The sequence below is a fragment of the Micromonospora sp. NPDC005257 genome (assembly GCF_042872445.1).
Classification (GTDB): domain Bacteria; phylum Actinomycetota; class Actinomycetes; order Mycobacteriales; family Micromonosporaceae; genus Micromonospora.
Genome location: NZ_JBIAKL010000013.1, coordinates 74,958 through 129,487 on the forward strand (window position 1 = coordinate 74,958; position 54,530 = coordinate 129,487).

Here is a 54,530-nt window from a genome sequence, read left to right on the forward strand (position 1 = left end):
CGGCGCCGAGGGCCCGGCCGACGGCGGTGCGACCCCGGGTCAGCACGACGGTGGCGCGGACGGCGGCGCCGAGGGCCCGGCCGACGGCGGTGCGACGCCGGGTCAGCACGACGGTGGCGCGGACGGCGGCGCCGAGGGCCCGGCCGACGGCGGTGCGACCCCGGGTCAGCACGACGGTGGCGCGGACGGCGGCGCCGAGGGCCCGGCCGACGGTGGCGCGACCCCGGGTCAGCACGACGGCGGCGCCGACGGCAGCGCCTGACAGATGAGCACCACGCACGTCGATCCGCCGGGTGGCCACGGCCGCCCGGCGGTTCCGTCCTCCGCGACCGAGGCGCTGGCCCGGTGCGTGGCGGTGGATCCGGCGAAGTTCGCCGCCGACCACTGGGGGCGCAGCCCGCTGCTGTCCCGCGCCGCCGAACTGCCCAACCCGCACGGCTTCACCGACCTGCTCGGTCCCGCCGACGCCGACGAGCTGCTCAGCCGCCGCGGCCTGCGTACCCCGTTCCTGCGGGTCGCCAAGGACGGTCAGCTCGTGCCGGCGGCGCGGTTCACCGGCGGCGGTGGCGCGGGCGCCGAGATCGGCGACCAGGTCCTCGACGAGAAGGTGCTGACGCTGTACGCCGACGGCGCGACGCTGGTGCTGCAGGGCCTGCACCGCATCTGGCCGGCGATCGTCGACTTCACCCGCGACCTGGGCGCCGCGCTGGCCCAGCCGTTGCAGGTGAACGCCTACCTGACCCCGGCCGGCAGTCAGGGCTTCGCCACCCACTACGACACCCACGACGTCTTCGTGCTCCAGGTGGACGGACGCAAGCACTGGCGGATCCACCCGCCGGTGCTGGCCGACCCGCTGGAACGCCAGCCGTGGGGCGGCCGGGCCGACGAGGTCGCCGCGACCGCCGAGGGCCGCCCCGAACTGGACGTGGTGCTCGAACCGGGCGACGCGCTCTACCTGCCGCGCGGCTGGCTGCACAGCGCCCAGGCGCAGGAGTCCAGCTCGCTGCATCTGACCGTGGGTATCCGGGCGCTGACCCGGTACGCGGTGGTCGAGGAGCTGCTCGCGCTCGCCGCCGAGGACGTGCGGCTGCGCGCGAGCCTGCCCTTCGGTCTGGATCTGGCCGACCCGGACGTGATCGAGCCGGAGCTGACCGAGACCGTCGAGGCGCTGCGCGACTGGCTGCTGCGCGCCGACCCGGCGGCGGTGGCCGGCCGGCTGCGGGCCCGGGTCTGGCCGGCGTCCCGCCCGGCCCCGATCCGCCCGCTGGCCCAGGCCGAGGCGCTGGCCCGGCTGACGCCGGACAGCGAGGTCACGGTGCGCGGAGGCCTGCGCTGGCAGCTCGCCCCGGCCGCCGACGGCCGGATCACGCTGCGGGTGCCGGACCGGACGCTCACCCTGCCCGGCACCTGCGAGGCGGCGCTGCGCGCGCTGCTCAGCGGCGAGGTGACGAGGGTCGGCGACCTGCCCGGCCTGGACGACGACGCCGACCGCCTGACGCTCACCCGCCGCCTCCTCAAGGAGGCGGTCCTGGTCCCCGCCTGACAGGCGATCGTGAGGCCGACCGGCGCGCTGCGACGGCGTGTCGCGTCGCCGACCTCGTGACCAATCAGCGGGCGTACGTCGCGGTCAGCAGGAGCAGGGTCGTCACCAGACCCGAGGCGGCCACCAGGATCATCGGGCGCGGGGTCAGCACCGCGTGCCGCCGGTCGGCCAGCAGCCGGGCCGGCGCCAGCCCGATCACCGGACCGAGCAGCGTCACCACCAGGGCCAGCACCGGCAGGCCCACCGCCAGGTCGCCGCTGGAACCGGCGCCCAGCGCCCGCGCGCCCACCCCCAGCGCGTACGCCACCAGCGCGCCGCCGATCCCGCACGCGATCAGCAGCGGGTTCACCGAGCCGGGCAGCTCGCCCGGCGCCCCGGTGCGCTCCAGCAGTTCCCGGACCGCGCGCAGCAGCGGCACCGGATCCCCGGCGGCGCCCCGGACCGGGCCGGGCGGGTCACCCAGCCGCCGGGTGCTCCCGCCCAGCCGGGCCCGCAACTGCGTCCACAGGTGAGCGACCTCGCCGTCGACGCGCTCCACCAGCAGGGCCGCCTCGGCCGCCTCCTCCTCGGCCTGCCGGACCTGCTCGCCGGCCTCGGCGACCGCCCGGTCGGCGGCGGCCACCTGCTGGGCGTACCAGGTGTGCGCCTCGGCCCGCTGGGCGGACACCCGGGCGGTCAGCTCGGCGAGCCGGCGGATCTGCGCGCTGTACGTCTCACTGGCAACCGGTTCGTTCATCGGGAGGGACCATAAGGGATGATCACCTGTCCGGTGCGGTGCACCGCCCGGTCGAAGTAGAGACCGCGCCACGGCCGGGGATACCAGTCCGGGCCGCCGCTGCCCGGATAGAGCGAGGAGCCCAGCTCGCCGCCCTGCACGTCCAGCGCCACCCAGGCGCCGATCTGGTCCGTGCGCGCGCCCGCGCCGCCCAGGTCCACGCGCATCCGGGCCACGCCACGCCACCAGGCCAGCACGTGCGTACGCCGTTCCGGCCCGTCGTGCAGGATCCGGCGCAACTGCTCCAGCCCGGTACGCGTACCGGCCTTGCCGGCCAGCGCCGCGGCCGCCGCGTCCACCGCGTACAGCAGCAGGAAGTGCGGGGTATGCGTCGCGCCCGGCGCGCCCAGTCCGTCGCCCACCTCGGCCATCAGCTCCGGCACGGTCTCCTCGTCGTACCAGGAGGCGTCGCCGGCCAGGTCGTCGTACAGGGCGCGGGCGGCCGGGTCTGCGTCCGGGTCCAGGCAGGCGATCGAGAACCGGGCGGTGCCGGGCCGGTACTGCCGGGCCAGCGAGCGGGCGGCGGCGTCCAGCACCGCGCACGCGTCGTCCACCCGGGTGCCCAGCACGGCCAGGTTGCGGCCCGGCGCGCGGGGCAGCCGCAGCGCCGCCGAGCGGGACTGCACGTCGATGATCTCGCCGAGCAGCGCCACCGGGCTGCGCGGCACGCCCTGCTCCGGCGCGGTCAGCGCGCGGAAGTCGGGCGCGTCGTCCAGCCTCGGGATCGCGTCGCCGTCGAACAGCCGGGCCGGCGCCGCGTCCTGCGGGCGCATCCGCCACAGCCGGTGCTGAAGCTCGCTCCACGTCTCCCAGTCGCTGGCCGACGGGATCCGGGCCACCTCGTTCCCCTCGGCCAGGCCCGACTCGGCGTTGATGACCGCGTGGTGGCGGGGCAGCGACTGCGCGGCGTCGTTACGCTCGGCCAGGATGCGCAGCGCCTTCGGCAGCGCGATCCGCAGCGTGAACTGCGCGACCAGCGCGGGCCGTCCCCACAGCGCCTCGATGCCGCGCACGTCCTGCGACGCGAGCACCAGGTGGATGCCCTGCGACCGGCCCCGCCGGGCCAGGTCCTCCAGCAGGTCGGCGGCCTCCCGGGCGAGCACGTCCCGGCCGGCGAGCAGCGCCTGGAACTCGTCGACCACCGCCACGATGCGCGGCCAGTGCCCGTCCGGGTCCACCGCGCGCAGCTCGGCCAGCTTGGTGACCTCGTGCTTCTTCGCCGCGTCGGCGCGCCGGCGCAGCTCCTCGGCCAGGAAGCGCAGCAGCGCCAGGCCGAACTCCCGGTCGGTGTTGACGTTGATGCCGACCAGCCGCATGTGCGGCAGCCAGCTCGGGTCGCGCCGGCCCTGCGCGAACCGGGCGAAGGACACGCCCTCCTTGAAGTCCAGCAGATAGAACTCCAGCTCGGCGGGGGAGTAGCGGGCGGCGAGCGCGCCGATCCAGGCGAAGATCAGGTTGGTCTTGCCGGTGCCCGACGGGCCGCCGATCAACGCGTGCGGCGGGTAGTCGCCGAGCGTGAGCAGCACCTGCCGCCCATGCGGGCCCTCGCCGACCGGCGCGGTGAGCCCGTGCGCCGAGTCCTCCCGCCAGTACTCCTCCGGAGGCGGGAGCAGGTCGGTGAACGGCGTCGGCGGCGGGCCGGCGGCCACCCGGGACGCGACGGCGCGGCAGGTCTCGGTGACCAGGGCGGGCGGCGGCGGCGCGTCGAGCACCACCGGCAGCCCGGCGATGCGGGCGTCGTCCGGCTCCACGGTGATCCGGGTGACAGTCGGGTCGTCGGGCAGCTCGATGCCGCGGACCACCAGGTGCACGCCGCAGGCCGCCCCGGTGCGGACCACCCGGTCGAGCTGGCCGCGCTCGTGCCGGGACAGCTCGTCGCCGCCGAGCAGCACCGCCACCCGCCACGGCTCCGGGCGGCGTCCGGTGGCGGCGGCCAGCTCGCGCAGCGAGCCGTACTCACCGGCGAGCACCGTGGCGTTGATCCGGCGGATCTGCTCCACCAGGTCGTCCAGCAGCCGGCCCAGCCCGCCCGGCCCGACGAACGTGAGCAGCCCGGCGGTGCCCAGCGGCGCGAACCCGGCCAGCCCGCCACCCAGGTGCTCCGGGTCGTATCCGTACAGCCGTACCGCGCCCGGGTCGGCCCGCCCGACCGAGCGCAGCAGCAGCGCGGGCACCACGGCGGCCAGGCCGGCCCGGTCGCCGCCGGCCAGGTGCGCGTGCCCGACGTCCAGCAGCGGGACCAGCGCCGGCACCGGTTCGGCGCCGTCGAGGCGTACCGTGCCGATGCGCGACGCGCCCGGCGGCTCGGACCGGCCGGCGGGCGTGGCCTGCCAGCGGTCCCAGGGCGCGGACGCCGCGCCGGGCGCCTCCCGCTGCGCCGCGGCGGCGGCCCGCCGGGCCAGCTCGGCCAGGCGGGCGGTGTGCCGGGCGTCGATCTCGGCGAGGCGCCGGTCGCGCGCGGCGCCCACCCGGGCGGGCACCGCCGCCGCGGCCCGGCGGGTACGGGCCAGCCGCTCCCGCCCGGCGGCCAGCTCGGCCTCGGCGGCGGTGAGGCGGGTACGGGTGGCGCCCAGGGCCTCGGAGAGCATCCCCCGGGCCCGCGTCACCAGTTGAGCGCGGACGTCAGGCACGGGGCGGCTCCGGTTCGTCGGTGTCCTTCGGCAGGTCCCGGCCGAGCCGGTCGAGCAGCACGGCGGTGAGCACCCCGGCGGTGACGGCCGGGTCGGCGGCGTGCGGCTGCTCCGCGTCGTCGCCGCGGCGCGGCGGGGGCATCCGGCAGACCCGGGTCAGCAGCGTGTCCAGCACCGGCGGCGGCAGCCCGGGCAGCAGGTCACGGACCCGTGAGTCCAGCGCGCCGCGCAGCCGGGGCAGGTCGTCCGCGCGGGGCGGATGGCCGAGCAGCTCACCGGCCAGCTCGCGCAGCAGCGGCGGGGTGATCGCGGCCAGTCCCAGCCCCACGTCGGCGTGCGCCCGGCGCAGCTCGCGGCGCAGCCGGTCCCGGTCGCCCGAGCGGACGCCGGCGACCACCCGGCGCAGCAGCTCGTGGGCGTCCCCGACGCGCTCGTCCGGCTCGTCCGGCGGCCCCTCCCGGCCGCCGGTCAGCTCCGCCACCCGCACCGCCCACCAGCGCCGTACCGCCGGCTGTTCGCCCGGCTCGGCGGCCGGGCCGGGCGCGGGCGGGTCCTGGCCGCGTGGCGTGTCGTGCCGGGGCCGCCCCTCGCCTTGCGGCGTCGGGCGCGCGCCGTCGGGGGCCAGCCCGATCGCGGCCAGGTACGCGGTGAGCTGCTCCTGCGCCACGCGCAGCGCGTAGCCGGCGGTCTCGGCGTGCTCGGTGGCCGAGGACAGCTCCGGCACCCCCATCGGGTCGGACGACTCCTGGCGCACCCAGCGCAGCCGCTCCTGCGCCTGGCCGAGCTTCTCCAGCGCGGCGGCGAGCTGCGCGAGGGGCAGTTCCTCGGCGGCGGCGCGGACCTGCGCGCCGATGTCCTCGACGATGGACACGGCCGGGCCTCAGAGCGTCGCGACGTAGAGCTGTGCCTGCTCCACCGCGACCAGTGTCGCGGCCAGGCACTCCTCCAGTTCCTGACCGGCCTGTGTCAGCGAGGCCTGCGCCGCCTCGACCGTCTCGTGCCCGCTGCCCTCCAGCGCGCCGGCCAGCGTCTGCTGCGCCTCGGCCAGCTTCTCGCCGGCTGCCTGCACCGCTGTCTGGCCGTCACCGATCTGCTGGAGAGCGACATCGATGGCTGCCTTCAGCTCGGCAACGCTCGCCACGGGGACCTCCTGAGGGCGAAAGAGATCTCCATTACAACCCATCGGAACGGGTGGACGAACATCCACCCTCGCACCGTTGCGACCCGCGTGTCCGGTTCCCGCCTTGACGTGCGCGAAGACCCTGACCGCCGGTCCCGTCGGCGGGCGCCGTGGTCCCGGCGGCGGGACCGGCCGGCTAACGGCCCAGCCAACGCGGGCCGCGTACCTCCGCACCGAGCGCGGTCACCCGCTCGCGCAGTCCCCGGTCGGCGGTGACCACCACCCGCCGCCGGTCCGGCGCGGCGGCGACCAGCTCGACCACCGTGTCGTCGCCGGAGCCGGGCGCGGACACCACCTCCACGCCGGGCGCGGGCGGTGTGTGCCGGGCCGCCCCCTCCACCACCAGCACCACCCGCACCGGCGGCGGCAGCTCCGGCGGCACGCCCGCCTCGCCGACCGGCGCCAGCGCGTCGCGCAGCCGCGCCGCCGCGCCGGCCCGGTCCCGCCACCAGCCGTCCGGGCGCGAACCCACCACGTTCGCCCCGTCCACCACCAGCAGCGGTCTGTCATCCATGCCCCCAGCCTGCCATCCGGTCGCGTTTGTCGCGCCGACCGCCGGGTAGCCACCGCCGACCGTGCCGCGCGTGCCGGGCGCCGGTCGTGCCGACTGACTGCGGAGGACGATGATGATGGGACCGGGCGACTTCGGCAACGACCCCTGGGACGAGTTCCTGGCCCGATACTTCGGCCGGGGCGAGGGGGGACGCCGACCGGCGCACCGGGTCGACATCACCCGCCTGATGACCGCTGACGCCCGGGAGATGCTCGCCGACGCGGCCCGCCGCGCCGCCCAGAAGCACAGCAACGACCTGGACACCGACCACCTGCTCTGGGCGGCGTTGCAGCGGGAACCGCTGCGCGACCTGGTACGCCGGGCCGGCGCCGACCCGGACGCGCTGCTCGGCGCGCTGGGCGGTCACGGCGACGGCGCGCCGCGCGGCGAGGTGCCGCCGAACCTGTCGCTGACCCCGGCGGCGAAGCGGGCGCTGCTGGACGCCCACCAGCTCTCCCGCGCGATGGGCGCCAACTACATCGGTCCCGAGCACATCCTGATGGCGTTGCCGCTGAACCCCGAGTCGCCGGCCGGCCGGATGCTCGCCGCGGGCCGGATCCAGCCCGAGTCGTTGCAGGCCGCCAGCGCCGAGCGCGGAGCGGCGACCGCCCCGCGTCCCGATCACGGAACCCCCACGCTCGACCAGTACGGCCAGGACCTCACCGAGCTGGCCCGGATGGACCAGATCGACCCGGTGATCGGCCGGGCCGACGAGATCGAGCAGGCCGTGGAGATCCTGTCCCGGCGGACCAAGAACAACCCGGTGCTGATCGGCGAGGCCGGTGTCGGCAAGACGGCGATCGTGGAGGGCCTGGCCGAGCGGATCTGCGACGGCGACGTGCCGCAGACGCTGATCGGCAAGCGGGTGATCCAGCTCGACCTGGCCGGCCTGGTCGCCGGCACCCGCTACCGAGGTGACTTCGAGGAGCGGCTGAAGAAGGTGATCGACGAGATCCGCGCCCACCGCGACGAGCTGATCATCTTCCTGGACGAGATCCACACGCTGGTCGGCGCGGGCGGCGCCGGCAGCGAGGGCGGGATGGACGCGTCGAACATGCTCAAGCCGGCCCTGGCGCGCGGCGAGCTGCGGGTGATCGGCGCGACCACGCTCGACGAGTACCGGCGCAGCATCGAGAAGGACGCCGCGCTGGCCCGCCGGTTCCAGCCGGTGCTGGTGCCCGAGCCGGGGGTGGAGGACACCGTCGCGATCCTGCGCGGCCTGCGCGACAGGTACGAGGCGCACCACCAGGTCCGGTTCGCCGACGAGGCGCTGGTCGCCGCCGGTGAGCTGTCCGACCGGTACATCACCGACCGGTTCCTGCCGGACAAGGCGATCGACCTCATCGACCAGGCCGGCGCACGGGTGCGGCTGCGCACGCGTACGCCCGCCGAGGACGTGCGTGAGCTGGAGCAGCAGCTCGACGAGACCCGCCGGGACAAGGAGCAGGCGGTCTCCGACGAGCAGTACGAGCGCGCCTCCGCGCTGCGCGACCGGCTTGCCGAACTGGAGGAGCAGGTCCGCCGGGCCCGCGGCGACGAGGGACCCAACCACGTGCCCGAGGTGGGGCCGACGGAGATCGCCGAGGTGGTCTCCCGGGCCACCGGCATCCCGGTCACCCAGCTCACCGAGGAGGAACGCGACCGGCTGCTGCGCCTGGAGGGCCACCTGCACGAGAAGGTGATCGGCCAGGACGACGCGGTCAGCGCCGTCGCCGAGGCGGTACGCCGGTCCCGCACCGGGCTGGCCGACCCGGACCGGCCGATGGGCAGCTTCCTGTTCCTCGGCCCGACCGGTGTCGGCAAGACCGAACTGGCCCGCGCGCTGGCCGAGGCGCTGTTCGGCGAGGCGGACCGGATGGTCCGGGTCGACATGAGCGAGTTCCAGGAGCGGCACACCGTCAGCCGGCTGGTCGGCGCACCGCCCGGGTACGTCGGCTACGAGGAGGCCGGTCAGCTCACCGAGGCGGTACGGCGTCGCCCGTACGCGGTGGTGCTGCTGGACGAGATCGAGAAGGCGCACCCGGACGTGTTCAACATCCTGCTCCAGGTGCTCGACGAGGGACGGCTCACCGACAGCCAGGGCCGAACCGCGAACTTCAAGAACACCGTGCTGATCATGACCAGCAACCTCGGCTCGGAGCTGATCACCGGCACCCAGCGCACTGTCGGCTTCGCCACCGGCGCGCCCGGCGAGCGGGAGGGCGACGAGCTGCGGGAGCGGCTGATGCGCCGGCTCCAGGAGAACTTCCGCCCGGAGTTCCTCAACCGCATCGACGAGGTGATCGTCTTCCAGCGGCTGGAGGCCGAGCAGCTGCGCCAGATCACCGGGCTGCTGCTGGAGGAGACCCGCCGCCGCATGCACGCCCAGGACATCCAGGTCGACTTCAGCACGGCGGGCGTCGACTGGCTCGCCGAGCACGGCTACCAGCCCGAGTTCGGCGCCCGCCCGCTGCGCCGGGTGATCCAGCGCGAGGTCGACAACCGGCTGTCCCGGATGCTGCTGCAGAACGAGGTCTCCCCGGGGCAGAAGGTCACCGTGGACACCCGCGACGACCAGCTCGTCTTCGACGTCACCGCCGGTGAGCGGGGCTACACGCCGGCCACCACGTCCCATCCCCGATGACCGGGCGGGGCTCGTCCCGGCCGAGCCGGGACGGCCGCCACCGAAGGACCGGAGGGCGGACATGACCGAACCCGAGGAAGTCACCGACGACGACACCGGGGCCGGCGAACCGATCGAGGCGACCCCGACGGCGAACCCGTCCCGGGTGCGGGTGCCGCCGGAGGGCCAGAGGCAGCACACACCGAACGAGGGCGAGCCGGCACCCGGGCCGCCGCCGGCAGAGGAGGCGTGATGGTACGCGAGGCGCGACTCGACCCCGAGGTCGAGGTGATCTGGGACGACTTCCACGCCGAGGTGAACGTGTCCTCCGAGACGCTGCGGCAGTGGCTGCTCACCCGCGGGTCGGGGGAGGAGGCGTTCGGCCCGAACCCGGACCTCGACCTGCCCGAGCCCGGCCGGCAGATCCTCGCCGTGCTGCGCAAGCGCAAGGTGGACCTCACGCCGGAGGACATCGAGGTGATGCGGGAGGCGATCAGCCGGATCCGGGAGCTGACCGCACAGCGGCCACGCCGGGGCAACGCCGACGACGAGTGGCGCCACGCCCTGCTCGACCTCGGACACGACGTGCTCGCCGAACGCTGAGCCGGCACGACGGCGCCCGGGCGGATCACCCGCCCGGGCGCCGTCGGCTACTCCGACTCCAGGCTGGGCAGCCGCAGCCCGGCCGCGTCCGCCGCGGCCTGCCGGTCGGCTCGGGCACGTTCCTCGCGGCTGAGCAGGTCGGCGTACTCGGTCACGTCGGCCGGGCCCGGCACCTCCGGCAACCGGCGCAGGAACGCCTCCACCTCGGCGGCGGTGGTGGTGTGCGCGGCAGCCGCCTGGCGCAGCAGTTCCCGCTGGTCGGCGGCCGGATACAGATCAGTCATGTCGCCGGTGATACCCGGGTTCAGGCGATTCGCACCCCGCCCGCGCCGTTGGGCTGCACGCCGAACGCCGGGTGCGCCAGCAGCCAGCCCAGGTATTCCGGATGGTTCGCCAGCGCGTCGGTGTACGCCGCGACCGCCGCCGCCAGCACCGGCTCGGCCACCGCGGCGGCCGGCACGTCCGGGTGCCAGCCCAGCAGCAGCCGCCAGCGCAGCGGCGTGCCGGCCAGCCGGCGGGTGACCAGCCCGGCCACCGGACGGAACGTGGCCTGGCACAACGCCACTGCCTCGCCGGCGTCCACCAGGTCCAGCGCGGCCCGCACGTCCGCCTCGTACACCTTCTTCGGGGTGAAGCCGGAGCGGGCGCAGGCGGCGGCGAAGCAGTCGCCGAAGCAGCCGTCGCCCGGCGCGGCCACCCACCGCTCCCGCCGCAGTTCGACAAGGTCGACCTCGTCGCGGCCGGCCAGCGGGTGGGTCTGCGGCAGCAGGACGCAGATCGGCTCGACCGCCACCTCCCGCCAGCTCAGCCCGAACCCGGCCGACGGCGTCGAGTCGCCGCACACGCCGGTCAGCGCGAAGTCGAGCCGCCCACCGGCCACCATCTGCGCCAGCTCGTCCACCGACCAGGAGCCGTACGTGGTGATCTGCGCGTCCGGCCGATCGGCGGCGAGCCGGTGCACCAGCCGCCCGAGGATCGGGCTGTTCACCCCGCCGAAGCGGTAGCGGCGCAGTGGATCGCCCGCGCCGGCCATCCGGGCCGCCTCGTCCCGCAGGCCCTTCATCGCCGGCAGCAGCACCCGCGCCCGGTCCAGCACCAGCTCACCCAGGGCGGTGGGACGGGCGCCGCGGCGGTCCCGCTCGAACAGCGGCCCGCCCAGCGCCCGTTCGATCCGCTGAAGCTGGGCGGTCAGCGCCGGCTGGGCCAGGCCGAGCGCCGAGGCGGCCTTGGTGACGCTCCCCGTCTCCGCGATCGCGCAGACCACACGCAGGTGTCGCAGCTCCAGATCCATACCGTGACGGTAGGACCACGAACCGATGCGCGGAAGGGGCGATCGGCTCACGCCTGGCGACGGTGCTCCAGGTCACTCAGCCGGGTACGCCGCCCGGTGACCGCGTCGCGCACCTTGTCCAACACCCCGACCGCCGGTTCGACGATCTTGTTCCAGGGCGGGGTGGCGGGCGTGCCGGGGTGCGGGCGGGTCGGCGCCGCCTCCTCCGCGATCTCCCACCGGTTGCCCAGCCGGATCAGCTCGGCGTCGCTCGCCACCTCGCGCAGCGGCGTGACCAGGGCGGCGACGCGGCTGACGTGCCGGCGTACCCGCTCGGCCACGTCGGCGACCGCCGGATCGTCGGCGCCGGACAGCTGCTTGAGCGCGGTCAGCAGCCCGGCGTCGGCCTCGATCTCCCGCTCGACCAGTCCGGCGGCGTCCGGCATGGCGACACGGGCCGCCGGGAACAGGTACTGCTCCTCGGCGGACAGGTGCCGGGACACCGCGGCGGTCAGGACGTCGAGCACCTCACGCCGGGGGGCGGCGTCCAGCGCCGGATCGGTGACCCGGTCGGCCAGCTCCAGCAGCGCCCGGTGCTCGGTGTCCACGAGGTCGGCGACGCTTCGCCCGCCCGGCCGGTACGCGTCGTCGGCGGCGGGCGGCAGCGGCGGCAGGGGGACGGTCATGGTGCCCTCCTCGTGACGGCCGGAGTCGATGTCCGGGCGGTCCGGCGGTACCCGGCCGGGCGATTCGCGAAACCGCCGCCCCAGCACCGGCGGCCCGCGCCCACCCACCTGCTGGTATAAGGAAGCGATGACGAGCGACGCCGCCCCCGCCCGACCCGACGCCACCGACGAGGTCGTGGACCTCTGCCGCGACCTGCTGCGCATCGACACCACGAACACCGGCGACAACGACACCAGCGCGGGGGAGCGGCGCGCCGCCGAGTACGTCGCGGAGAAGCTCGCCGAGGTCGGCCTGGACGCCGAGATCCACGAGTCGGCGCCCGGCCGGGCCAACCTGGTCGCCCGGATCCCCGGCACCGAGCCCGGCCGCGACGCGCTGCTCGTCCACGGCCACCTCGACGTGGTGCCCGCCGACCCCGACGAGTGGTCGGTGCACCCGTTCTCCGGCGAGATCCGCGACGGCTACCTGTGGGGCCGCGGCGCGATCGACATGAAGGACTTCGACGCGATGGTGCTCGCGGTGGTCCGCGACTGGCAGCGCACCGGCGTCCGCCCCCGGCGCGACGTCGTACTCGCGTTCACCGCCGACGAGGAGGCCGGCAGCGACTACGGCGCGCACTTCCTCACCCGGCGCCACCGCGACCTGTTCGACGGCTGCACCGAGGCGATCGGCGAGGTCGGCGGCTTCTCCTACTCGGTCGACGAGCAGCGCCGCCTCTACCTGATCGAGACCGCCGAGAAGGGCATCGACTGGCTGCGCCTGCACGCCAAGGGCCGGCCCGGCCACGGCTCGATGGTGCACGACGACAACGCCGTCACCGCGCTCGCCGAGGCGGTCGCCCGGATCGGCCGGCACCGCTTCCCGGTGGTGATGACCGACACCGTACGGGCGTTCCTGGCCGAGGTGTCCGACGTGCTCGGCATCGAGATCGACCCGGACGACCCGGAGACCGCGATCGCCAAGCTCGGCCCGATCGCCAACATCATCGGCGCGACCGTCCGCAACACCGCCAACCCGACCCGGCTGGCCGCCGGCTACAAGGACAACGTCATCCCCGGCCGGGCCACCGCCACCATCGACTGCCGCAGCCTGCCCGGGCAGAGCGAGGAACTGGAGCGGCAGCTGCGCGAGCTGGTCGGGCCGGACATCGCCATCGAGTACGTCCAGCGCCAGCCGGCCCTGGAGACCACGTTCGACGGTGACCTGGTGGCGCGGATGTCGGAGGCGCTGCGCGCCGAGGACCCGGGCGCCCACCCGGTGCCGTACATGCTCTCCGGCGGCACCGACGCCAAGGCGTTCTCCCAGCTCAGCATCCGCTGCTTCGGGTTCGCGCCGCTGCGGCTGCCCGCCGACCTCAATTTCTCCGGCCTGTTCCACGGCATCGACGAGCGGGTTCCGCTGGACGGACTACAGTTCGGCGTGCGGGTTCTGGACCGCTTCCTCCGTACCTGCTGACCGCGCCCCCGCGGCGCCGCCGGCGCGGAACCCCCCCCATCGCGAAGGGACTGCCACACATGACCGACCAGCACGGTGAGCTGGACGCCGCCCTCGAGCGGGTGATCGACGCGGCTCGCGCGCACCTGGCCGCCGTCCGGGCCGCCCAGGGCCGGATCGACGACGACGCCGTCTGGCAGGCGTACGTCGCGTTGAACAACGCCTCGTTCGCCTACGACGAGCAGCTGCTCGACGCGTTCGGCGAGGTGACGCCCTGGGACGTGGAGTCGATCGACCCGGACGAGGCCGACGAGCGCTTCGGCGCCGTGGAGGGCGGCGAGCCCACCGATCCGCACCCGCGGGTGATCTCGGTGCGGCAGCGGCGCGACTACCGGGTGCCGAGCGTCGCCGCGCTGCTGCGCGCGGCCGAGGCGGCCCGCCGGGAGGGCACCCCGGAGGACGACGAGCCGGCGCCGGTGGAGGGGGTCGGCGAGGCGGTGCTGGAGCTGCTGCAGAGCGGCGACGGTTCGCTGTCCGCGCTCGACGTGCCGGAGCTGGAGCCGCTGGACGGGGTGGTGATGGTCAGCGAGGTCGGCACCCCTGTCGACCTCGAGTCGTTCGACGACGACGATCCGGTCGGCCCGTTCCAGCCGGCCGCCGACGACCGGCTGGTCGGCCGGCTCGACGAGCACCCGTTCATGGAGCTCGACGAGGAGCACGACCACGCCCACTAGGCCGTACGCGTCCCCGGGGCCGCGCCACGCGTGCCCCGGGGACGGGCCCGCTCAGTACGACAGGCCCGGCTGCGACTGGTTGACCAGGCGGCGCCGCAGCACCACCTGCCGCGTGCCGTCCCGGTAGAGCCGCACCCGGGCCAGCTCCCAGCCGGAGAACTCGGCCTGGATCGCCAGCTGCGCCGCGGCGGTCAGCCGATCGACGTTCGAGGGCAGCCGCAGCGGCGCGTATTCGTAGTCCATGCCCCTATGCTGCCCAGGTCGCGGACCCTCCGCCACCCCCTGCGGGTGACCCCGGTCGCCCGGCGGCTCAGCCGTCGCGCTCCGGGTAGCCCACCGGCACCGCCGACACGTCGTCCAGCGCCGTCACGATCTCCTCCGGCAGCGTCATCCGCTCCACCTGCAGCGCGCCGAGGAGCTGCCCGACGGTCCGGGCGCCCAGGATCGGCGCGGTCACGCCCGGCCGGTCCCGCACCCAGGCCAGCGCCACCTCCAGCGGCGACACGCCGAGCCCGCCGGCCGCGATGGCGACCGCCTCCACGATGCTGGAGCAGCGCGGCTCCAGGTACGACGCGACGAACCGCTCGAAGTGTGGCGACACCGCCCGCGAGTCGGCCGGGCGGCCGTTGCGGTACTTGCCGGTGAGCACGCCCCGGCCCAGCGGCGACCAGGGCAGCACGCCCAGCCCCATGCCGGCGCAGGCGGGCAGCACCTCCCGCTCCACACCGCGCTCCAGCAGCGAGTACTCCACCTGCGCGGCGACCACCGGGGCACGACCCGGCCAGGCGGCCTGCCAGGCGGCCGCCCGGGCGGTCTGCCAGCCGGAGAAGTTCGACACCCCCACGTAACGCGCCTTGCCGCTGGACACGGCGTGGTCCAGGGCCGAGAGCGTCTCCTCCAGCGGGGTGTCCGGGTCGTACCCGTGCACCTGCCACAGGTCGACGTGGTCGGTGCCGAGGCGGCGCAGCGAGGCGTCCAGCGTGCGCAGCAGGTGCCCGCGCGAGCCGTCCCGGCGGCGGCTGCCCGGCCGCAGGCCCGCCTTGGTGGCGATCAGCAGCTCGTCGCGGTCCACCAGGCTGCCCAGCAGCGAGCCGATCACCGACTCGGCGTCGCCGTCGGCGTACACGTCAGCGGTGTCGACGAGGTTGCCGCCCGCGTCGAGGTAGCTCTTCAGCTGGGCGGCCGCGTCGTCGGCATCGGTGTCCCGTCCCCAGGTCATGGTGCCGAGCGCGAGCCGCGATACCGCCAGCCCGCTTCGGCCGAGCGGTCGCTGTTGCATGCGTGAACCTTATTTCGAACCCGGCGTCACGGATATCCTCGCCGCAGTCAACTTCCCGCGCGACCTCCACCCGGTGTGACATGTTCGGGGCGAGCCGGACGTCGAGGGCGCACGCTCATTGCGTAACCTGATGCGACCTGTGGTGCGGACGGTGGGAGGATCAGTGCGACTCGGGCTCAACCTCGGATACCAGACGGCGTGGAGCACACCGTTCGACCACCTGGCGCTGGCCCAGGAGGCGGACCGGCTCGGCTACTCGGTGGTGTGGGCCGCGGAGGCGTACGGCTCGGACTCGCCGAGCATGCTGGCCTGGATCGCCGGGCAGACGGAACGCATCGACGTGGGCGCCGCGGTCATGCAGATCCCGGCCCGTACCCCGGCCATGACCGCGATGACCGCCGCGACCATCGACACGCTCTCCGGCGGCCGGTTCCGGCTCGGCCTGGGCGTGTCCGGCCCGCAGGTCTCCGAGGGCTGGCACGGCGTGCGGTTCGCCAAGCCGCTGGCCCGCACCCGGGAGTACGTCGACATCGTCAAGCTCGCGCTGGCCCGCAAGGAGGTCGCGTACGACGGCGAGCACTACACGCTGCCGCTGCCCGACGGACCCGGCAAGGCGCTGCGGCTGGGCTTCCACCCGCCGCGCGAGCACATCCCGATCTACCTGGCCGCCGTCGGCCCGAAGAACCTGGAACTGGCCGGCGAGATCGCCGACGGCTGGCTGGCCGTCTTCTACTCCCCGGAGTTCGCCGAGGAGCACCTCGCCTCGGTCCGGGCCGGCCGCGCGGCGGCGGGCAAGGAGCTGGCCGGCTTCGACGTGGTGCCGTCCGTGCCGGTCGTGGTCGGCGACGACATCGCCACCTGCGCCGAACTGGTGCGCTGGTACGCCGCGCTGTACGTCGGCGGCATGGGCAGCCGCAAGCAGAACTTCTACAATCAGCTCGCCACCCGGATGGGCTACGGCGACGCGGCCCGCGAGGTGCAGGACCTCTACCTGGCCAAGCGGCAGCGCGACGCGGCCGCCGCCGTACCGATGGAGTTCATCGACCGCACCTCGCTGCTCGGACCCAAGGAGCGCATCGCCGAGCGGATGCGGGAGTACGCCGCCGCGGGCGTGACCACGCTGTCGGTGTCGCTGTTCGTGGCCGACCAGGAGAGCGGGGTGCAGACCCTGCGTACCGTCGCCGAGGCGCTGGAGCTGTCCGGAGTCGGCGAGTGACCTGGATCGAGGCCGTCGTCCTGGGCCTGGTCCAGGGACTGACCGAGTTCCTTCCGGTGTCCTCCTCGGGGCACCTGCGGATCACCTCGGCGCTCTTCTTCGACCGGGACGCCGGGGCGTCGTTCACCGCTGTCACGCAGCTCGGCACCGAGGCCGCCGTCCTGATCTACTTCGCCAAGGACATCTGGCGAATCGTCCGCACCTGGTGCCTGGGCCTGTTCGACCGCTCGGTGCGCTCCAGCCTCGACTACCGGATGGGCTGGTACGTCATCGTCGGCACCATCCCGATCGGCATCTTCGGGCTGATCTTCAAGGACCAGATCCGCACCGCCGGCCGGAACCTCTGGCTGATCTCCTGCACCCTGATCATCGGCGCGATGCTGCTGGCCTTCGCGGAGTACTGGGGCCGGCAGACCCGTACGCTGGAGAACTTCCGGATGCGCGACGGCGTGGTGATGGGCTTCGCCCAGGCGGCGGCGCTGGTGCCCGGCGTCTCCCGCTCGGGCGGCACCCTGACCGCGGGCCTGCTGCTCAACCTCACCCGGGAGACCGCGGCCCGCTACTCGTTCCTGCTGGCCATCCCGGCCGTGGTGATCTCCGGCGTGTTCAGCCTCCCGGACGTCTTCGAGCCGTCCGCGCCCGGCACCGCCGCGCCGAGCGTGGCGCAGATGGTGGTCGCGACGCTCATCGCGTTCGCCGTCGGGTACGCGGCCATCGCCTGGCTGCTGCGTTACGTCGCACACCACACGCTGTACGTCTTCGTGCTCTACCGGGTGGCGCTGGGCAGCCTGGTGATCTGCCTCCTGGCCACCGGCACGATCAGCGCCACCTGACGTCGTCGTGCGAGAGGCCGGCCACCCCGATGTCCGGGGTGGCCGGCCCTCGGCTTCGTCGCCCACTCGGCCACGCAGGGCCGCGCGGCTCCGGGCGTGCGCGGCGGGACGATCATCGGGGGGCGTACCGCCTAGGGTGGTCAACGTGGCGACCCTTCTGCTTCTGCGACACGGCCGGACCACCGCGAACGCCGACGGCGGCCTCGCCGGGCGGCAACCGGTCGAGCTGGACGACACCGGCCGGACGCAGGCGACGGCGGTCGGCGGGCGCCTCGCCGGACTGCCGCTGGCGGCGGTGGTGACCAGCCCGCTCATCCGCTGCCGGCAGACCCTCGATCTGGCGCTGCCGGGCGCCGAGCCGGTGGTCGACGAGGGGCTGATCGAGTGCGGGTACGGCGACTGGGAGGGGCAGGCGCTGAAGAAGCTGGCCAAGGATCCGCTCTGGCCGGTGGTGCAGCAGCACCCGAGCGCCGCCGCGTTCCCGCAGGGGGAGTCGATGGCGGCGATGTCCGCCCGCGCGATCGCCACGGTACGCGCGTGGGATGCCCGGGTCACCGCCGAGCACGGGCCGGAGGCGATCTGGCTGGCGTGCAGCCACGGCGACGTGATCAAGGCGATCGTGGCGGACGCACTCGGCGTACACCTTGATCTTTTTCAGCGGATCGTGGCCGACCCGGCGTCGGTGACGGCGATTCGCTACACCCCGTTGCGGCCGTTCCTGGTCCGGCTCAACGACACCGGCGGTGACCTGTCGGCGCTGGTCCCGCCGCCGCGCAAGCGCCGCCGCCGCGCGGCGCGGGCGGCGGAGTCCGACGCGGCGGTGGGCGGAGGCGCGGGCGCGGCCGGGTGAGCCGGGCGGGCGAGGGGCGTTCGCTCTGGGCGGATTCGGCGTCGGTGGGCTGCACAGTGCTTCCACACGCCGGATAGGGTCGTGGGTATGACGCACCAGGTGCACGCCTTCGAGCCGCCGGAGCGGTTCGTCGCCGGTACGGTCGGCCCGCCGGGGGAGCGCACGTTCTTCCTCCAGGCGCGCGGCGGCGGCCGGCTGGTCAGCGTGTCGCTGGAGAAGGTCCAGGTGTCGTTGCTCGCCGAGAAGCTCGAGGAGTTGCTCACCGAGGCGCAGCGCCGCTTCGGCGTGAAGCTGCCGGAGCCGGTCATCACGGTGACCGGTGACAACGAGCCGCTCGACACGCCCGTGGACGAGGAGTTCCGGGTCGGCACGCTGGGCCTGGCCTTCGACGTGGACACCGCCACCGTGGTGATCGAGGCGATCGCCGTCGGTGAGGCGGAGGTCGAGGTCGAGCTGGGCGACGCGGACGACGACGCCGACGAGGATCCGGACGAGCCGGATGACGACCTCGATCGCCTGCGGGTGCGGCTGACCCCGGAGGCGACCCGTGAGTTCATCGAACGGGCCAAGCGCGTCGTGAACGCCGGCCGGCCCCCCTGCCCGCTGTGCGGCCAGCCGCTCGATCCGGCCGGTCACCTCTGCCCCCGGCACAACGGCTATCACCGGTGACCTCGTCGGAACTGCAGCCCCGACAGGACGGCGCCGAGGCGCTGCGGCTGCTCGCCGACGGTGAGCTGACCCTGGAGGGGCGGCTCGTCGACGCCTCCAACGCGACGCTGCGCGGCGTCGTCGCCCTCGGCGAGGTGACCGCGCACTGCGTCTACAAGCCGGTACGCGGTGAGCGCCCGCTCTGGGACTTCCCGGACGGCACGCTCGCCGGCCGGGAGGTGTCCGCCTACCTGGTGTCCCGGGCCACCGGCTGGGATCTGGTGCCGCCCACGGTGCTGCGCGACGGCCCGTTCGGGCCCGGCTCGTGCCAGCTCTGGATCGACGAGCCGGACGACGCCGAACCACTCGTCGGGTTCGTGCCGGCGCGGGAGATCCCGCCGCGCTGGTTCCCGGTGGCCGCGGCCCGCGACGACGACGGGGCGGCGTACGCGCTGGCGCACTCCGACGACCCCCGCCTGGCCCGGCTCGTCGTGCTGGACGCGGTCATCAACAACGCCGACCGCAAGGGCGGGCACGTCCTCGTCGGCCCGGACGACCGGATCTACGGCGTCGACCACGGCGTGAGCTTCCACGTCGAGGAGAAGCTGCGTACGGTGCTGTGGGGCTGGGCCGGCCGCGAGCTGCCGCCGGACGCGGTGGAGATGCTCGACGGCCTGACCGGGCAGCTCCGCGGGCCACTGGGCGAGGAGCTGGCCGAGCACCTGACCCTCGGTGAGCTGGCCACGCTGGTGGAACGGGTCGAGCGGCTGCGCGAGTCCGGCCGGTTCCCGCTGCCGCCGCAGGAGTGGCCGGCGATGCCCTGGCCACCGATGTGAGTCGTTGTCGCGTTGATCACCCGTAGCCCGGCACCCGAGCGCCTGACGGCTCGTTAGGCTGACGGTCATGGAGTCTTGGGCGGGACACGAGGTGCCACGGCTGCCCGGTGAGGGCGTGTCGCTGAGGTTGTACGACTCGGCGCGGCAGGGCGCCCATCCCAGCCGGCCCGACGGCGCCGCCTCGATGTACGTCTGCGGCATCACCCCGTACGACGCCACGCACCTCGGGCACGCCGCCACCATGATCGCCTTCGATCTGGTGCAGCGGATGTGGCGCGACGCCGGCCTCGACGTGCGGTACGTGCAGAACGTCACCGACATCGACGACCCGCTGCTGGAGCGCGCCGAACGCGACGGCGAGGACTGGAAGGTCCTGGCCATGCGGGAGACCGCGCTGTTCCGCGAGGACATGGAGGCGCTGCGGATGATCCCGCCGGCGCACTACGTCGGCGCGGTCGAGTCGATCCCGGACATCGCCGAGAAGGTGCTGGTGCTGCTCAAGGACGGCGCGGCGTACCGGCTCGACGACGGCACCGGCGACGTCTACTTCGACGTCTCCGCCGCGCCCCGGTTCGGCTACGAGTCCAACCTGTCCCGCGAGCAGATGATCCAGCTGTTCGCCGAGCGCGGCGGCGACCCGGAGCGCGCCGGCAAGCGTGACCCGCTCGACCCGCTGCTGTGGCGCGGCGCCCGCGAGGGCGAGCCGTCCTGGCCCGGCGGCGACCTGGGCGAGGGCCGTCCCGGCTGGCACATCGAGTGCACGGTCATCGCGCTGAACCTGCTCGGCGACCGGATCGACGTGCAGGGCGGCGGCAACGACCTGATCTTCCCGCACCACGAGTGCTCCGCCGCGCACGCCGAGCGGCTGACCGGTGTGGCGCCGTTCGCCGACCACTACGTCCACGCCGGCATGATCGGCCTGGACGGCGAGAAGATGTCGAAGTCCCAGGGCAACCTGGTCTTCGTGTCCCGGCTGCGGGCCGACAGGGTGGACCCGATGGCGGTCCGGCTGGCGCTGATCAGCGGGCACTACCGCAGCGACCGCTCCTGGACCGACGAGCTGCTCACCGAGGCGCAGGAGCGGCTGGGCCGCTGGCGGCGGGCCGCCGCCGCGCCGGCCGGGCCGTCGGGGGCGGCGTTGCTGGCCGAGGTACGCGAGCGCCTGGCCGACGACCTGGACACGCCGGGCGCCCTGGCGGCGGCAGACCGCTGGGCCGAGGGAGCCCTGAACGGCGTCACGGACGACGCCGCCGCCCCGGCCCTGTTCCGCGACACGGTGGACGCTCTCCTCGGCATCGCCCTCTAGTCCCGGCCCGCCCCTCCGCTGAGTCCTGCCCCTCTCGCGCAGGCCCGCCCTTCTCGGGCGGGCCTCGGCTTTCTCCCGCGGCCTCGGCCCTCTCGCGCCGTCGATCTTGCACTTGCGGCCCACGTTCCGTCCGTTTTGCTTAGGTTCGCGGGATCCGTGAGTGCAAGATCGCGCCAACCCGGGGGAGCGGGTGGAACCTGACGGGTGTGTCGAGGGCGGTTTGACACCCGTCGTGTTCCACTCAGGCATGCCCGGCCCGCAGCCTTCGCGGTGATCTTGCAGTTGTGGCCCTCGGTATGTCCTGAACGACCCACATGCCCGGGCGGAAAGTGCAAGATCGCCGGGTGCCGGGGGCAGTCAGCCCAGGACCAGGCCGGGGTCGGGGTCCTGGTCGGGGGTGGGGGCCGGGATCTTGTACTCCTCGGTGAGCGTGGTCATCGGGCCGGGCCAGGTGGCCTGGGCGGCCTCGATCGGCTTGTGCCGCTCGTCGTAGGCGACGTGCAGCAGGTGCAGCACCGGGGTGTCCGGGCGGATCTGGAGGATCTCGGCCTCCTCCCGGCTGGGCTGGCGCGCGCTGATCGTGTCGGTGGCCGTGACGTACCGCCGGCCGGTGACCTCCTCCGCCTCCTGGTAGAGCGGCCGGCCGAACGCCTCGGCCCGCTCCAGTGACGTGCCGGCGGTGTCGGCGGGCAGGAACCAAGACGCGCCGACCTCGACCGGGGAGTCGTCGGTGCGTACCAGGTGCCGCCGGCAGAGCAGTTCGGTGCCGTCGGCGACGCCGAACACGTCGGCCACCTCGGCCGGGGCGGGGGAGCGGCCGACGGAGACGAGTTGCTGGCGGTACCGGGCGGCCAGGTCGGTGTGGTAACCGCGGAAGCCGCCGTACCTGCCCCGGGACAGGCGGTTGAGGCGCCGCCGGGTGCCCCGGACGTACGTACCGGAGCCGGGTTTGGTGATCAGGATGCCCTCGACCCGCAGCTGGTCGACGGCGCGTTGCACGGTCTGCTTCGCCACGCCGAACATCTCGGCGATGGCCGGGATGGACGGCAGCCGCTCGCCCGGCCCCCAGTCGCCGCGGCGCACCTGGGCCTTGAGCTGCGCGGCGATCTGTCGGTGCGGGAACTCGGCCGCGCCGGGGTTGATCTGCATCCGGGCCTCCTCAGGACAGCTAGGTTCCTAGGATGGCCTAACGGGTGTGACGGCGCCACCCCGGACACGAAGAAGCCGGGCCCCGACAGGGGAGCCCGGCTTCGACGAAAGGAGCTACCAGGAGCCCGCGGTCGGCCCGGCGGAACCGCCGCGGCGGCGCAGGTACTTCTCGAACTCCTGGGCGATCTCGTCCCCGGTCAGCGGGGTGATGCCGGCGTCGCCCACCCGTTCCTCCAGCTCACGCACGTACTCACCGAGCTCGGCGTCCTGCTCGGCGGCGCTGCGCACCCGCTGTTCCCACTCGGCGGCCTCCTCGGCCAGGTCGGCCATCGGCACCGGCAGGTCGAGGACCTCCTCGACGCGGTGCAGCAGCGCGAGCGTGGCCTTCGGGCAGGGCGGGTTGTTGGCGTAGTGCGGCACGTGCACCCAGAACGACACGGCGTCCACCTCGGCCCGGGTGCAGTTGTCGTGCAGCACGCCGACGATGCCGGTCGGCCCGTCGTAGCGGGTGGGGGTGAGCTGGTAGCGCTTGGCCGCGTCGGCGTCCGACGCGCTGCCGCTGATCGGCAGCGGCCGGGTGTACGGCACGTCGGCCAGCAACGCGCCGAGCAGCACCACCCGCTCGACCTCCAGGCTGTGGCAGATCTCCAGCACCTGCTCGCAGAACGTCCGCCAGCGCATGCTCGGCTCGATGCCCCGGATCAGCACCACGTCCCGCTCGGTGCCCTCCGGGCTGGCCACCATGAAGCGCGTGGTGGGCCACTCGACGCGCCGGGTCTCCCCGTCGGCCATGGTGATCGTCGGGCGGCTCACCTGGAAGTCGTAGAAGTCCTCCGGGTCCAGCTCGGTCACCTGCCGGGCCTGCCAGACCTGCTCCAGGTGTTCCACGGCGGCGGTGGAGGCGTCGGCGGCGTCGTTCCAGCCCTCGAAGGCCGCGATGGCGACCGGCGAGCGCAGTACCGGCAGCCCGTCGAACTCGGTCACGCCGTCACCTCACCCTGCTCGTCGGGCGCTGCGCCGCCCCGTCGCACTGTCGCACCCCTGTTGTCCTTCACGTCCGTCAGCCTACGTGCCGCCGCCGGGGCCGGCCCGTCGGCCGCGCCGGTCGCCCGGCCGGACCACCCGGGCGAACCGGAGGAAAGGGATACGCGGGCCCGGTCGGCAGTATGTGGGAAGGGCCGGTTCGGATAACTCTGCCGCAGTCGGGCGCACTACCCTGGAGCATGTGTCTATCTCGTTGCGTGACCTGCTGGCCGATCGGATCCTGATCGCGGACGGCGCGATGGGGACGATGCTCCACGCCGCCGATCTCACCATCGACGACTTCGACGGCCTCGAAGGTTGCAACGAGATCCTCAACGCGACCCGGCCGGACGTGGTCCGCGGCGTGCACGACGCGTACCTGGCCGCGGGCGCGGACTGCGTGGAGACCAACACGTTCGGCGCGAACCTGCCCAACCTCGCCGAGTACGGCATCTCCGACCGGATCCGGGAGCTGTCCGAGGCGGGCGCGCGGATCGCGCGGGAGGCAGCCGACGCGTACGCGACGCCGGAGCGCCCCCGGTTCGTGCTCGGCTCGATGGGCCCGGGCACCAAGCTGCCCACGCTCGGCCACGCGAGCTACGCCTCGCTGCGCGACGCGTACCAGGAGAACGCCGCCGGCATGATCGCCGGCGGCGCGGACGCGCTGATCATCGAGACCTGTCAGGACCTGCTCCAGGTCAAGGCCGCGGTGGTGGGCGCGAAGCGGGCCCGCGACGCCGCCGGCCGGGACGTGCCGATCATCTGCCAGGTGGCCATGGAGACCACCGGCGCCATGCTGCTGGGCAGCGAGATCGGTGCGGCGCTGACCGCGATCGAGCCGCTCGGGGTCGACCTGATCGGGCTCAACTGCTCCACCGGCCCGGCCGAGATGGGCGAGCACCTGCGCTACCTGTCCCGGCACTCGCGCCTCCCGGTGTCGGTGATGCCGAACGCGGGCCTGCCGGTGCTGACCGCCGACGGCGCCTACTTCCCGCTCGGACCGGACGAGATGGCCGACGCGTTGGAGCAGTTCGTCGACGACTACGGCGTCGGGCTGATCGGCGGCTGCTGCGGCACCACCCCGGAACACATCCGGGTGCTGGTGGAGCGGCTGGGCGGGCGGGCGCCGGTCGCGCGGGAGCCGAAGCCGGAGGCCGGGGTCTCCTCGATCTACCACCATGTGCCGTTCGCCCAGGAGGCCAGCGTCCTGATGGTGGGGGAGCGGACCAACGCCAACGGCTCCAAGGCGTTCCGCGAGTCGATGCTCGCCGGGGACTGGCAGGCCTGCGTGGACGTCGCCCGCAGCCAGGCCCGGGACGGCTCGCACCTGCTCGACCTCTGCGTCGACTACGTCGGCCGTGACGGTACGCGGGACATGCGCGAGCTGGCCGGCCGGTTCGCCACCGCCTCGACGCTGCCGATCGTGCTGGACTCCACCGAGCCGGCGGTGATCGAGGCCGGGCTGGAGATGCTCGGCGGCCGGTGCGTGGTCAACTCGGTCAACTTCGAGGACGGCGACGGCCCCGACTCCCGCTACGCGCGCATCATGCCGGTGGTCAAGGAGCACGGCGCCGCCGTCGTGGCGCTGCTCATCGACGAGGAGGGCCAGGCCCGCACCCGCGAGTGGAAGGTACGGGTGGCCTGCCGGCTGATCGACGACCTGACCGGCCGGTGGGGGATGCGCCGGGAGGACATCCTCATCGACGCGCTGACGTTCCCGATCGCCACCGGGCAGGAGGAGACCCGCCGCGACGGCATCGAGACGATCGAGGCGATCCGGGAGATCGCCGCGCGCTACCCGGGCGTCAACTTCACCGCCGGCATCTCGAACGTCTCGTTCGGCCTCAACCCGGCGGCCCGGCAGGTGCTCAACTCGGTGTTCCTGCACGAGTGCGCCCAGGCCGGGCTGACCTCGGCGATCGTGCACGCCAGCAAGATCCTGCCGATGGCGCGGATCCCGGACGAGCAGCGCGAGGTGGCGCTCGACCTGGTCTACGACCGCCGCCGCGAGGGCTACGACCCGGTGCAGCGGTTCCTCCAGGCCTTCGAGGGCGTGGACGCGGCGTCGGCGCGCGCCACCCGGGCCGAGGAACTGGCCGCGCTGCCGCTGGACGAGCGGCTCAAGCGGCGGATCATCGACGGGGAGCGCAACGGCCTGGAGGCCGACCTGGACACCGCGATGGCGCAGGGGCGTGCGCCGCTGTCCATCATCAACGACCTGCTGCTGGACGGCATGAAGGTGGTCGGCGAGCTGTTCGGCTCCGGCCAGATGCAGTTGCCGTTCGTGCTCCAGTCCGCCGAGGTGATGAAGACCGCGGTGGCCTACCTGGAGCCGCACATGGAGAAGACGGACTCCGAGGACGCCGCGGGCAAGGGCAAGATCGTTCTGGCGACCGTCAAGGGCGACGTGCACGACATCGGCAAGAACCTGGTCGACATCATCCTGTCCAACAACGGCTACGACGTGGTGAACATCGGCATCAAGCAGCCGATCAACGCGATCCTCGACGCCGCCGAGGAGCACCGGGCCGACGCGATCGGCATGTCCGGCCTGCTCGTGAAGAGCACAGTGATCATGAAGGAGAACCTGGCCGAGATGGCCTCCCGCGGGGTGGCCGAGCGCTGGCCGGTGCTGCTCGGCGGGGCTGCGCTGACCCGCGCGTACGTGGAGGACGACCTGCGGTCGATCTACCCGGGTCAGGTGCACTACGCCCGCGACGCGTTCGAGGGGTTGTCCCTGATGGACCGGGTGATGGCGGCCAAGCGCGGCGGCGCGCCGGTGGTCGACCCGGAGCGGGAGGCGGCGCTGGCGGCCCGCCGGGAGCGCCGCGAGCGCCAGCGGGCCCAGGTCCGCGAGGCGCTGCCCGAACTGGACGACGCGTCGGTCCGCTCCGACGTGGCGGCCGACGTTGCCGTCCCGAAGCCGCCGTTCTTCGGCACCCGGGTCGTCAAGGGAGTGCCGCTGGCCGACTACGCGGCGCTGCTCGACGAGCGGGCCACGTTCCTGGGCCAGTGGGGGCTACGCGGCGCCCGCGGCGGCAAGGGCCCGTCGTACGAGGAACTGGTGGAGACCGAAGGGCGGCCCCGGCTGCGGTACTGGCTGGACCGCCTGATCTCCGACCAGGTGCTGGAGGCGGCCGTGGTGTACGGCTACTTCCCCGCGTACTCCGAGGGCAACGACCTGGTGGTGCTGGACGAGAACGGGCACAGCGAGCGGGTCCGGTTCTCCTTCCCCCGGCAGCGCCAGGAGCGGCGGCTGTGCCTGGCCGACTTCTTCCGGCCCAAGGGCGGCCAGCTCGATGTGGTGGCGTTGCAGCTGGTCACCGTGGGGCAGCCGATCAGCGAGTACACGGCGAAGATGTTCGCCGGCAACGAGTACCGCGACTACCTGGAGGTGCACGGCCTGTCCGTGCAGCTCACCGAGGCCCTCGCCGAGTACTGGCACCGGCGGATCCGGGCCGAGCTGGTGCTGCCCGGCGGTGGCACGGTGGCTGACGACGACCCGGCCGACCTGGCCGGCCTGCTGCGCACCGACTACCGGGGCTGCCGGTACGCGTTCGGCTACCCGGCCTGCCCGGACCTGGAGGACCGGGCGAAGATCGTGGAGCTGCTGGGCGCGGAGCGGATCGGGGTGCAGTTGTCGGAGGAGTTCCAGCTGGTGCCGGAGCAGGCCACCGACGCGATCGTGGTGCACCACCCGGAGGCGAGCTACTTCAACGCCAAGTGACGGGGTCGACCTGCTCGGCGTGCTCACGTAGCCGGGTAGCGACCGCGTCGGGTAGCGGGACCTCGCGCAGTTCGCCGCCCTTGGGCGGTGCGAACACCAACGTTCCTCGCACGATCTTGATCTGACGGACGAGTGGAGCAGCCGGCGCGTGGTGTCGACGTCGTCCGGGCTGACGGCGAAGATCTCGCCCTGCCGGAGTCCACAGCCGGCACCCGGGTCGAAGGCGACCCGGTAGCGTTCCCGCATCACCGAACGGAGCAGGCGAGCCGTTCCGTCGACCAGGGGGCGACCTTGGCCGGGACGTGCCGGGGAGCCCGGATCGTCTTGAGCGCGCAGGGGTTGCTGATGACCTTCCGGTCGTCGACTGCCGCAATCAGGATCATTGACACGTCGTTGAAGAGGTTGCGGCGGTAGCTGGCCGCCATGCCCGAGTCTTGGAGCTGCTTGGCTCAGGCCCTGATCGTGCTCGGTTGGACGGCCGAGAGAGGCCGGTCGCCGAAGACCGGGTAGACGTGCAGGCGGAACTGTCGCTCCAGCCGTTCACGGGTCGACTCATCGCAGGAGAGGTGACGATGATCCGGCAGGCTCCGCACTGGCGGTCGGCCGGTTCGTGCCGGTAGCAGGGAATGACGGCGGTGGTGTCGCCGCACGGATGGTGACCGGGGTCCGGCAGGGATCGCCGGGGATGACATCGATGACGGGCCTTGGCTGCTCAGTTGGCCCGGTTACAAGTGGTGACACCTGAGCGCCTGGGGCGCACTCACATGCCGAGTGGAGCGCTCCCTGACAAGGGCTTTGTGTCACGGCTACGTTAGGGCCCATGACGACGACCTTGGGCCGGTTTGCCGGCGTCACAATAGATTGTCAAGGCCCACAGGATCTGGCTGACTTCTGGTCCGCCGTGCTCGGCGGCCGGGTCGTGGAGTCCCTACCCGGCTGGCGGCGAGTCGTCGTCACCGACGGCGGGCCGGTGTTGACGTTCCAACCGGTACCGGAGCCCAAGGTCGGCAAGGCGCGTCTGCACTTGGACATCGCTGTCGCCGATGCCGGTGAAGCGGTGGACCGGATCAGGGCGCTGGGCGGCCGGTGGACCGGCGAACGGCACGACTACCCGGAAGGCGTGGTTTTGGTAATGGCCGACCCGGAGAGCAACGAGTTCTGCGTCGTGCAGTATTACCAAAAGTGACGTCTCGGCGGCCGCGACCGGCGAAAGAACGCGCACATCCGCCGACCGCGCGCGCTAGCAACGTCCACGGGCTTGCACCGGCTCCTGTCTGTCGTAGAGGTCCCATAAGCTCCAGCAGACCTACCGCCCGCTGTACGAGGAGCTCCCAGCATGCGTCGTCCAGTTCGATTCGAGCGAAGCAGCGAGGTGGCCGGCATGCCGGTCACCAAGATGGGCGGACAACCGGTGTGGCTGCAAGCTCCGCAGTGGCCGGTGTCGCGTTCGCTCGGCGAGCCGATGACGTTCATCGGCCAGTTCCGCCTCGATGCCGATGGCGAGCTCCGTATGGCCTACGTGTTCATGACTGCAGTTGACGAGTACGTCGATGGCACCTGGGAGCCTGAGGGTGGTGAGAACGCCGTGATCGTTCAGCCTGGGGGATCGGTGCCGGCCTTCTTCGCTGTGACTGACATCAGCGAGGGTCCGTCCTGGCCCGTGGAGGATCACCTACCTGTGAATCATCAGGTCCCCGGCGACGAGGAAGCGTGGGAGTTCCTGGGCGGCGAGCCGGTGTGGCTGCAGGGTGACGAGACGCCTGGGCCGGGCTGGCAGCTGATCGGACAGCTGACCGACCGTTTCCATAACTTCGGCGACGCCGGAATCGGCTACATCTTCGTTTCGCCAGACGGCGCCGAAGGCAGATTTCTCTGGCAGTGCTGCTAACTCATCTGCCGCAATGAGCGCCCTGTCGCGGACCGTGAGGGCCTTCGTGACTCTCCTTGAGGATCATGTCGGGCATCAGGTGGGACGCGAGCGTCAAGCGTCAAGCGTGTCCCGTGACCAGGACACGGCCAGCTGCCGGCTGTCTAGTCCCACCACGTGCTTGACGTCTTCATCCCGGCACGTGCACGACTGCCGGCCTCGATGGCTCCACCGATGAGCGAAGTGGGGCGAACGGATCGGCGTGCCGGTGGCGCCGCAGGCGGTGGCTGCCCCATGCGAGAGGTCGAAGCCGTCTTGCGTCGGTCAGGTCAGGCGGTCGCCGGGACGCCGACCGCCTATTCCTAGCAATTATGGTCAATGCACGGTTCGACGCCACGTTGCTCCCACACTTCCATTGAACTGCCCCGAAACCATCACGGCACCCGCCTAACGGGCGTTTCGGCGGAATTTCGGAGACTGTCGGTGTCGATTTTGTGAGGCTTCGGCTACCCGACGTGTCCCCTCGCCGAGCGCTAGAAATTCTTTGATTTCCATGCTTAAATCTGCGCTCAGCATTTGAGCTGGATCAGAGGAGTCTCATGCGAGTCACCATCCGCGCGTGTGCGGCAGGGCTGGTAGTAGCCCTCACGGCCGCGGTCGGCGTCGCCGCCGCGCCGTCCGCCGGCGCGGCCGTCGTCGACCCGGCCGACGAGTCGCAGGACTTTCCGTTCCCCGGCGCGGACACCATCGCTCTGCATGACGGCTCCAACAAATACATCACGTACGGGGCCAGTAGCGGTGGACGCAAGGTGCCGTACGCCGTTTCGGGCTCCGGGGATGTGGTGGGCACCTCGCCGATCGTGGCCGGCGACGCCATGCCGGACGGCGGTGGGGCGTGGGTCGAGGCCGGCTCCGGGATCTGGACCCCGGGGGCGTTCTACCACGTCAAGGACGGGGTCGGCCGCTACTACCTCTTCTACACGGCGAGCCGTAAGAACGACGGCGGGCGCAAGTGCATCGGCGTGGCTCGTTCCCAGAACCCGTACGGCGGGTTCACCGCCGAGGACACGCCGATCGCCTGCCCGGACAAGGGCGACCGGTGGGCACTCGACGCGGACGTCGTCGCCGGTCCCGCGGGTGCGATCTGGATGACCTGGCGGGACGGGCAGCGGGCGGAAGGGGCGGAGTCGGCGCTCTCCGTCATGAGGTTGAAGTTCAACCCCAACGGCACCGTCGACCGCGACAGCGATCCGGTCGTCATCTTCCGCAGCGACAATCTGTCCTGGGTCACGTACCGGGACACCGGCGGGGTCGCCGTCATCGAGAATCCGAGTGCGTTTCCCCACAACGGTTCCTGGTATCTCTTCTACTCCGGCAACGCCTGGCGGGAGAACTACTACTCGACCGGCATCGCCTTCTGCGGCGACCGAATCGACGACGGCCTGTGCTCGCCGATGCCCGGACCGAACCGGGCCTGGTTCTCCTACTCGGGTCCGGCCGCGCACCTGCCCGACACCATGCGCAAGTACTCGTTGCCGGGAAACAGGCGTGGGCCGGGTGCGATGGACGTCTACCGGGCCCGGGACGGCAAGCCGTGGGTGACGTGGAACTACCTCGCCGACGACAGCTCTGGGCGTAAGAGCCGGACCGGGCGTCTGGTCATCACCGGCTCCGGCTCCGACGCCGACTTCAGGGTGGAGCTCTGACAATTGTCGCCGGACACCGACCGCCACCAATGGCGGCACCGGACCGGTGTGTCCTCACACGAAAGGAAAATGAGTGAGAAAAGCCCTTCGGGCCGGCCGCCGTGCCGTGGCCCTGCTCGCCGCGCTCACGTTGGTGACCATCCTGACGCCGGCGTCTCCGGCTGCGGCGGCATCGACCTTCCAGGCCGGCCACCTGAACATCTACGCCGGCCTCGGCCACGAGAAGTTCCTCCACGACCTGAAGCTGATCACCTCGAAGGCGGACATGGTCGCGCTCAACGAGGTGGGCTCCCGCAGGGCCTTCCTGGTGGACTGGGCCGCCGACAACGGCTGGACGTTCTACGCCCCGACCACTTCGGTGCACGCGGCCGGTGACGCGCTGCTGGCGAAGAAGAGCATGTTCGAAGTGGTCGACAAGGGGTCGAAGTTCGTGTGCGACACCAACCCCGACGAGCCGCCGCCGCCGCGCTACAACAACTGGGTCAAGTACCGGCACAAGGTGACCGGGCGGTACGTGTTCCACATCAACTTCCACGCCAACGCCGGTATCGACAACAACGGCTGGCCGGAAGACCTTCCGCGCACCCGGTGCGCGGAGAAGCAGTTCGCTGAGATCAAGGAGCTGGCCCGCCAGAAGAAGGATGACGGCCAGGTCGTCGTCAGCGGTGACCTGAACGTCGACTTCAGCGCCGACAAGGCCCGCGGGTACGCGAAGTTCCCGTGGAAGGTCTTCGAGGCCAACGAGCTGCCGAACCTGCGCTCCAGCTACAACCTCCACGGGGTGAAGGGGACCGGTACGCACGGCAACCGGCACATCGACTACATCTACTTCTGGAAGCGGCTCGAAAGCTTGCAGGTGATGTGGATGACCGACTACCGCATCGTCGGGGACACCGAGTCCGACCACAATGGAGTCGTTGCGGACTTCACCCTCGCCTCCTGACCGACGGAGACGTCGGGGAGGGGAGCCGGGGACACCCCGGCTCCCCTCCCGTGGCATCTGGAGCCCGGACGGCTGCCGGGAGAGCCAGTCCGTCGAACTCCCCTGGGCGGGTGCCGGGCTCGCTGTCCGCTCGCTGGTCACCACGAGAAGTACGGCGCCTGGGCCGAGTTCCGACAGCACCGTGTAGTGCCGGTCGAGCACGATCGCGTAGCGCTTGGACCCCGGCAGGCTGTGGAACCTCACCCACCGATCCGGATGTCGGCCGCGCAGCAGGTGGGCGATCGGCGGGCACCCGGACCAACGCTGCTCCCACAGATCGGTCAGGGCCGCCGGGTCCAGCGTCACCGCGCTGTCCGGCTGCCGTCGCGGCTTCACGTGTCGTAGAGCCCGTCCCACGGCTCCCGGAATCCGAGGCGATCCGGATACAGCTCGACCCAGTCGACGTGGCTGCCGTCGCCCGCCCGGTCGCCGGACTCGTCGATCAGGCCGAAGAGGACGCCGTCGTGACGGGTCTGGAACAGTCGAACGGCGATGTCGCCGTACGACCTGCCGGGCAGGCTTGCCAGCAGCCCGTCGAGCGCCTCGTGCAGCGCGCCTCGGTCCCGGATCCGCGTGATCGTCGAGTGCCGGTACGTTCCGTCGTGGTCGAAGAGGTGCACGTACGCGTGGTGGTCCCACGCCGAGGCGAGGAACAGCCCGTCGTCGTAGCGGCCGATCGTGTCCGTCCGGTAGCCGGGCTCGCGCGCGATGGGAATCAGCCGGGGCACAGGCACCTGATCACCGTAGCGGACGAGCGCGGGGCGCCCGCCGGGATGGCGGGCGCCCCGAAGGATCGACGCGTCGATCAGCCGATCAGCGTGACCGAGAAGTCGTACGTCGTCCCGGTCACCGAGTACGTGGCGGTCTGCCCGTTCTCGCAGTACGACACGAAGCTGCTCGGGGTCCGCTGCGTTCCGGCCACCGCGTCCACGACGGGCCGGACATCCGAGCCGACCGGCAGCGCGGTGGTGGTGAGATCGATCGTCCGCGACTGGTTGATCGGGTACGTGTCGGTGTTCGCCGTCTCCAGGCCGTTGCTCGCCTGGACGCTGAAGGACATCAGGAAGGCGGCGTTGTTCACCACGGCGATGCGCTGAACGCAGGGTTCGGCCTGCGCGCTGGCCGTGGTAGCCGTGGCCAGTGCCGATCCACCCGCGGCGAGCGTCCCGACGAGTGCGGCTCCGACGAGCCTGGCGCGGAAGGTCATGGTGTCACCTCTCGGTCGTACATGGCGCCGGGCGCCGACTGGCGGCACCCGGCGTGTGGTCCGTATCGAAGTTCCCGAACTTCCCTGATCGAATCCTGTAGATCGCAATAAGCTGTGTCGGCCGTGGCACCCGGTCGGTCGCCGGCAGGCGCTGCGGCGGAGGTGACAGGCGGTACTACGGTTCGCCCATGCAGTTCTCGATCGACCGCGACTCCGTCTTCCTCACGATGCCGCTGCGGGAGATGGCGCAGCAGGCCGGCAGGGCGGAGGTGACGCTGAACTTCCAGTATCTCAGCGAGGGAGCCCGCTGGCGTTCCGAGGATTTCATCGCCCGATACGCCTGAGGGCGTGCGTACGTCAGCCCGTGCGCGGGGCGTACATGATGACGGCGACGCCGACCAGGCAGATGGCCGCGCCGACGAGGTCGTAGCGGTCGGGCCGGAACTTGTCGACCAGCATGCCCCAGGCGAGCGACCCGGCGACGAACACGCCGCCGTAGGCGGCGAGGATGCGGCCGAAGTTCGGGTCCGGCTGGAACGTGGCCACGAACCCGTAGGCGCCGAGCGCGATCACCCCGGCGGCGATCCAGAGCAGCCCGCGGTTCTCCCGCCAGCCCTGCCACACCAGCCAGGCGCCGCCGATCTCGGCGAGCGCGGCCAGCAGGAACAGCAGCATGGAACGCGCGACCGTCATGCGTCAGACCGTAGCCGGGCCGTGGTCCGGATCGACGAGGGGCAGCGGACAGCGAGGGCTCGCGGCGCAGGTGATCAGGTCGTCGCAGCCGGCCGAGACGGCGGCCCGGAGCGTGTCGCGGACGACGGTGAGGTCCGCCAGCCGCCGCTCCACCTCGGCGAGCTTGTCCCGGGCCCGGGTCCGCAGGCCGGTGTCGCGCCGTCCGGCAGCCAGCAGGTCGGCGACCTCGGCGAGGGTGAAGCCGAGTCGTTGCGCGGCCTTCACCACCCGCAGCAGGGTGACCGTCTCGGCCGGGTAGAGGCGATGCCCGCCCGGCGACCGCCGGGGCGCGGGGAGCAGCCCTCGCCGTTCGTAGTAGCGCAGCGTCTGCACGTTCACCCCGGCCGCGTGGGCGAGCCGGCCGCTGCGCAGCCCCGGCTCGCCCATCACCGGCCCCGCGCGGCCGTGGCCCGCCGGGCCAGGGCATCGAGTACGCCGGCACGGCCCGCCGGCACCCGGATGTCGAGCGTCAGTGCGTCTCCGTCCGCGCGGGCGACGTCGAACGTGAGGAAGGAGCAGCAGGACGACTCGCGGGCGACCAGGTCGCGAGCGACCGGTTCGGCGCGGCCGTCGAGCCGCAGCCGCAGATGCCGGGCGGAGAGCCGGTCGGCGCCGCGCAGCGCGTCGTGGAACAGCCCGTCGAACTCGGCCAGCCGCAGCGGCCGTTCGGCGGTGGGCAGGGTGCAGGCGTCGGGTATCCAGGAGTCATCGGTCATGCCTCGACGGTAAGCCCGTACCCGGTACCGGATGCAAGTGCCGGTCACCGGGCGGCGACACCCGCCACACCGTCACCCCAGCCGGCCGCCGGTCCACCCTTCCCGGCCGCGACCTGCGGCGACGTCCGGAATACGGCTGTGCTCGCCGGTCCGGCGGGCTACCGTCACCGGAGTACGGGCCGACGCCGGGCCAGGCGCCGCGTCCACGCCCGCGCCGTCCCGTTGACGTGGCGGAAACGCCCGAGGGCGAGCATGGGTACGACGAAAGGGGCGGACATGACCGACGAGGTGACGTCGCAGGTCCCGCCGGAACCGGCTCCCGTGCTGAGCACACCCGCCGGCGCCGGGCGGGTCGGGCCGCCGAGCAGCCTGGACCTGTGGGCGCGTGCCCAGGTGCTGCACCGCTGCTTCGGCGACGACGACGGCGAGCCGCACATCATGCGCGGCCTGGACTGACCGCCGCGCGGTCAGCGCACCGCCACACCGGCCCGCGCCAGCACCTCCCACCAGGACGCGAGGTCGGGAACCGGCTCGGCGCGGACCTCGTACTCGTCCAGCCGTCGCAGTTGTCCGGCGCTCGGTGCCGGCGAGACGGTGGTGCCCACGGCGACCAGGGCGTACCGGCTGCCGCCGACGCTCAGCAGCATCGTGCCGAAGATCGTTCCCCGGGCCACCGGTCCGGGTGAACGTTTCCCGGTGGCGGTGCGTGAGAGTCGGTGAGCATCACCGGCGCCCGCCGGGGGTACTGCGGGGGGACACGGGTGCGACAGCCGGGAGGTCATGGTGGGGGACAGGGCGCGACGGCAGGGGCGCGGGCCGATCGCCGGGCTGGTGGTGGCCGCGCTGGTGGCGGCCGGCTGCATGGCCGGCGGCTTCGACGAGGGCGAGCCGCGGCAGCCCGCGCCCCCGCGCGGCGCGCAGCCCGAGTCGCAGACCACCCGGGCGGACGGCACCACGAGCGTGGCCGAGTTCAAGCAGGACATCCAGGACGCCGTCCGGCTGGCCGAACGCTACTGGGCGGAGCAGTTCCGCGCCTCCGGCGAGCGGTTCACCCCGATCCGGCGGGTGGTGCCCTACACCCGGGAGGGCGAGGTGGCCTGTGCCGGGCAGGGGCTGCCGCGCAACAACGCGGTCTACTGCTCGGCGGGCGACTTCATCGCCTACGACGTGAACTGGTCGGTGGCGGCGTTCCGGCAGATCGGCGACGCGTTCCTGTTCTACCTGCTCGGCCACGAGTACGCCCACGGCATGCAGGTGCGGCTGGGCATCCGCTACAACTTCACCATCCAGCAGGAGCTGCAGGCCGACTGCATGGCCGGGGCGTACCTCGGGGACAGCGTGCGCTCCGGGGCGCTGGAGGTGGAGGACGGCGACCTGGAGGAGTTCAAGGAAGGGCTGCTGGCGGTCGGCGACGACCCCGACCAGCCCTGGTTCGCCGAGGGCTCGCACGGCACCGCCGAGCAGCGCAGCGAGTCGTTCTTCCGGGGGTACGAGAAGTCGCTGGGCGCCTGCGGCCTCGGCTGAGGGCCGGGTCACCCCGATCGGGGACGGTGACAGGCGCGGCTGGCAGGATCGGCGGGGTACGCGCACCGAAGGAGGCCCCCGCTGAGCAGCTCACACCCCGCCGCCGTGCTCTTCGACATGGACGGCACCCTGGTCGACAGCGAGAAACTGTGGGACGTCGCGTTGCAGGAGCTGGCCGCCGTGTACGGCGGTGTCCTGTCCGACTCGGCCCGCCGGGCGATCGTCGGCACCGGGATGGCCGACGCGATGCGGATCGTGCACGACGACCTGGGCCAGCCGGAGCGGGACGTGCAGGCCAGCGCCGACTGGATCAGCGCCCGCATCCTGGACCTGTTCCGCACCGGGCTGCGGTGGCGTCCCGGCGCGCTGGCGCTGCTGCGGGCGGTACGCGAGGCCGGCATCCCCACCGCGCTGGTCACCTCCAGCGGCCGGTCCCTGGTCGAGGTGGCCCTGGACACCCTGGGCCGGGACAGCTTCGACGCGGTGGTCTGCGGCGACGAGGTCGGCGCGGCCAAGCCGCACCCGGAGCCGTACCTGACCGCCGCGCGTCTGCTGGGTGTGCCGGTCGAGCGGTGCGTGGCGATCGAGGACTCACCGACCGGGGTGGCGAGCGCGCTCGCCGCCGGGGCGGCGGTGCTGGCCGTGCCGGCCGAGGTGCCGTTGGCGCCGGCCGACGGCGTACACCAGGTGGAGAGCCTGCTCGGCGCGGACCTGGAGCTGCTCGCGGCGCTGCTCAACCGTTAGGAAGGGCCCCTTCCTGTGCGCGAGGCGTCAGGAAGGGGCCCTGCCTTTCACGTCAGTCGTGGGCGATGGCGCCCAGGACGTTGATCCGTGCGGCCCGGATCGCCGGGAGCACCGCGGCGATCACACCGATGATCGCGGCCAGGATCAGGAACGTCACCATCTGACCCCAGGGCAGGATCAGGTCGGTGATGCCCTCGTCCTTGAGCGCCTCGACCACCGCCGCGCCGAGACCGGCGCCGACCACCACGCCGAGCAGCGCGCCGAAGATGGAGATCACCACCGCCTCGACCGTGATCATGCGCATGGTCTGGGCGCGGCGCAGGCCGATCGCCCGTAGCAGGCCCAGCTCCCGGGTCCGTTCCAGCACGGACAGCGCGAGCGTGTTGATGATGCCCAGCACCGCGATCACGATGGCCAGCGCGAGCAGGATCTGGATCATCTGGAGCAGGGAGTCCAGCTGGCCGGTCTGCTGCTCGATGAACGCCGCCCGGTCGGCCACCGACACCTCGGGGCTGTCCGCCAGCAGCCGCTCGACCTGCGGCTGCACCGCGTCCACCGACGTGCCGGGGGCGAGCTGCAGGAAGCCCTGGATGGGCTGCGGGATGCTGAAGTCCGCAGTGGCCTGCGGCGGCAGCGTCACCGGGTTGGTCAGCTGCGAGCTCTCGTAGATGCCGCTGACCGTGTAGGTGCGGGCCTCGCCGCGGGACAACTGCACCGGCACCGTCGAGCCGACGGTCAGGTTACGGGCCTCCGCGGTGTCGGAGCTGACCAGCATCTGGTCCGGCGCCAGCTTGCTGATGTCACCGGCGGTGGCCTTCGCCCCGAAGATCTGCTGCAGCGCCGCCACGTTGCTCGACGCGGAGACCCAGGTCCGCTCGCCGCCGACCATCGCCATGTCGCCGTACTCGCCGGAGACCAGTCGCACGCCGGGAATGGCGGCGGCCTTCTCCAGCACCGCCGGGTCGAAGCTCGCCGGACGTGGCCCGGACGAGGACCCGGAGATCACCAGCTCCGCCTTGATGGTGTCCTCGGCGAGGGCGCCGATGCTGCCCTTGGCCGAGTCCAGGATCACCGTCACGCCGGTGACCAGGGCGATGCCCACCATCAGCGCGGCGGCGGTGATGGCGGTGCGGCGCGGGTTGCGGCCCGAGTTGAGCCGGCCCAGCTTGCCCGGCACCGACCAGGAGAACATGGCGCCGAGCAGCGAGACCACCGGCCGGCTGATGATCGGCGTCAGCAGCGCCACCCCGATGAACGCGAACAGCACGCCGCCGAGGATGGTCGCCAGGGTGTTGCCGCGGGCGTGCCCGCCGAGACCCAGGAACAGCAGCACCGCGCCGATGCCGGTGACCACCGCGCCGCCGACGGTGACCTTGGTGAGCGGCCGGTCCGGCGTGGCGACGTCCTGCATCGCGGCGATCGGCGGGATGCGCGAGGCGCGCAACGCCGGCAGCAGCGCGGCGATCACCGTGATCAGCATGCCGACCGCGAACGCGCCGATCACCGCCGAGGGCGGCACGCCCAGCCCGGCCAGGGTCAGGCCACCGGCGAGCTGACCGAACAGGTACGCCAGCAGCGCGCCGACGCCGATGCCGGCGGCGAGCCCCAGCACCGAGGCGATCAGGCCGACCGCCAGCGCCTCCAGCACCACCGAGCCGATGACCTGCTTGCCGCTGGCCCCGATGGCCCGCATCAGGGCCAGCTCACGGGTGCGCTGGGCCACGATGATCGAGAACGTGTTGAGGATCAGGAACGTGCCGACCAGCAGCGCCACCGCGGCGAACCCGAGGAGGATCTTGTTGAAGAACGACAGCCCTTCCTTGAGGCCGGCCGAGGCGTCGGCGGCGAGCTGCTCACCGGTCTTGACCTGGTAGTCGGCGCCCAGCGTGCGGGCCAACTCGTCGCGCAGCGCCGCCGGCGTGGTGCCGTCGGCGGCCTGGACGCTGACGTTGCTGAACACGTCCGGCTTGCCCAGCATCAGCTGCTGCGCCACCGGAGTGGTGAAGTAGACCTCGTTGGCGCCGCCGATCGAGTCCCGCCCGCCGCTGTAGCCGAACACGCCGACGAGCGTGAACTCCTTCTTCGGCGCCAGCGTCAGGACGCCGACCCGGTCGCCGACCTTCACCTTGCCCGCCTCGGCCAGCGCGGCGTTGATCACGATCTCGTCGTCGGCCTGCGGGCCGCGGCCCTCGCGCATCTCCACCAGGTCGCCCTCGCCGAGCCAGTTCTGGCCGAGCTGCGGCGGCCCGAACGAGGTGACCACCTTGCCGTTGCTGCCGATCATGCGGGCGCCCTCGGCGGCCACGACGCCCTCGGCGTCGGCGACGCCCGGCACCGCCTTGACCCGGTCGAGCACCGACGCCGGCATCGGGGTGCTCACCGGCATGCCCTCGGTCGTGGAGACGTCGATCTTCGGCTTCGCCTCGACGCTGACGTCGACTTCGGAGTACGCGTCGGCGAAGACCGCGTCGAAGGACCGCCCGAGCGTGTCGGTGAGCACGAACGCGCCGGAGACGAACATGACGCCGAGCACCACCGCCAGCCCGGACAGCAGCAGGCGCAGCTTGCGCGCCAGCAGGCTCTTGAGCGTTGCCCGCAGCATCAGTTGCCCACCTCGACCGGGGCGTCCAGCTTCTTCATCGTGTCCAGCACCGTCTCGGCGGTCGGCTCGATCAGCTCCGAGACGATCTGCCCGTCGGCGAGGAAGACCACCCGGTCGGCGTAGGCGGCGGCGGTCGGGTCGTGCGTGACCATGACGATGGTCTGGCCGTGCTCGCGGACCGAGTTGCGCAGGAACTTGAGCACCTCGGCGCCGGAGCGGGAGTCCAGGTTGCCGGTCGGCTCGTCCGCGAAGATCACCTCGGGGCGGGAGACGAGCGCCCGGGCGCACGCGACGCGCTGCTGCTGGCCGCCGGAGAGCTGCGCCGGGCGGTGCCCGAGCCGATCCCGCAGGCCGACCGTGTCGATCACGGTGTCGTACCAGGCCGGGTCGGGCTTGCGGCCGGCGATCGACAGCGGCAGCAGGATGTTCTCCTGCGCGGTGAGCGTGGGCAGCAGGTTGAACTGCTGGAAGATGAAGCCCACCTTGTCCCGGCGCAGCTTCGTCAGGCCCGCGTCGTTGAGACCGGTCACAGTGGTCTCGCCGATGGACACGGTGCCCCTGGTCACCGTGTCCAGACCGGCGAGGCAGTGCATCAGGGTGGACTTTCCGGAGCCGGACGGCCCCATGATCGCGGTGAACCGGCCGCGTTCGAACTCGGCGGTCACTTCCTGCAGCGCGACGACCTGCGCCTCGCCGCTGCCGTACACCTTCCACACGTCGTTCGCCCTGGCTGCGGCCTGCCGTCGGTCTACCGTCGCGGTCACGTTCATACCTCTTCCGTCGTTCTGCGCAAAGCCGCACCGCCCCCGCTGGCCGGTGCGGCGGAGTCCATCCTCGTGGCCGGGCGGTGGAAAATCCTCCGACCTGCGGTGGAATCCGTGCTGGTCTTCGCTGGGGGTCGCCCCCCATTCGCCGGTCAGGGTGACCCCTGACCAGGCCGGCGGCGCCGGCATCCGGCCCTGACCTCGTGTCAGGGTCAACACCGCAGCGTCACCGCTGGTCACGGTAGGTGACCCGCGCCACCTCGGCGCCCGGACGGACCAGGCCCGTCTCGTACGCGAGCACGACGGCCTGCACCCGGTCGCGCAACCGTAGCTTTGTGAGCACGTGCCCGACATGGGTTTTCACAGTCGTCTCGCTGACCGACAGCGCCCGCGCGATCTCCGCGTTGGACAGTCCGCGCGCCATCTGGGTGAGCACCTCGCGCTCCCGGTCGGTCAGCGGATCCAGGGCCCGCGCCGGCGCGGCGGCCGGGTCCGGCAGCAGCTCGGCGAAGCGGTCCAGCAGCCGGCGCAGGACGCGCGGGGCCACCACCGCCCCACCGGCGGCCACCGTGCGGATCGCGGCGACGAGATCCTCGGCCGGCACGTCCTTGGTCAGGAAGCCGGTCGCCCCGGCCCGCAGCGCCCCGACGACGTGGTCGTCCTGCTCGAACGTGGTGAGCACGAGCACCCGTACCGGCAGCCGGGCCCCCACGATCGCCCGGGTGGCGGCCATCCCGTCCAGGCGGGGCATCCGGATGTCCATCAGCACCACGTCGGGCAGCAGCCGCCGGGACAGCTCCACCGCCTCCGCGCCGTCGCCCGCCTCGCCCACCACGTCGAGGTCGTCCTCCGCGCCGAGCACCATCCGGAATCCCGTACGCAGCAGCGGCTGGTCGTCGGCGAGCAGCACCCGCACCGGCCGGAACACGGCGCCATCGGTCATGCGTCCCCCTCGTCGTCCCCGGGGCGGTCAGGCCGTCCGTCCGGGGATCGGCGCACGCCCACGAGCCGCCCGGTAGCGGCACCGGGCGGCCGCACCACGGTAGAGGGCGGCCACCGCCCGCACCCCGACCAGGCCGCCCGGTTCCCGCAGGATGGCGGGCGGGCCCGGGGGTTACTCGTCGGCGCCGGGCGCCACCGGGCGGGATCGGGCGTCCACGAGCGGGTCGGGCGCGGCGGCGGCCACCGGGAACGGCGGCGGCGTGCCGCCGTAGCTCGGGCACAGCGCCTGGTGGTTGCACCAGTCGCACAGGCGACTCGGCCGGGGACGGAAGTCCTGCCGGGCGGTGGCCTGCTCGATCGCGCGCCACAGCGCCACCACCGTGCGCTCGAAGCGCACCAGCTCGTCGGCGTCCGGCGCGTAGTCGCAGACCTCGGCGTCCTTGAGGTAGAGCAGGCGCAGCACCCGCGGCACCACGCCCCGGGTGCGCCACAGCACCAGGGCGTAGAACTTGAGCTGGAACAGCGCCCGCGCCTCGAACGCCTCGCGTGGCGCCCCGCCGGTCTTGTAGTCGACCACCCGCAGCGCGCCGTCCGGCGCGACGTCGAGCCGGTCGAGGTAGCCCCGGATGAGCAGCTCGTCGTCGACCACCGCGGAGATCAGCGCCTCGCGCTCGGCCGGTTCCAGCCGGCGCGGGTCCTCCACCGCGAAGTAGCCGTCCAGCAACGCCGTCGCCGACCGGAGGAACTCCTGCGGCCCGACGGTGTCGCCGTCGGTGAACAGCGTCGCCAGCTCCGGCTCCTCGGTGACCAGCCGGTCCCACTGCGGGGAGACCAGGTCACCGGCCGACTCCGGGGTGCGCGCGGCGGCCGGCAGGTCGAACAGCCGCTCCAGCACGGCGTGCACGAGCGTGCCCCGGGCCTGCTCGACGGTCGGCCGCTCGGGCAGCCGGTCGATGCTGCGGAACCGGTAGAGCAGTGGGCAGGTCTTGAAGTCGGCCGCCCGCGACGGCGACAACGAGGCCCGCACGGTGACCGGGGCCGGTGCCGCCGTCTGGTCGCCGTGACTGTCGATCATCGGTTCCGCCGTCATGCCCGGAAGGTTAGGGCACCCGTGTGACAGGGGCGTGGTCGCCGTACCGGAACATGATCGCCGATCCGCGCCCGCGGTGCTCACCGCGGCGGCCCGCTCCTCGGGCTCACGTAGCATCGGGCCGGTGCAGCAGCGGAGCCGAGGACCCCGCCGGCCAGGGCTCAGCCTCGGCCGGATCCTCGGGGTGCCGTTGCGCGTCGACGCCTCGATGCTGCTGCTCACCGTCGTGGTCACGGTGCTGTACGCCGCGCTGGCCCGCCGCCAGCTCGACCTCGGCCCGCTCGGCGGCTATCTGGTCGGTCTCGGCTTCGTGATCTCGCTGCTCGGCTCCGTGCTGCTGCACGAGCTGGGCCACGCGCTGACCGCACGCCGGTACGGCATCGGTGTGCGGGGGATCACGCTGGAACTGCTCGGCGGCTACACCGAGATGGACCGCGACGCCCCCAGCCCTCGGGTCGAGCTGCTGATCTCCCTGGCCGGGCCGGCCGTCTCCGCGGTGCTCGGCGCGGTCGCGGTCGCCGCCACCCTCGCCCTGCCCGCCGGCACGCTCGGCCACCAGCTCGCCTTCCAGCTCGCGGTCAGCAACGTGGTGGTGGCGATCTTCAACAGCCTGCCCGGGCTGCCGTTGGACGGCGGGCGGGCGCTGCGCGCCGCGGTGTGGGCGCTCACCCGCGACCGGCACCGCGGCACCGAGGTGGCCGGCTGGGTGGGCCGGGCCGTCGCGCTGGGCACACTCGTGCTGGTGGTGGTGCTCACCATGCGCCGGGCGCTCGCCCCGCTGGCCCTGCCGTTGCTGCTGCTCGTCGCGCTGACGCTGTGGCGCGGCGCCGGCCAGTCGATCCGGCTGGCCCGCATCGGCCGCCGGCTGCACCTGGTCGACCTGGCCCGGCTCGCCCGCCCGGTGCTGCCGGTGCCCGCCGGCACGCCGCTGGCCGAGGCCGAGCGCCGCCGCGACGAGGCGGGCACCCCCGACGCGGCGCTCGGCGTGGTCGACTCGGCCGGCCGTACCGTCGCCCTCGTCGACCCGGTCCGCGTCGCCGCCGTACCCCGGGAACGGCGGCCGTGGGTCGCGGTGGACGAGGTGGCCCGCGACCTGTCCGCCGTGCCGGTCCTGCCGCTCGGCGCCGACGGCGAGCGGGTGCTGGAGACCGTGCGCACCCACCCGGGCGCGCAGTACGTCGTGACGGCAGGCGAAGATGTGGTCGGCGTGCTGCACATCGCGGATCTCGCCCAGCTCCTGGAACCCGAACGGAAGACGAACACGTGACCGCAGAGATCTCCACCGTCCCGGCGCTGCCCCCGGTCCACCGCGGGCCGTTCCGGCCGGGCGACCGGGTCCAGCTCACCGACCCGAAGGGCCGGATGCACACCGTGACGCTGGAGCCCGGCAAGGAGTTCCACACCCACCGCGGGATCCTCAAGCACGACGCCCTGATCGGCCTGCCCGACGGCAGTGTGGTCACCACCACCGGCGGCGGCACCGCGTTCCTGGCGCTGCGGCCGCTGCTGTCGGACTACGTGCTGTCCATGCCGCGCGGCGCCCAGGTGATCTACCCGAAGGACTCGGCGCAGATCGTCGCCATGGGCGACATCTTCCCCGGCGCCAAGGTGCTGGAGGCCGGCGCCGGGTCCGGCGCGCTGTCCTGCTCGCTGCTGCGGGCCGTCGGCACCGAGGGCGAGCTGCACTCGTTCGAGCTGCGCGACGACTTCGCCCAGATCGCCCGGCGCAACGTCGAGGCGTTCTTCAACGGCTCGCACCCGGCCTGGCGGCTGCACGTCGGCGACGTCGCCGACTGCGCCGAGACCGGCTTCGACCGGATCATCCTGGACATGCTCACACCGTGGGAGATGCTCGACATGGTCGAGCGGGCGCTCGTGCCCGGCGGTGTGCTGATCGGCTACGTGGCCACCACGCCGCAGCTGTCCGAGCTGGTCGAGGCGCTGCGCGAGCGTGGCGGCTGGACCGAGCCGCGCGCCTGGGAGTCACTCGTCCGGGACTGGCACGCCGAGGGCCTGGCGGTCCGCCCGGACCACCGGATGATCGCTCACACCGCGTTCCTGGTCTCCGCCCGCAAGCTCGCCCCCGGGGTCACCGCGCCGCCGCGCCGGCGCAAGCCCAGCAAGGGCGCCGAGGCGTACGCGCAGCGCCGCGACGCCCTGCGCGCCGCCGCCGCGGCCCGCGCGGCCGAGGAGCCGGAGCAGTCCTGACCCCCGCCGCGCGGCCGCGCGCGTACGGGCGGATCATGTGTGCCGGTGGGAACGACACCGAAGCGGGTGGAGACGGTGGCATGAGCGAGCGGATCGGGGCGCGCGTCGGGCGGCGCGCCCGTGCCGGTGACCGGGGCCGGTGGCAGCACGACGGCGCGGCCGGGCGGGAGGCGGCGTGAGCGACCCCGGCTACGGCAACGGTGACCTGCCCGCCGTCTTCCCGGACTGGTCCCCCTACAAGGACCTGGAATCGGCTGCCCGGGCGTACCTGCGCGACCCGGACATCGCGCTGGAGGCGCTCGACGGCGTGCTGCGCGGCGCGTCCGTGCTCGGCTTCACGCTGGAGCGCTTCGTCAACGAGGTGAACGGGGTGTGGCAGGAGGTCGTCGTCTGCGACGGCAGCCGGCTGGTGCTCTGGCACGGCGAGGACGTCCCGCCGGGGGAGGGGCCGCCCGGCGCGATGACCTCCTCGCTGCGGGTGGTGCCGCTGTCGACGGTCACCGAGGTCGGCTGCCGGCGGCGGCTCATGCGCGCCGACAACGGCGCCGTACGGGTCGACAGCATCGACGTGTACCTGCTGCTCAGCTCGCTCGACGAGGCGCCGCCCAGCGACGAGGTGGTGGGCGCGCCCCGGCACGACGCGCTGCGTTTCGGCAAGACCCTCGACGACGGCGGCGCGGGGCAGATCGCCCGGCTGGAGGAGTTCGCCCGCCTGGTGGCCTCGGTCGTCGGGCGGCCGTTGCTCTAGGGCGGCCGTTGCTCTAGGGCGGACACACGACGGGCCGGGGACCACGTCCCCGGCCCGTCGTGTTCGTCTCCGCCTCAGTCCTCGGCCTCCGGGCCGGCCACCTCGACGCCGTCGCTGCCCCGCACCACGTGGATGCAGTCGCCCGGGCACTCCTTCGCCGAGTCGATCACCTCGAGGCGCAGGTGCTCCGGCACGTCCGCCCGGGCGCCCGGGGCCTGCCGCAGCTCGCCGTCCGGCCCCTTGACGTACGCCAGGCCGTCGACGTCGAACTCGAAGACCTCCGGCGCGTACTGCACGCAGAGCCCGTCGCCGGTGCAGAGGTCCTGATCAACCCAGACCTGCAACTGGTCGGTCGCGACGTCGGTCACGAAGCACCCCCCATGTTCTCCCGTCCCACACTCCGACGGTACCCGAACGCCCGTACCCGCCCCGCGACCAGCCCTTCGCGATCAAGCTTCGGTGACGAGCGCGTTGCTGTGGACCGAATCGGGCTCATAGCGGCTAGTGTTAGGTCAGAACGTTCAAGCCCCCCGGGGAGGTGGGACGTGGCACGCAGCGACGACGCGGACTCGCGCGCCGCACGGTGGGAAAAGGAAGCCCACGATCTCTCCACGCAGGTCGCGTTCCTGCAAGAGGAACTCGCTCTGGTGCGGCGGAAGTTGACCGAAAGCCCTCGACACGTCCGGCAGCTCGAAGAGCGGCTGGCGGCCACCCAGGCACAGTTGGCGCGGCTGACCGAGAACAACGAACGGCTCGTGGGCACCCTCAAGGAGGCTCGCGCGCAGATCGTGACGCTCAAGGAGGAGATCGACCGTCTTGCCCAGCCGCCTAGTGGCTACGGCGTCTTCCTGGCCAAGCACGACGACGGCACGGTGGACGTGTTCACCGGCGGGCGCAAGCTCCGGGTGGCCGTCTCGCCCTCGCTGGAGGTCGACGAGCTGAGCCGCGGCCAGGAGGTCCTGCTCAACGACGCGCTCAACATCGTCGACGCGTTCGGCTACGAGCGGGTCGGCGAGGTGGTGATGCTCAAGGAGATCCTGGCGGGCCCCGAGGGCGCTCCGGGTGACCGGGCGCTCGTGGTCTCGCACTCCGACGAGGAGCGGATCGTGCACCTCGCCGAGACGCTGATCGGCAGCGCGATCCGGGCCGGCGACTCGCTCATGATCGAGCCCCGCTCGGCGTACGCGTACGAGCGGATCCCGAAGAGCGAGGTCGAGGAGCTGGTCCTGGAGGAGGTGCCCGACGTCAACTACGAGGACATCGGTGGCCTCCAGGCGCAGATCGAGCAGATCCGCGACGCGGTGGAGCTGCCGTTCCTGCACTCGGACCTGTTCCGCGAGCACCAGCTCCGGCCGCCGAAGGGCATCCTGCTCTACGGCCCACCCGGCTGCGGCAAGACGCTCATCGCCAAGGCGGTGGCCAACTCGCTGGCCAAGAAGATCGCCGAGCGGGAGGGCAAGGACCGGCACACCAGCTTCTTCCTCAACATCAAGGGCCCCGAGCTGCTCAACAAGTACGTCGGCGAGACCGAGCGGCACATCCGGCTGATCTTCCAGCGGGCGCGGGAGAAGGCCGGCGAGGGCACCCCGGTGATCGTCTTCTTCGACGAGATGGACTCCGTGTTCCGTACCCGCGGCTCCGGCGTCTCCTCCGACGTGGAGAACACCATCGTCCCGCAGCTGCTCAGCGAGATCGACGGCGTCGAGGGCCTGGAGAACGTCATCGTCATCGGCGCCTCCAACCGGGAAGACATGATCGATCCGGCGATCCTGCGCCCCGGCCGGCTCGACGTGAAGATCAAGATCGAGCGGCCGGACGCCGAGGCGGCGAAGGACATCTTCTCCAAGTACATCCTCGCCGGCCTGCCGCTGCACGCCGACGACCTGGCCGAACACGGCGGCGACGCCCAGGCCACCGTCGCGGCGATGATCGACGCGGTGGTCCTGCGGATGTACTCCGAGACCGAGGAGAACCGCTTCCTCGAGGTCACCTACGCCAACGGCGACAAGGAAGTCCTCTACTTCAAGGACTTCAACTCCGGCGCGATGATCCAGAACATCGTCGACCGGGGCAAGAAGATGGCCATCAAGGAGTTCCTCGCCTCTGGACGCAAAGGACTGCGCCTTCAGCACCTGCTCGACGCCTGCGTCGACGAGTTCCGCGAGAACGAGGACCTGCCCAACACCACCAACCCCGACGACTGGGCCCGCATCTCCGGCAAGAAGGGCGAGCGGATCGTCTACATCCGGACGCTCGTCTCCGGCGGCAAGGGCACCGAGGCCGGACGGTCCATCGAGACCGCCAGCAACACTGGTCAGTACCTGTAGTCCGACCCTTCGACGGAGGCCCGCGGCGTACGCGCCGCGGGCCTCCGCGCGTACCCCGGGTGAGCCGCCACACCGGACCGGCGCTGCCGCGACGCCCCCTCGGCGCGTCACGCCGACTACGCTCGACATGACGGGGACCCCGACGGCGAGCGGAGCGGGTAGGTCGATGAGCGTCAGAAGGATCATGGGCACCGAGGTCGAGTACGGCATCTCCGTGCCCGGTCAGGCCGGAGCCAACCCGATGGTCACCTCCTCCCAGGTGGTCAACGCCTACGGGGCGCGGCCGGAACTCAACCGGGGCGGCCGGGCCCGTTGGGACTACGAGGAGGAGTCGCCACTGCGCGACGCCCGCGGATTCACCTACTCCGGCGCCGCGTACGACCCGGCCGAGGCGCTCGCCGACGAGGACCTCGGGCTCGCCAACGTCATACTCACCAACGGCGCCCGGCTCTACGTCGACCACGCGCACCCGGAGTACTCCACGCCCGAGGTGACGAACCCGCTGGACGTGGTGCGGTGGGACAAGGCGGGGGAGCGGGTGATGGCCGAGGCGGCCCGCCGGGCCGCGACCATCCCCGGCACCCACCCGATCCACCTCTACAAGAACAACACCGACAACAAGGGCGCCAGCTACGGCGCGCACGAGAACTACCTGATGCGCCGGCAGACGCCGTTCGCCGACATCGTGGCGTACCTGACGCCGTTCTTCGTCACCCGGCAGATCGTCTGTGGCGCCGGTCGGGTCGGCATCGGCCAGGACGGCGGCCAGAGCGGTTTCCAGATCTCCCAGCGTGCCGACTTCTTCGAGGTCGAGGTGGGGCTGGAGACGACGCTCAAGCGGCCCATCATCAACACCCGCGACGAGCCGCACGCCGACGCCGACAAGTACCGCCGGCTGCACGTCATCATCGGTGACGCCAACCTCTCCGAGATCTCCACGTTCCTCAAGGTCGGCACCACCTCGCTGATCCTCGCCATGATCGAGGAGAAGGCGCTCGGCGCGGACCTGGGCATCGCCGACCCGGTGGCCGAGCTGCGCGCGGTCAGCCACGACCCGTCGCTCAAGCACCTGATGCGGATGCGCGACGGCCGCAAGCTCACCGCGCTGGACGTGCAGTGGGCGTACCTGGAGCGGGTCGGCTCCTTCGTGGACGACCGCTACGGCCAGGACGTGGACGCGCAGACCGCCGACGTGCTGCGCCGCTGGGAGAGCGTGCTCGACCGGCTCGGCCGGGACGCGTTCGAGTGCGCCGACGAGCTGGACTGGGTGGCCAAGCTGCGGCTGCTGGAGGGCTACCGGGAGCGCGAGAAGCTCGGCTGGGGCTCGCACAAGCTGCAACTGGTCGACCTGCAGTACTCCGACGTGCGGCCGGAGAAGGGCCTCTACCACCGACTGGTGCAGCGCGGCTCGATGAAGACGCTGCTCACCGACGAGCAGACCCGCACCGCGATGACCGAGCCGCCGGAGGACACCCGGGCCTACTTCCGGGGCCGCTGCCTGGACCGGTACGCCTCCGAGGTGGTCGCCGCGAGCTGGGACTCGGTCATCTTCGACGTGGGCCGGGAGTCGCTGGTCCGGGTGCCGATGATGGAGCCCGAGCGGGGCACCCGCGCGCACGTCGGCGAGCTTTTCGACCGTTGCGCGAGCGCCAAGGATCTGCTGGAGACGCTCACCGGCGGGTGACCCCGGTGCCGGAAGGCCCGCCGGGTGCCGGAAACGGGCTCGCGGCGGGTCTTTCGTCGCTCCCGCGAGGTAAGTTGATCGCAGGCGATCGTGGAGGAGGCACCACCATGGCGACACAAGAGGGTGGGCAGACCCAGTCCGGCAAGTCCCGCGAGGAGGTCGAGGAGGTCACCGCGCAGGCCAACCCCGAGGTGGCCGAGCGGCACGCCGAGATCACCGAGGACGTGGACGACCTGCTCGACGAGATCGATTCCGTCCTGGAGGAGAACGCAGAGGAATTCGTGAGGGGATATGTGCAGAAGGGGGGTCAATGAGGCTTGTGTCCGATTTGCCGGAGGCGTCGGACAAGCTCTGCCCCCAGTGCCGCCAATCGCTGCCCGCGTCGGCGTTTCACCGTAATCGCCGTCGTCCGGACGGGCTGGCGTTCTACTGCAAGACATGTGCCGCTGCCCGCTCGGAGGCGAGCCGCCGCAAGCGCGGGATGGCCCCGCAGCGAAGGGCAGCGGTGCCGGTCGCGGACGGCCTCAAGTGGTGCCCCGACTGCGAGCAGATCAAGCCCGTCGACGACTTCCCGCGAACGACCAACGCCAGCGGCCGGCACAGCTACTGCAAACCGTGCCATGTGGCCCGCGGCAACGAGTCCAAGCGCGGCTCTACGGCGGCAATCGCGAGTACCACCTGCGTCGCCGCTACGGGGTCGGGGAGAAGGAGTTCCAGGAGCTCCTGGCCGAGCAGGGCGGCGTGTGCGCGATCTGCCGGCGCCCCGATCCGGAACATCTGGACCACGATCATCGCACCGGATGGGTGCGCGGGATACTCTGCTTCAACTGCAACGGTGGTCTTGGCCAGTTCAAGGACAACGCCGACGTCCTGGCCAGGGCGATCACGTACCTGAGAGGAACCACGTGGCAGCGGGTTTTGATCCATCCGGGCGTCTTCCAGATGTGTTCACCAACGCGGGGACGTCCTCCTTCACAGCGTTCCTGAGCAGGGTGGCCCCCGAGATGCTGCCCGGCCGCCGGCCACTGCCGCCCGGCATGGCCGCCGACCTGGCGCCCCACGCGACCACCATCGTCGCCATCTCGGCCGCCGGCGGCGTGGTCATGGCCGGCGACCGGCGGGCCACGATGGGCAACCTGATCGCCCAGCGCGACATCGAGAAGGTGCACCCGGCCGACGCGTACTCGCTGGTCGGCATCGCGGGCACCGCCGGCATCGGCATCGAGCTGATGCGACTGTTCCAGGTGGAGCTGGAGCACTACGAGAAGATCGAGGGCGCGATGCTCTCGCTCGACGGCAAGGCCAACCGGCTCGCCTCGATGATCCGCGGCAACCTGGGCGCGGCCATGCAGGGCCTCGCCGTGGTCCCGCTGTTCGCCGGTTTCGACCTGGCCGCCAGCGACCCGGCGCGGGCCGGGCGGATCTTCAGCTTCGACGTGACCGGCGGCCCGTACGAGGAGACCGGCTACGACGCCATCGGCTCCGGTTCGCTGTTCGCCAAGTCCGCGCTGAAGAAGCGGTTCCGGACCGGCCTGTCGGTCGAGGACGCGACGCGGCTGGCGGTCGAGGCGCTCTACGACGCGGCGGACGACGACACCGCCACCGGCGGCCCCGACCTGACCCGGCGGATCTACCCGGTCGTGATGACCGCTACCGCCGAGGGCACCCACCGGCTCACCGCCGCCGAGACGGCGGCGATCGCGGAGAGCGTGGTGTCCGGCCGGATGGAGAACCCCGGCGGCTGAGCCCGCTCCCACCGTCCACCGAGTCAGCAGTCCCGCAGAAGGAGAACCGCCGCCGTGGCCATGCAGTTCTACGCCTCGCCCGAGCAGATCATGCGCGACCGCTCCGAGCTGGCCCGCAAGGGCATCGCCCGGGGCCGCAGCGCGGTGGTCCTGAGCTACGACGGCGGGGTGCTCTTCGTCGCCGAGAACCTGTCCAGCACGCTGCACAAGGTCAGCGAGATCTACGACCGGATCGGCTTCGCCGCGGTCGGCCGGTACAACGAGTTCGAGAACCTCCGCCGCGCGGGCGTGCGGATGGCCGACCTCAACGGGCTCAGCTACGACCGGCGGGACGTGACCGGCCTGGCGCTGGCGAACGCGTACGCGCAGACGCTCGGCGCCATCTTCACCGAGCAGTCGAAGCCGTTCGAGGTGGAGATCTGCGTGGCCGAGGTGGGCGCCTCGCCCGAGGACGACGCCCTCTACCGGGTCACCTACGACGGCTCGGTGAACGACGAGCCGGGCCGGATGGCGATGGGAGGCCAGGCCGAGGCGATCAGCGGGGTGCTGAAGAACGAGCACCGGCCGGAGATGTCGCTGTCCGAGGCGGTGCGTGCCGCCATGAAGGCGCTGAGCAGCGTCGGCGGCGAGGGCGGTGCGGCCCGCACCATCGCGGCGAACCAGCTCGAGGTGGCGGTGCTGGACCGGCGCCGGGTGGGGCGTACGTTCCGGCGGATCACCGGCGCGGCGCTGACCGCGCTGCTGGAGGGTGACGCCGAGGGGGACATCGCGCCGGCGCCGGGCCGGGCGAAGACCCCGACGGTGCCGACGGAGGAGGCGGGGAAGCCGACCACGTCGGCGGGTTCGGCCGATCTGGAGGGCAACGCGGAGGACAAGCCCGCCGAGTGACATGCGCTTGCGGACCCCGCCACCTCGCCGAGGTGGCGGGGTCTTTCGCGTACGGAGACCGCCACCTCGCCGCTCCGCGCGGGGCAGATCGCAAGCGGCGAACGCCGGCGGTGCCCATCTGGGGCTCCGGGCGGCTAATGTCTCATCATGGAGCGGCGAATCTTCGGCCTCGAAACCGAGTACGGCGTCACCTGCACCTATCGCGGGCAACGCAGACTGTCCCCCGACGAGGTCGCGCGGTACCTGTTCCGGCGGGTGGTGTCGTGGGGCCGGTCGAGCAACGTGTTCCTGCGCAACGGCGCCCGCCTCTATCTGGACGTGGGCTCGCACCCGGAGTACGCGACTCCGGAGTGCGACTCGGTGACCGACCTGGTGGCGCACGACCGGGCCGGAGAACGGATCCTGGAAGGGCTGCTCGTCGACGCGGAGAAGCGGCTGCACGACGAGGGCATCGCGGGCGAGATCTACCTGTTCAAGAACAACACCGACTCGGCCGGCAACTCGTACGGCTGCCACGAGAACTACCTGGTGTCCCGGCACGGCGAGTTCGGCCGGCTGGCCGACGTGCTCATCCCGTTCCTGGTCACCCGGCAGTTGATCTGCGGCGCGGGCAAGGTGCTGCAGACGCCGCGCGGCGCGGTCTACTGCCTGTCCCAGCGGGCCGAGCACATCTGGGAGGGCGTCTCGTCGGCGACCACCCGCAGCCGGCCGATCATCAACACCCGGGACGAGCCGCACGCGGACGCCGAGCGCTACCGCCGGCTGCACGTGATCGTCGGCGACTCGAACATGAACGAGGTCACCACGCTGCTGAAGGTCGGCACCGCCGACATCGTGCTGCGGATGATCGAGGCCGGCGTGGTGATGCGCGACCTGACGCTGGAGAACCCGATCCGGGCGATCCGCGAGGTGTCGCACGACATCACGGGGCGGCGCAAGGTGCGGCTGGCCTCCGGCAAGGAGGTCTCGGCGCTGGAGATCCAGCAGGAATACCTCTCCAAGGCGACGGAGTTCGTGGAGCGCCGGGGCGGGGACCAGACCGCGAAGCGGGTGGTCGACCTGTGGGGCCGGGTGCTGCGGGCGGTCGAGATCGGCGACCTGGACCCGGTGGCCCGGGAGATCGACTGGGTCACCAAGCTGAAGCTGATCGAGCGTTACCAGCGCAAGCACGACCTGCCGCTGTCGCACCCGCGGGTGGCGCAGATGGATCTGGCCTACCACGACCTGCGGCGCGGTCGCGGCCTGTACGGGCTGCTGGAGCGCCGCCGCGAGGTGGACCGGGTGGCCACGGACCCGGAGATCTTCGAGGCGAAGGAGACGCCGCCGCAGACCACCCGGGCGCGGCTGCGCGGCGAGTTCATCCGGCACGCCCAGGAGAAGCGGCGGGACTTCACCGTGGACTGGGTGCACCTGAAGCTGAACGACCAGGCGCAGCGCACGGTGCTGTGCAAGGATCCGTTCCGGGCCTACGACGAGCGGGTGGAACGGCTGATCGCGAGCATGTGATCGTCACGGGCGGCCGGTGCCCGGCACCGGCCGCCCGTTCACCGGTACGCTGGCGTCGCGATGAACACTTCCGAATCCGCCGGCGGGTCCGGCCGCGAGACGTCCTCGGGCCGTGACGGCGCCGAGAAGCTCAACTGGATCGACCGCCGCCGGGAGAAGATCCGCGCCGAGGTCGACCGCAACAGGCGCGGCGACTACACCGTGCCGACCTGGGTGCTGGCGGCGGCGCTGGTGCTGATCGTCGGCGGCTGGCTGGCGTTGATCCTGCTGCTCGGCTGAGGTCGGGGCGGCTCAGTTGTAGGGCATCCGGGGGAACCAGCCGAAGCCGAACATGGCCGGGACCCGGATGTCCCAGTAGATGACGGTGAAGACGCCGAGCGCGACGAGCAGCGCTCCGGTGACGGTGGCGGCGCGGCGGGGGTCGGCCATCCAGGCGAGGAAGCGTCCCCGGCTGATCGCCACGGCGAGGGCGAACACGGCCGTGACGAGCAGGATGTTCCCGAGGGACTGCAGCGTGAACGCCAGCGCCCCGTAGAGCGGGTTGCCGGTGTCGACGGCCCAGTGGAACAGCTTGTTGAACATCGGGTAGGGGCGGCCGACGAGGAACCCGCCGACGATCGCGCCGATGGTGATCACCCGGGCGACGGGCCGGTGCGCGAAGATGTCCGGCACGAGCCTGAGCGCGGCGAGCCCGAGATAGGTGAGGGCGAGTCCGATGACGCCGAAGACGACCGACGACTGGATGAGGCGTACCGGGACGCCGCCGACGACCTCGGTGGACAGCTGGGGCAGGCGCTCGCCGAGCAGGACGCCGATGATGCCGTAGCTGGCCGAGACGACGACCATGCCGAGGGCGAGCCAGCCGACCGGACGCAGCAGGGCGCGCAGCGCGGGCCGGGTGCCGCCGGCGGGGTCGGCGCCGGAGGCCTGGCTCATCGGCCCGACCGAGGCCGCCACCGCGATGTTGCAGGCGGTGAAGGTGCCGGCGAAGCCGGAGACGAAGGCGAAGAGCATCCCGCCGACGGCGCCGGTGATGGCGGTCCCCTTGGCGTCGTGGCCGAGCACGGTGTTGGCGACGTTGTCGCCGATGACCTTGTCGACGAACTCGAAGGACCACAGGACGGCCAGCAGCACGCCGGCTGCCGCGCTGATCAGGGCGAATCGGAGGGGATGCGGCGGGCGGTCAGTGGAGATTCCGGCGTCGGGGGTCGCGTTCGGGAACTGTCGCAGTGCCATGGGAGTCGCCTCCTAAACGGCGGCCAGCCGCGTTTTCCGCGCGGCTGCCTGGTGCGACGGCGGTGACGGGGTGACCGGAGTCGATTTCCCGGACAGTATGGGAGGCCGCGTGGGGCCCCGGTTCTTCAATCGTGCTGACCTGTCCCGGCGCTGATCCCCGCGGCGTTCCGCATGTTCAGCCGAGCAGGCGGGCCGCGTGGCGGCCGGCCGCGGCCGCGGCCAGGAAGTAGGCGTGGTCGGCGTCCAGGCCCCGGCCCATCGTCGACAGGCCGACCGGGCCGGCCCGCAGGGCCGCGTCGAGGCCGTCGGCGGGCACGGTGACGATCGTGTGCCGGTCGGCCAGCGGCGCCAGCGCCGTGGCGACCTCCGCCGCCAGGGTGGGATGGAGTCCGTCCGGCACCACCAGCTCCGCGCGGGCCAGCGCGACCCGGCCG

At 72.5% G+C, this 54,530-nt stretch carries 60 protein-coding genes (1 of these 60 only partly in view); 33 read left to right on the forward strand and 27 right to left on the reverse strand.

Annotated elements, in window-relative coordinates; genetic code table 11:
• Together ACFYO8_RS24965 and ACFYO8_RS24970 are read left to right on the forward strand one after the other, a co-directional pair.
• Nucleotides 1–262 (forward strand): hypothetical protein (locus ACFYO8_RS24965; protein ID WP_387257606.1); only part of this gene is annotated, 262 nt, incomplete at its 5' end.
• A gap of 3 nt (nt 263–265) precedes the next feature.
• A complete protein-coding gene (locus ACFYO8_RS24970) occupies nt 266–1,543 on the forward strand; it encodes a cupin domain-containing protein (protein ID WP_387189414.1) in 1,278 nt (425 codons plus the stop codon).
• 64 nt (nt 1,544–1,607) lie between these two features.
• Here the strand turns inward: ACFYO8_RS24970 and ACFYO8_RS24975 are convergent, their stop codons facing one another.
• The 5 genes from ACFYO8_RS24975 to ACFYO8_RS24995 form a co-directional block, all read right to left on the reverse strand.
• Entirely contained in the window at nt 1,608–2,279 is a 672-nt protein-coding gene (locus tag ACFYO8_RS24975; protein ID WP_387189412.1) for a hypothetical protein, read from the reverse strand.
• A complete protein-coding gene (locus tag ACFYO8_RS24980; RefSeq protein WP_387189410.1) occupies nt 2,276–4,948 on the reverse strand; it encodes an FtsK/SpoIIIE domain-containing protein in 2,673 nt (890 codons plus the stop codon). Before ACFYO8_RS24980 ends, ACFYO8_RS24975 begins: the two co-directional genes overlap by 4 nt.
• Nucleotides 4,941–5,819: a hypothetical protein gene (locus ACFYO8_RS24985; protein ID WP_354871899.1), complete on the reverse strand. Its 879-nt coding sequence runs from the start codon at nt 5,817–5,819 to the stop codon at nt 4,941–4,943. Before ACFYO8_RS24985 ends, ACFYO8_RS24980 begins: the two co-directional genes overlap by 8 nt.
• A gap of 9 nt (nt 5,820–5,828) precedes the next feature.
• The gene (locus tag ACFYO8_RS24990) at nt 5,829–6,089 is read right to left on the reverse strand and encodes a hypothetical protein (RefSeq protein ID WP_013286060.1); all 261 of its coding nucleotides are present in this window, start codon (nt 6,087–6,089) and stop codon (nt 5,829–5,831) included.
• Between the two features lie 175 nt (nt 6,090–6,264).
• A complete protein-coding gene (locus ACFYO8_RS24995) occupies nt 6,265–6,642 on the reverse strand; it encodes a hypothetical protein (protein WP_354871903.1) in 378 nt (125 codons plus the stop codon).
• A gap of 112 nt (nt 6,643–6,754) precedes the next feature.
• Between ACFYO8_RS24995 and ACFYO8_RS25000 the strand changes: the two genes are divergently transcribed.
• The 3 genes from ACFYO8_RS25000 (at nt 6,755) to ACFYO8_RS25010 (ending at nt 9,886) form a co-directional block, all read left to right on the forward strand.
• Complete coding sequence (locus ACFYO8_RS25000; protein WP_354872122.1) at nt 6,755–9,304, forward strand: ATP-dependent Clp protease ATP-binding subunit; 2,550 nt, start codon at nt 6,755–6,757, stop codon at nt 9,302–9,304.
• Between the two features lie 61 nt (nt 9,305–9,365).
• On the forward strand, nt 9,366–9,536 hold the full coding sequence (locus ACFYO8_RS25005; RefSeq protein ID WP_354871906.1) for a hypothetical protein: 171 nt from the start codon (nt 9,366–9,368) through the stop codon (nt 9,534–9,536).
• Nucleotides 9,536–9,886 (forward strand): DUF3140 domain-containing protein, encoded by a 351-nt coding sequence (locus ACFYO8_RS25010; protein ID WP_354871909.1) that lies wholly within the window; start codon nt 9,536–9,538, stop codon nt 9,884–9,886. The genes ACFYO8_RS25005 and ACFYO8_RS25010 overlap by 1 nt, the downstream gene beginning before the upstream one ends.
• 47 nt (nt 9,887–9,933) lie before the next feature.
• On the opposite strand, the gene ACFYO8_RS25015 is transcribed toward ACFYO8_RS25010, so the two are convergent.
• Genes ACFYO8_RS25015 through ACFYO8_RS25025 form a run of 3 tightly spaced genes read right to left on the reverse strand, consistent with a single transcriptional unit; the run spans nt 9,934 to nt 11,842 of the window.
• A complete protein-coding gene (locus ACFYO8_RS25015; protein WP_354871912.1) occupies nt 9,934–10,170 on the reverse strand; it encodes a hypothetical protein in 237 nt (78 codons plus the stop codon).
• Between the two features lie 20 nt (nt 10,171–10,190).
• Nucleotides 10,191–11,177, reverse strand: a complete 987-nt coding sequence (locus ACFYO8_RS25020) for a LysR family transcriptional regulator (RefSeq protein ID WP_354871915.1) — start codon at nt 11,175–11,177, stop codon at nt 10,191–10,193.
• Between the two features lie 47 nt (nt 11,178–11,224).
• Nucleotides 11,225–11,842: a hemerythrin domain-containing protein gene (locus ACFYO8_RS25025; RefSeq protein WP_387257607.1), complete on the reverse strand. Its 618-nt coding sequence runs from the start codon at nt 11,840–11,842 to the stop codon at nt 11,225–11,227.
• Nucleotides 11,843–11,969: 127 nt separating this feature from the next.
• Here ACFYO8_RS25025 and ACFYO8_RS25030 point away from each other — a divergent pair, with 127 nt between their 5' ends.
• The gene (locus ACFYO8_RS25030) at nt 11,970–13,298 is read left to right on the forward strand and encodes a M20/M25/M40 family metallo-hydrolase (RefSeq protein WP_354871920.1); all 1,329 of its coding nucleotides are present in this window, start codon (nt 11,970–11,972) and stop codon (nt 13,296–13,298) included.
• 59 nt (nt 13,299–13,357) lie between these two features.
• Nucleotides 13,358–14,011, forward strand: a complete 654-nt coding sequence (locus tag ACFYO8_RS25035; RefSeq protein ID WP_354871923.1) for a hypothetical protein — start codon at nt 13,358–13,360, stop codon at nt 14,009–14,011.
• Between the two features lie 51 nt (nt 14,012–14,062).
• On the opposite strand, the gene ACFYO8_RS25040 is transcribed toward ACFYO8_RS25035, so the two are convergent.
• Both ACFYO8_RS25040 and ACFYO8_RS25045 read right to left on the reverse strand, forming a co-directional pair.
• A complete protein-coding gene (locus ACFYO8_RS25040; protein WP_030274256.1) occupies nt 14,063–14,254 on the reverse strand; it encodes a DUF5703 family protein in 192 nt (63 codons plus the stop codon).
• A 67-nt stretch (nt 14,255–14,321) separates the two neighbouring features.
• Nucleotides 14,322–15,290 (reverse strand): aldo/keto reductase, encoded by a 969-nt coding sequence (locus ACFYO8_RS25045; RefSeq protein WP_354871927.1) that lies wholly within the window; start codon nt 15,288–15,290, stop codon nt 14,322–14,324.
• Nucleotides 15,291–15,453: 163 nt separating this feature from the next.
• On the opposite strand from ACFYO8_RS25045, the gene ACFYO8_RS25050 reads away from it, so the two are divergent.
• From ACFYO8_RS25050 to mshC, 6 genes are all read left to right on the forward strand, one after another.
• A complete protein-coding gene (locus ACFYO8_RS25050) occupies nt 15,454–16,506 on the forward strand; it encodes an LLM class F420-dependent oxidoreductase (RefSeq protein WP_354871930.1) in 1,053 nt (350 codons plus the stop codon).
• On the forward strand, nt 16,503–17,339 hold the full coding sequence (locus ACFYO8_RS25055) for an undecaprenyl-diphosphate phosphatase (protein ID WP_354871933.1): 837 nt from the start codon (nt 16,503–16,505) through the stop codon (nt 17,337–17,339). Before ACFYO8_RS25050 ends, ACFYO8_RS25055 begins: the two co-directional genes overlap by 4 nt.
• 136 nt (nt 17,340–17,475) lie before the next feature.
• Nucleotides 17,476–18,189, forward strand: coding sequence for a histidine phosphatase family protein (locus tag ACFYO8_RS25060; RefSeq protein WP_354871936.1), 714 nt, complete (start codon nt 17,476–17,478; stop codon nt 18,187–18,189).
• Between the two features lie 87 nt (nt 18,190–18,276).
• Complete coding sequence (locus tag ACFYO8_RS25065) at nt 18,277–18,858, forward strand: DUF3090 domain-containing protein (RefSeq protein WP_354871939.1); 582 nt, start codon at nt 18,277–18,279, stop codon at nt 18,856–18,858.
• On the forward strand, nt 18,855–19,673 hold the full coding sequence (locus ACFYO8_RS25070; RefSeq protein ID WP_354871941.1) for an SCO1664 family protein: 819 nt from the start codon (nt 18,855–18,857) through the stop codon (nt 19,671–19,673). Before ACFYO8_RS25065 ends, ACFYO8_RS25070 begins: the two co-directional genes overlap by 4 nt.
• Before the next feature lie 67 nt (nt 19,674–19,740).
• The gene (gene mshC / locus ACFYO8_RS25075; RefSeq protein WP_354871944.1) at nt 19,741–20,979 is read left to right on the forward strand and encodes a cysteine--1-D-myo-inosityl 2-amino-2-deoxy-alpha-D-glucopyranoside ligase; all 1,239 of its coding nucleotides are present in this window, start codon (nt 19,741–19,743) and stop codon (nt 20,977–20,979) included.
• A 357-nt stretch (nt 20,980–21,336) separates the two neighbouring features.
• Here the strand turns inward: mshC and ACFYO8_RS25080 are convergent, their stop codons facing one another.
• Nucleotides 21,337–22,128, reverse strand: a complete 792-nt coding sequence (locus ACFYO8_RS25080) for a GntR family transcriptional regulator (RefSeq protein ID WP_354871947.1) — start codon at nt 22,126–22,128, stop codon at nt 21,337–21,339.
• A 114-nt stretch (nt 22,129–22,242) separates the two neighbouring features.
• A complete protein-coding gene (locus ACFYO8_RS25085) occupies nt 22,243–23,112 on the reverse strand; it encodes a PAC2 family protein (protein WP_354871949.1) in 870 nt (289 codons plus the stop codon).
• A 241-nt stretch (nt 23,113–23,353) separates the two neighbouring features.
• Between ACFYO8_RS25085 and metH the strand changes: the two genes are divergently transcribed.
• On the forward strand, nt 23,354–26,878 hold the full coding sequence (gene metH / locus ACFYO8_RS25090; protein ID WP_387189402.1) for a methionine synthase: 3,525 nt from the start codon (nt 23,354–23,356) through the stop codon (nt 26,876–26,878).
• A 245-nt stretch (nt 26,879–27,123) separates the two neighbouring features.
• On the opposite strand, the gene ACFYO8_RS25095 is transcribed toward metH, so the two are convergent.
• Both ACFYO8_RS25095 and ACFYO8_RS25100 read right to left on the reverse strand, forming a co-directional pair.
• Nucleotides 27,124–27,303, reverse strand: a complete 180-nt coding sequence (locus ACFYO8_RS25095; protein WP_355095649.1) for a hypothetical protein — start codon at nt 27,301–27,303, stop codon at nt 27,124–27,126.
• A gap of 24 nt (nt 27,304–27,327) precedes the next feature.
• Nucleotides 27,328–27,471, reverse strand: coding sequence for a hypothetical protein (locus tag ACFYO8_RS25100; RefSeq protein WP_355095651.1), 144 nt, complete (start codon nt 27,469–27,471; stop codon nt 27,328–27,330).
• 227 nt (nt 27,472–27,698) lie between these two features.
• Here ACFYO8_RS25100 and ACFYO8_RS25105 point away from each other — a divergent pair, with 227 nt between their 5' ends.
• From ACFYO8_RS25105 to ACFYO8_RS25120, 4 genes are all read left to right on the forward strand, one after another.
• Complete coding sequence (locus ACFYO8_RS25105; RefSeq protein WP_354871954.1) at nt 27,699–28,064, forward strand: VOC family protein; 366 nt, start codon at nt 27,699–27,701, stop codon at nt 28,062–28,064.
• 195 nt (nt 28,065–28,259) lie between these two features.
• Nucleotides 28,260–28,766: a hypothetical protein gene (locus tag ACFYO8_RS25110; protein WP_354871956.1), complete on the forward strand. Its 507-nt coding sequence runs from the start codon at nt 28,260–28,262 to the stop codon at nt 28,764–28,766.
• A gap of 578 nt (nt 28,767–29,344) precedes the next feature.
• Nucleotides 29,345–30,451, forward strand: coding sequence for a family 43 glycosylhydrolase (locus ACFYO8_RS25115; RefSeq protein WP_355095653.1), 1,107 nt, complete (start codon nt 29,345–29,347; stop codon nt 30,449–30,451).
• A 73-nt stretch (nt 30,452–30,524) separates the two neighbouring features.
• Nucleotides 30,525–31,394, forward strand: coding sequence for an endonuclease/exonuclease/phosphatase family protein (locus ACFYO8_RS25120; protein ID WP_354871960.1), 870 nt, complete (start codon nt 30,525–30,527; stop codon nt 31,392–31,394).
• Between the two features lie 371 nt (nt 31,395–31,765).
• Here ACFYO8_RS25120 and ACFYO8_RS25125 read toward each other — a convergent pair whose 3' ends face one another.
• Both ACFYO8_RS25125 and ACFYO8_RS25130 read right to left on the reverse strand, forming a co-directional pair.
• Nucleotides 31,766–32,167 carry a hypothetical protein gene (locus ACFYO8_RS25125; RefSeq protein WP_354871963.1) on the reverse strand — a complete coding sequence of 134 codons (402 nt, stop codon included), beginning with the start codon at nt 32,165–32,167 and terminating at the stop codon, nt 31,766–31,768.
• A gap of 71 nt (nt 32,168–32,238) precedes the next feature.
• Nucleotides 32,239–32,640 carry a hypothetical protein gene (locus tag ACFYO8_RS25130; protein ID WP_354871966.1) on the reverse strand — a complete coding sequence of 134 codons (402 nt, stop codon included), beginning with the start codon at nt 32,638–32,640 and terminating at the stop codon, nt 32,239–32,241.
• Nucleotides 32,641–32,828: 188 nt separating this feature from the next.
• Here ACFYO8_RS25130 and ACFYO8_RS25135 point away from each other — a divergent pair, with 188 nt between their 5' ends.
• On the forward strand, nt 32,829–32,984 hold the full coding sequence (locus ACFYO8_RS25135) for a hypothetical protein (RefSeq protein WP_354871969.1): 156 nt from the start codon (nt 32,829–32,831) through the stop codon (nt 32,982–32,984).
• Between the two features lie 13 nt (nt 32,985–32,997).
• On the opposite strand, the gene ACFYO8_RS25140 is transcribed toward ACFYO8_RS25135, so the two are convergent.
• The 3 genes from ACFYO8_RS25140 to ACFYO8_RS25150 are packed head-to-tail and all read right to left on the reverse strand — an operon-like array spanning nt 32,998 to nt 34,088.
• The gene (locus tag ACFYO8_RS25140; protein ID WP_354871971.1) at nt 32,998–33,333 is read right to left on the reverse strand and encodes a YnfA family protein; all 336 of its coding nucleotides are present in this window, start codon (nt 33,331–33,333) and stop codon (nt 32,998–33,000) included.
• Nucleotides 33,334–33,336: 3 nt separating this feature from the next.
• Complete coding sequence (locus tag ACFYO8_RS25145) at nt 33,337–33,759, reverse strand: MerR family transcriptional regulator (protein WP_354871973.1); 423 nt, start codon at nt 33,757–33,759, stop codon at nt 33,337–33,339.
• Nucleotides 33,759–34,088, reverse strand: coding sequence for a hypothetical protein (locus ACFYO8_RS25150; protein ID WP_354871976.1), 330 nt, complete (start codon nt 34,086–34,088; stop codon nt 33,759–33,761). The genes ACFYO8_RS25145 and ACFYO8_RS25150 overlap by 1 nt, the downstream gene beginning before the upstream one ends.
• Before the next feature lie 276 nt (nt 34,089–34,364).
• Here ACFYO8_RS25150 and ACFYO8_RS25155 point away from each other — a divergent pair, with 276 nt between their 5' ends.
• The gene (locus tag ACFYO8_RS25155) at nt 34,365–34,544 is read left to right on the forward strand and encodes a hypothetical protein (protein ID WP_354871978.1); all 180 of its coding nucleotides are present in this window, start codon (nt 34,365–34,367) and stop codon (nt 34,542–34,544) included.
• Between the two features lie 11 nt (nt 34,545–34,555).
• Here the strand turns inward: ACFYO8_RS25155 and ACFYO8_RS25160 are convergent, their stop codons facing one another.
• A complete protein-coding gene (locus ACFYO8_RS25160; RefSeq protein ID WP_354871980.1) occupies nt 34,556–34,762 on the reverse strand; it encodes a hypothetical protein in 207 nt (68 codons plus the stop codon).
• A gap of 106 nt (nt 34,763–34,868) precedes the next feature.
• On the opposite strand from ACFYO8_RS25160, the gene ACFYO8_RS25165 reads away from it, so the two are divergent.
• Nucleotides 34,869–35,612, forward strand: a complete 744-nt coding sequence (locus tag ACFYO8_RS25165; RefSeq protein WP_354871982.1) for a neutral zinc metallopeptidase — start codon at nt 34,869–34,871, stop codon at nt 35,610–35,612.
• A 105-nt stretch (nt 35,613–35,717) separates the two neighbouring features.
• The gene (locus ACFYO8_RS25170; RefSeq protein WP_355096440.1) at nt 35,718–36,356 is read left to right on the forward strand and encodes an HAD family phosphatase; all 639 of its coding nucleotides are present in this window, start codon (nt 35,718–35,720) and stop codon (nt 36,354–36,356) included.
• A gap of 52 nt (nt 36,357–36,408) precedes the next feature.
• On the opposite strand, the gene ACFYO8_RS25175 is transcribed toward ACFYO8_RS25170, so the two are convergent.
• From ACFYO8_RS25175 to ACFYO8_RS25190, 4 genes are all read right to left on the reverse strand, one after another.
• Nucleotides 36,409–38,958 (reverse strand): FtsX-like permease family protein, encoded by a 2,550-nt coding sequence (locus ACFYO8_RS25175; RefSeq protein WP_354871988.1) that lies wholly within the window; start codon nt 38,956–38,958, stop codon nt 36,409–36,411.
• Nucleotides 38,958–39,722, reverse strand: coding sequence for an ABC transporter ATP-binding protein (locus ACFYO8_RS25180; RefSeq protein WP_387189394.1), 765 nt, complete (start codon nt 39,720–39,722; stop codon nt 38,958–38,960). Before ACFYO8_RS25180 ends, ACFYO8_RS25175 begins: the two co-directional genes overlap by 1 nt.
• Nucleotides 39,723–39,948: 226 nt before the next feature.
• Entirely contained in the window at nt 39,949–40,665 is a 717-nt protein-coding gene (locus tag ACFYO8_RS25185) for a response regulator transcription factor (protein ID WP_354871994.1), read from the reverse strand.
• Between the two features lie 171 nt (nt 40,666–40,836).
• The gene (locus tag ACFYO8_RS25190; RefSeq protein WP_387188983.1) at nt 40,837–41,754 is read right to left on the reverse strand and encodes a RecB family exonuclease; all 918 of its coding nucleotides are present in this window, start codon (nt 41,752–41,754) and stop codon (nt 40,837–40,839) included.
• A gap of 124 nt (nt 41,755–41,878) precedes the next feature.
• Here ACFYO8_RS25190 and ACFYO8_RS25195 point away from each other — a divergent pair, with 124 nt between their 5' ends.
• The 3 genes from ACFYO8_RS25195 (at nt 41,879) to ACFYO8_RS25205 (ending at nt 44,710) form a co-directional block, all read left to right on the forward strand.
• A complete protein-coding gene (locus ACFYO8_RS25195; protein WP_387188984.1) occupies nt 41,879–43,021 on the forward strand; it encodes a M50 family metallopeptidase in 1,143 nt (380 codons plus the stop codon).
• Nucleotides 43,018–43,962: a tRNA (adenine-N1)-methyltransferase gene (locus tag ACFYO8_RS25200; protein WP_357711261.1), complete on the forward strand. Its 945-nt coding sequence runs from the start codon at nt 43,018–43,020 to the stop codon at nt 43,960–43,962. The genes ACFYO8_RS25195 and ACFYO8_RS25200 overlap by 4 nt, the downstream gene beginning before the upstream one ends.
• A gap of 175 nt (nt 43,963–44,137) precedes the next feature.
• Nucleotides 44,138–44,710, forward strand: coding sequence for a hypothetical protein (locus ACFYO8_RS25205; RefSeq protein ID WP_354871999.1), 573 nt, complete (start codon nt 44,138–44,140; stop codon nt 44,708–44,710).
• Nucleotides 44,711–44,784: 74 nt separating this feature from the next.
• Here ACFYO8_RS25205 and ACFYO8_RS25210 read toward each other — a convergent pair whose 3' ends face one another.
• A complete protein-coding gene (locus ACFYO8_RS25210; protein WP_357711263.1) occupies nt 44,785–45,078 on the reverse strand; it encodes a ferredoxin in 294 nt (97 codons plus the stop codon).
• Between the two features lie 177 nt (nt 45,079–45,255).
• Between ACFYO8_RS25210 and arc the strand changes: the two genes are divergently transcribed.
• The 8 genes from arc (at nt 45,256) to ACFYO8_RS25250 (ending at nt 53,139) form a co-directional block, all read left to right on the forward strand.
• Nucleotides 45,256–47,037 (forward strand): proteasome ATPase, encoded by a 1,782-nt coding sequence (arc, locus tag ACFYO8_RS25215; protein ID WP_387189390.1) that lies wholly within the window; start codon nt 45,256–45,258, stop codon nt 47,035–47,037.
• 166 nt (nt 47,038–47,203) lie between these two features.
• A complete protein-coding gene (dop, locus tag ACFYO8_RS25220; protein WP_354872007.1) occupies nt 47,204–48,721 on the forward strand; it encodes a depupylase/deamidase Dop in 1,518 nt (505 codons plus the stop codon).
• 107 nt (nt 48,722–48,828) lie between these two features.
• Nucleotides 48,829–49,035 (forward strand): ubiquitin-like protein Pup, encoded by a 207-nt coding sequence (locus ACFYO8_RS25225; protein WP_135239959.1) that lies wholly within the window; start codon nt 48,829–48,831, stop codon nt 49,033–49,035.
• A gap of 124 nt (nt 49,036–49,159) precedes the next feature.
• Complete coding sequence (locus ACFYO8_RS25230) at nt 49,160–49,708, forward strand: endonuclease VII domain-containing protein (protein ID WP_354872010.1); 549 nt, start codon at nt 49,160–49,162, stop codon at nt 49,706–49,708.
• A complete protein-coding gene (prcB, locus tag ACFYO8_RS25235) occupies nt 49,627–50,466 on the forward strand; it encodes a proteasome subunit beta (RefSeq protein ID WP_354872012.1) in 840 nt (279 codons plus the stop codon). Before ACFYO8_RS25230 ends, prcB begins: the two co-directional genes overlap by 82 nt.
• A gap of 54 nt (nt 50,467–50,520) precedes the next feature.
• A complete protein-coding gene (prcA, locus tag ACFYO8_RS25240; RefSeq protein ID WP_387188985.1) occupies nt 50,521–51,354 on the forward strand; it encodes a proteasome subunit alpha in 834 nt (277 codons plus the stop codon).
• Between the two features lie 147 nt (nt 51,355–51,501).
• Nucleotides 51,502–52,860: a Pup--protein ligase gene (gene pafA / locus ACFYO8_RS25245; protein ID WP_354872014.1), complete on the forward strand. Its 1,359-nt coding sequence runs from the start codon at nt 51,502–51,504 to the stop codon at nt 52,858–52,860.
• A 60-nt stretch (nt 52,861–52,920) separates the two neighbouring features.
• Complete coding sequence (locus tag ACFYO8_RS25250; protein ID WP_354872016.1) at nt 52,921–53,139, forward strand: hypothetical protein; 219 nt, start codon at nt 52,921–52,923, stop codon at nt 53,137–53,139.
• Between the two features lie 12 nt (nt 53,140–53,151).
• On the opposite strand, the gene ACFYO8_RS25255 is transcribed toward ACFYO8_RS25250, so the two are convergent.
• Nucleotides 53,152–54,096 carry a hypothetical protein gene (locus ACFYO8_RS25255; RefSeq protein WP_354872018.1) on the reverse strand — a complete coding sequence of 315 codons (945 nt, stop codon included), beginning with the start codon at nt 54,094–54,096 and terminating at the stop codon, nt 53,152–53,154.
• A 175-nt stretch (nt 54,097–54,271) separates the two neighbouring features.
• On the reverse strand, nt 54,272–54,530 hold the 3' end of the coding sequence (locus ACFYO8_RS25260) for a DUF3866 family protein (protein ID WP_387257609.1). 827 nt of this gene lie beyond the right edge of the window; the window shows 259 of its 1,086 coding nt (coding positions 828–1,086); the start codon falls outside the window, past its right edge — the gene reads right to left on this strand; it ends in the stop codon at nt 54,272–54,274.

Bases quoted from the DNA above. Each gene is read 5' to 3' on its own strand.
- ACFYO8_RS25255 (WP_354872018.1), bottom strand. From the start codon at position 54,096: ATGGCACTGCGACAGTTCCCGAACGCGACCCCCGACGCCGGAATCTCC.
- ACFYO8_RS25190 (WP_387188983.1), bottom strand. From the start codon at position 41,754: ATGACGGCGGAACCGATGATCGACAGTCACGGCGACCAGACGGCGGCA.
- ACFYO8_RS25035 (WP_354871923.1), top strand. From the start codon at position 13,358: ATGACCGACCAGCACGGTGAGCTGGACGCCGCCCTCGAGCGGGTGATC.
- ACFYO8_RS25135 (WP_354871969.1), top strand. From the start codon at position 32,829: ATGCAGTTCTCGATCGACCGCGACTCCGTCTTCCTCACGATGCCGCTG.
- ACFYO8_RS25025 (WP_387257607.1), bottom strand. From the start codon at position 11,842: ATGACCGTCCCCCTGCCGCCGCTGCCGCCCGCCGCCGACGACGCGTAC.
- mshC (WP_354871944.1), top strand. From the start codon at position 19,741: ATGGAGTCTTGGGCGGGACACGAGGTGCCACGGCTGCCCGGTGAGGGC.
- ACFYO8_RS25225 (WP_135239959.1), top strand. From the start codon at position 48,829: ATGGCGACACAAGAGGGTGGGCAGACCCAGTCCGGCAAGTCCCGCGAG.
- ACFYO8_RS25030 (WP_354871920.1), top strand. From the start codon at position 11,970: ATGACGAGCGACGCCGCCCCCGCCCGACCCGACGCCACCGACGAGGTC.
- dop (WP_354872007.1), top strand. From the start codon at position 47,204: ATGAGCGTCAGAAGGATCATGGGCACCGAGGTCGAGTACGGCATCTCC.
- ACFYO8_RS24970 (WP_387189414.1), top strand. From the start codon at position 266: ATGAGCACCACGCACGTCGATCCGCCGGGTGGCCACGGCCGCCCGGCG.
- ACFYO8_RS25155 (WP_354871978.1), top strand. From the start codon at position 34,365: ATGACCGACGAGGTGACGTCGCAGGTCCCGCCGGAACCGGCTCCCGTG.
- ACFYO8_RS24995 (WP_354871903.1), bottom strand. From the start codon at position 6,642: ATGGATGACAGACCGCTGCTGGTGGTGGACGGGGCGAACGTGGTGGGT.
- ACFYO8_RS25015 (WP_354871912.1), bottom strand. From the start codon at position 10,170: ATGACTGATCTGTATCCGGCCGCCGACCAGCGGGAACTGCTGCGCCAG.
- ACFYO8_RS25065 (WP_354871939.1), top strand. From the start codon at position 18,277: ATGACGCACCAGGTGCACGCCTTCGAGCCGCCGGAGCGGTTCGTCGCC.
- ACFYO8_RS25045 (WP_354871927.1), bottom strand. From the start codon at position 15,290: ATGCAACAGCGACCGCTCGGCCGAAGCGGGCTGGCGGTATCGCGGCTC.
- ACFYO8_RS25175 (WP_354871988.1), bottom strand. From the start codon at position 38,958: ATGCTGCGGGCAACGCTCAAGAGCCTGCTGGCGCGCAAGCTGCGCCTG.
- ACFYO8_RS24975 (WP_387189412.1), bottom strand. From the start codon at position 2,279: ATGAACGAACCGGTTGCCAGTGAGACGTACAGCGCGCAGATCCGCCGG.
- pafA (WP_354872014.1), top strand. From the start codon at position 51,502: ATGGAGCGGCGAATCTTCGGCCTCGAAACCGAGTACGGCGTCACCTGC.
- ACFYO8_RS25165 (WP_354871982.1), top strand. From the start codon at position 34,869: ATGGTGGGGGACAGGGCGCGACGGCAGGGGCGCGGGCCGATCGCCGGG.
- ACFYO8_RS25150 (WP_354871976.1), bottom strand. From the start codon at position 34,088: ATGACCGATGACTCCTGGATACCCGACGCCTGCACCCTGCCCACCGCC.
- ACFYO8_RS25105 (WP_354871954.1), top strand. From the start codon at position 27,699: ATGACGACGACCTTGGGCCGGTTTGCCGGCGTCACAATAGATTGTCAA.
- ACFYO8_RS25010 (WP_354871909.1), top strand. From the start codon at position 9,536: ATGGTACGCGAGGCGCGACTCGACCCCGAGGTCGAGGTGATCTGGGAC.
- ACFYO8_RS25230 (WP_354872010.1), top strand. From the start codon at position 49,160: ATGTGCCGCTGCCCGCTCGGAGGCGAGCCGCCGCAAGCGCGGGATGGC.
- ACFYO8_RS25005 (WP_354871906.1), top strand. From the start codon at position 9,366: ATGACCGAACCCGAGGAAGTCACCGACGACGACACCGGGGCCGGCGAA.
- ACFYO8_RS25130 (WP_354871966.1), bottom strand. From the start codon at position 32,640: ATGACCTTCCGCGCCAGGCTCGTCGGAGCCGCACTCGTCGGGACGCTC.
- ACFYO8_RS25040 (WP_030274256.1), bottom strand. From the start codon at position 14,254: ATGGACTACGAATACGCGCCGCTGCGGCTGCCCTCGAACGTCGATCGG.
- ACFYO8_RS25115 (WP_355095653.1), top strand. From the start codon at position 29,345: ATGCGAGTCACCATCCGCGCGTGTGCGGCAGGGCTGGTAGTAGCCCTC.
- ACFYO8_RS25145 (WP_354871973.1), bottom strand. From the start codon at position 33,759: ATGGGCGAGCCGGGGCTGCGCAGCGGCCGGCTCGCCCACGCGGCCGGG.
- ACFYO8_RS25000 (WP_354872122.1), top strand. From the start codon at position 6,755: ATGATGGGACCGGGCGACTTCGGCAACGACCCCTGGGACGAGTTCCTG.
- ACFYO8_RS25250 (WP_354872016.1), top strand. From the start codon at position 52,921: ATGAACACTTCCGAATCCGCCGGCGGGTCCGGCCGCGAGACGTCCTCG.
- ACFYO8_RS25080 (WP_354871947.1), bottom strand. From the start codon at position 22,128: ATGCAGATCAACCCCGGCGCGGCCGAGTTCCCGCACCGACAGATCGCC.
- ACFYO8_RS25140 (WP_354871971.1), bottom strand. From the start codon at position 33,333: ATGACGGTCGCGCGTTCCATGCTGCTGTTCCTGCTGGCCGCGCTCGCC.
- ACFYO8_RS25095 (WP_355095649.1), bottom strand. From the start codon at position 27,303: ATGGCGGCCAGCTACCGCCGCAACCTCTTCAACGACGTGTCAATGATC.
- ACFYO8_RS25110 (WP_354871956.1), top strand. From the start codon at position 28,260: ATGCCGGTCACCAAGATGGGCGGACAACCGGTGTGGCTGCAAGCTCCG.
- ACFYO8_RS25020 (WP_354871915.1), bottom strand. From the start codon at position 11,177: ATGGATCTGGAGCTGCGACACCTGCGTGTGGTCTGCGCGATCGCGGAG.
- ACFYO8_RS25185 (WP_354871994.1), bottom strand. From the start codon at position 40,665: ATGACCGATGGCGCCGTGTTCCGGCCGGTGCGGGTGCTGCTCGCCGAC.